At 56.9% G+C, this 57,671-nt stretch carries 47 protein-coding genes (1 of these 47 only partly in view); 24 read left to right on the forward strand and 23 right to left on the reverse strand.

What is annotated here, in order from left to right:
• The 5 genes from FHT28_RS17325 to FHT28_RS17345 all read right to left on the reverse strand — a co-directional run.
• Positions 1 to 1,162, reverse strand: the 5' portion of a protein-coding gene (locus FHT28_RS17325; protein WP_168596856.1) for a hypothetical protein. The gene continues 581 nt to the left of window position 1, outside the view; 1,162 of the gene's 1,743 nt are visible here — the first part of the coding sequence; its start codon is at positions 1,160 to 1,162; its stop codon lies off the left edge, out of view.
• A gap of 250 nt (positions 1,163 to 1,412) precedes the next feature.
• A complete protein-coding gene (locus FHT28_RS17330) occupies positions 1,413 to 2,678 on the reverse strand; it encodes a hypothetical protein (RefSeq protein WP_168596857.1) in 1,266 nt (421 codons plus the stop codon).
• A gap of 586 nt (positions 2,679 to 3,264) precedes the next feature.
• Positions 3,265 to 4,221: an ATP-binding protein gene (locus tag FHT28_RS17335; RefSeq protein ID WP_168596858.1), complete on the reverse strand. Its 957-nt coding sequence runs from the start codon at positions 4,219 to 4,221 to the stop codon at positions 3,265 to 3,267.
• 25 nt (positions 4,222 to 4,246) lie between these two features.
• Positions 4,247 to 6,526: a DDE-type integrase/transposase/recombinase gene (locus FHT28_RS17340; RefSeq protein WP_168596859.1), complete on the reverse strand. Its 2,280-nt coding sequence runs from the start codon at positions 6,524 to 6,526 to the stop codon at positions 4,247 to 4,249.
• 22 nt (positions 6,527 to 6,548) lie between these two features.
• Positions 6,549 to 7,361, reverse strand: a complete 813-nt coding sequence (locus FHT28_RS17345) for a hypothetical protein (protein WP_168596860.1) — start codon at positions 7,359 to 7,361, stop codon at positions 6,549 to 6,551.
• A 157-nt stretch (positions 7,362 to 7,518) separates the two neighbouring features.
• Here FHT28_RS17345 and FHT28_RS17350 point away from each other — a divergent pair, with 157 nt between their 5' ends.
• Positions 7,519 to 8,097, forward strand: a complete 579-nt coding sequence (locus FHT28_RS17350; protein ID WP_168596861.1) for a hypothetical protein — start codon at positions 7,519 to 7,521, stop codon at positions 8,095 to 8,097.
• Between the two features lie 479 nt (positions 8,098 to 8,576).
• Here the strand turns inward: FHT28_RS17350 and FHT28_RS17355 are convergent, their stop codons facing one another.
• The 3 genes from FHT28_RS17355 to FHT28_RS17365 form a co-directional block, all read right to left on the reverse strand.
• A complete protein-coding gene (locus tag FHT28_RS17355) occupies positions 8,577 to 8,732 on the reverse strand; it encodes a hypothetical protein (protein ID WP_168596862.1) in 156 nt (51 codons plus the stop codon).
• Positions 8,733 to 10,169: 1,437 nt separating this feature from the next.
• Complete coding sequence (locus tag FHT28_RS17360) at positions 10,170 to 10,379, reverse strand: transposase (protein WP_168596863.1); 210 nt, start codon at positions 10,377 to 10,379, stop codon at positions 10,170 to 10,172.
• A gap of 40 nt (positions 10,380 to 10,419) precedes the next feature.
• Positions 10,420 to 11,178 carry a site-specific DNA-methyltransferase gene (locus FHT28_RS17365; protein WP_168596864.1) on the reverse strand — a complete coding sequence of 253 codons (759 nt, stop codon included), beginning with the start codon at positions 11,176 to 11,178 and terminating at the stop codon, positions 10,420 to 10,422.
• A 275-nt stretch (positions 11,179 to 11,453) separates the two neighbouring features.
• Between FHT28_RS17365 and FHT28_RS17370 the strand changes: the two genes are divergently transcribed.
• The 5 genes from FHT28_RS17370 (at position 11,454) to FHT28_RS17390 (ending at position 15,428) form a co-directional block, all read left to right on the forward strand.
• The gene (locus FHT28_RS17370) at positions 11,454 to 12,437 is read left to right on the forward strand and encodes a hypothetical protein (RefSeq protein ID WP_168596865.1); all 984 of its coding nucleotides are present in this window, start codon (positions 11,454 to 11,456) and stop codon (positions 12,435 to 12,437) included.
• Positions 12,438 to 12,630: 193 nt separating this feature from the next.
• Positions 12,631 to 13,002, forward strand: a complete 372-nt coding sequence (locus FHT28_RS17375) for a hypothetical protein (RefSeq protein WP_168596866.1) — start codon at positions 12,631 to 12,633, stop codon at positions 13,000 to 13,002.
• 152 nt (positions 13,003 to 13,154) lie between these two features.
• Positions 13,155 to 14,180: a PfkB family carbohydrate kinase gene (locus tag FHT28_RS17380; RefSeq protein WP_168596867.1), complete on the forward strand. Its 1,026-nt coding sequence runs from the start codon at positions 13,155 to 13,157 to the stop codon at positions 14,178 to 14,180.
• Positions 14,177 to 14,773 (forward strand): 7-cyano-7-deazaguanine synthase, encoded by a 597-nt coding sequence (locus FHT28_RS17385; protein WP_168596868.1) that lies wholly within the window; start codon positions 14,177 to 14,179, stop codon positions 14,771 to 14,773. Before FHT28_RS17380 ends, FHT28_RS17385 begins: the two co-directional genes overlap by 4 nt.
• A 61-nt stretch (positions 14,774 to 14,834) precedes the next feature.
• Positions 14,835 to 15,428 carry a nitroreductase family protein gene (locus tag FHT28_RS17390; protein WP_281408449.1) on the forward strand — a complete coding sequence of 198 codons (594 nt, stop codon included), beginning with the start codon at positions 14,835 to 14,837 and terminating at the stop codon, positions 15,426 to 15,428.
• 6 nt (positions 15,429 to 15,434) lie between these two features.
• Here FHT28_RS17390 and FHT28_RS17395 read toward each other — a convergent pair whose 3' ends face one another.
• Complete coding sequence (locus FHT28_RS17395) at positions 15,435 to 16,208, reverse strand: hypothetical protein (RefSeq protein WP_168596870.1); 774 nt, start codon at positions 16,206 to 16,208, stop codon at positions 15,435 to 15,437.
• A 238-nt stretch (positions 16,209 to 16,446) separates the two neighbouring features.
• Complete coding sequence (locus FHT28_RS17400; protein WP_348644993.1) at positions 16,447 to 18,045, reverse strand: reverse transcriptase domain-containing protein; 1,599 nt, start codon at positions 18,043 to 18,045, stop codon at positions 16,447 to 16,449.
• A 267-nt stretch (positions 18,046 to 18,312) separates the two neighbouring features.
• Here FHT28_RS17400 and FHT28_RS17405 point away from each other — a divergent pair, with 267 nt between their 5' ends.
• Entirely contained in the window at positions 18,313 to 21,201 is a 2,889-nt protein-coding gene (locus tag FHT28_RS17405) for a winged helix-turn-helix domain-containing protein (protein WP_168596871.1), read from the forward strand.
• Positions 21,202 to 21,225: 24 nt separating this feature from the next.
• Here the strand turns inward: FHT28_RS17405 and FHT28_RS17410 are convergent, their stop codons facing one another.
• Positions 21,226 to 22,146, reverse strand: a complete 921-nt coding sequence (locus FHT28_RS17410) for an MBL fold metallo-hydrolase (RefSeq protein ID WP_168596872.1) — start codon at positions 22,144 to 22,146, stop codon at positions 21,226 to 21,228.
• Positions 22,147 to 22,485: 339 nt separating this feature from the next.
• Here FHT28_RS17410 and FHT28_RS17415 point away from each other — a divergent pair, with 339 nt between their 5' ends.
• Positions 22,486 to 23,073, forward strand: a complete 588-nt coding sequence (locus FHT28_RS17415; RefSeq protein WP_168596873.1) for a TetR/AcrR family transcriptional regulator — start codon at positions 22,486 to 22,488, stop codon at positions 23,071 to 23,073.
• A 159-nt stretch (positions 23,074 to 23,232) separates the two neighbouring features.
• Complete coding sequence (locus FHT28_RS17420; protein WP_168596990.1) at positions 23,233 to 24,222, forward strand: alpha/beta hydrolase; 990 nt, start codon at positions 23,233 to 23,235, stop codon at positions 24,220 to 24,222.
• 541 nt (positions 24,223 to 24,763) lie between these two features.
• Here FHT28_RS17420 and FHT28_RS17425 read toward each other — a convergent pair.
• The gene (locus FHT28_RS17425; RefSeq protein ID WP_168596874.1) at positions 24,764 to 25,669 is read right to left on the reverse strand and encodes a LysR family transcriptional regulator; all 906 of its coding nucleotides are present in this window, start codon (positions 25,667 to 25,669) and stop codon (positions 24,764 to 24,766) included.
• 118 nt (positions 25,670 to 25,787) lie between these two features.
• Here FHT28_RS17425 and FHT28_RS17430 point away from each other — a divergent pair, with 118 nt between their 5' ends.
• Both FHT28_RS17430 and FHT28_RS17435 read left to right on the forward strand, forming a co-directional pair.
• A complete protein-coding gene (locus FHT28_RS17430; RefSeq protein WP_168596875.1) occupies positions 25,788 to 26,210 on the forward strand; it encodes a DoxX family protein in 423 nt (140 codons plus the stop codon).
• 45 nt (positions 26,211 to 26,255) lie between these two features.
• The gene (locus tag FHT28_RS17435) at positions 26,256 to 27,128 is read left to right on the forward strand and encodes an NmrA family NAD(P)-binding protein (protein ID WP_168596876.1); all 873 of its coding nucleotides are present in this window, start codon (positions 26,256 to 26,258) and stop codon (positions 27,126 to 27,128) included.
• 268 nt (positions 27,129 to 27,396) lie between these two features.
• Here FHT28_RS17435 and FHT28_RS17440 read toward each other — a convergent pair whose 3' ends face one another.
• The 3 genes from FHT28_RS17440 to FHT28_RS17450 are packed head-to-tail and all read right to left on the reverse strand — an operon-like array spanning position 27,397 to position 31,204.
• A complete protein-coding gene (locus FHT28_RS17440; RefSeq protein WP_168596877.1) occupies positions 27,397 to 28,674 on the reverse strand; it encodes a cytochrome c in 1,278 nt (425 codons plus the stop codon).
• Positions 28,671 to 30,587: a cation:proton antiporter gene (locus FHT28_RS17445; RefSeq protein ID WP_168596878.1), complete on the reverse strand. Its 1,917-nt coding sequence runs from the start codon at positions 30,585 to 30,587 to the stop codon at positions 28,671 to 28,673. Before FHT28_RS17445 ends, FHT28_RS17440 begins: the two co-directional genes overlap by 4 nt.
• Entirely contained in the window at positions 30,587 to 31,204 is a 618-nt protein-coding gene (locus FHT28_RS17450; RefSeq protein WP_168596879.1) for an NAD(P)H-dependent oxidoreductase, read from the reverse strand. Before FHT28_RS17450 ends, FHT28_RS17445 begins: the two co-directional genes overlap by 1 nt.
• A gap of 331 nt (positions 31,205 to 31,535) precedes the next feature.
• On the opposite strand from FHT28_RS17450, the gene FHT28_RS17455 reads away from it, so the two are divergent.
• Entirely contained in the window at positions 31,536 to 34,259 is a 2,724-nt protein-coding gene (locus tag FHT28_RS17455) for a winged helix-turn-helix domain-containing protein (protein ID WP_168596880.1), read from the forward strand.
• 424 nt (positions 34,260 to 34,683) lie between these two features.
• On the opposite strand, the gene FHT28_RS17460 is transcribed toward FHT28_RS17455, so the two are convergent.
• Both FHT28_RS17460 and FHT28_RS17465 read right to left on the reverse strand, forming a co-directional pair.
• Positions 34,684 to 35,559: an alpha/beta hydrolase gene (locus FHT28_RS17460; protein ID WP_246704881.1), complete on the reverse strand. Its 876-nt coding sequence runs from the start codon at positions 35,557 to 35,559 to the stop codon at positions 34,684 to 34,686.
• An 18-nt stretch (positions 35,560 to 35,577) separates the two neighbouring features.
• Entirely contained in the window at positions 35,578 to 36,969 is a 1,392-nt protein-coding gene (locus tag FHT28_RS17465) for an FAD-dependent oxidoreductase (protein WP_168596881.1), read from the reverse strand.
• A 195-nt stretch (positions 36,970 to 37,164) separates the two neighbouring features.
• Here FHT28_RS17465 and FHT28_RS17470 point away from each other — a divergent pair, with 195 nt between their 5' ends.
• Positions 37,165 to 37,983: an alpha/beta hydrolase gene (locus FHT28_RS17470; protein WP_246703093.1), complete on the forward strand. Its 819-nt coding sequence runs from the start codon at positions 37,165 to 37,167 to the stop codon at positions 37,981 to 37,983.
• A 367-nt stretch (positions 37,984 to 38,350) separates the two neighbouring features.
• Here FHT28_RS17470 and FHT28_RS17475 read toward each other — a convergent pair whose 3' ends face one another.
• The 3 genes from FHT28_RS17475 to FHT28_RS17485 all read right to left on the reverse strand — a co-directional run bounded on the left by FHT28_RS17475 (position 38,351) and on the right by FHT28_RS17485 (position 39,928).
• Positions 38,351 to 38,800: a (2Fe-2S)-binding protein gene (locus FHT28_RS17475; protein WP_168596883.1), complete on the reverse strand. Its 450-nt coding sequence runs from the start codon at positions 38,798 to 38,800 to the stop codon at positions 38,351 to 38,353.
• A 23-nt stretch (positions 38,801 to 38,823) separates the two neighbouring features.
• A complete protein-coding gene (locus tag FHT28_RS17480; RefSeq protein ID WP_348644882.1) occupies positions 38,824 to 39,201 on the reverse strand; it encodes a cytochrome c family protein in 378 nt (125 codons plus the stop codon).
• A gap of 172 nt (positions 39,202 to 39,373) precedes the next feature.
• A complete protein-coding gene (locus FHT28_RS17485) occupies positions 39,374 to 39,928 on the reverse strand; it encodes an AraC family transcriptional regulator (RefSeq protein ID WP_168596884.1) in 555 nt (184 codons plus the stop codon).
• A gap of 210 nt (positions 39,929 to 40,138) precedes the next feature.
• Here FHT28_RS17485 and FHT28_RS17490 point away from each other — a divergent pair, with 210 nt between their 5' ends.
• From FHT28_RS17490 to FHT28_RS17515, 6 genes are all read left to right on the forward strand, one after another.
• Entirely contained in the window at positions 40,139 to 40,915 is a 777-nt protein-coding gene (locus tag FHT28_RS17490) for an SDR family oxidoreductase (RefSeq protein WP_210255520.1), read from the forward strand.
• Positions 40,916 to 41,151: 236 nt separating this feature from the next.
• Complete coding sequence (locus tag FHT28_RS17495) at positions 41,152 to 43,929, forward strand: winged helix-turn-helix domain-containing protein (protein WP_168596886.1); 2,778 nt, start codon at positions 41,152 to 41,154, stop codon at positions 43,927 to 43,929.
• A gap of 167 nt (positions 43,930 to 44,096) precedes the next feature.
• Positions 44,097 to 44,927 (forward strand): alpha/beta hydrolase, encoded by an 831-nt coding sequence (locus FHT28_RS17500; protein ID WP_168596887.1) that lies wholly within the window; start codon positions 44,097 to 44,099, stop codon positions 44,925 to 44,927.
• Positions 44,928 to 44,951: 24 nt separating this feature from the next.
• Positions 44,952 to 45,671: a hypothetical protein gene (locus tag FHT28_RS17505; protein ID WP_168596888.1), complete on the forward strand. Its 720-nt coding sequence runs from the start codon at positions 44,952 to 44,954 to the stop codon at positions 45,669 to 45,671.
• Between the two features lie 232 nt (positions 45,672 to 45,903).
• Positions 45,904 to 46,272, forward strand: coding sequence for a hypothetical protein (locus tag FHT28_RS17510; RefSeq protein ID WP_168596889.1), 369 nt, complete (start codon positions 45,904 to 45,906; stop codon positions 46,270 to 46,272).
• A 1-nt stretch (position 46,273) separates the two neighbouring features.
• Positions 46,274 to 46,621, forward strand: coding sequence for a hypothetical protein (locus FHT28_RS17515; protein ID WP_168596890.1), 348 nt, complete (start codon positions 46,274 to 46,276; stop codon positions 46,619 to 46,621).
• Positions 46,622 to 46,752: 131 nt separating this feature from the next.
• Here FHT28_RS17515 and FHT28_RS17520 read toward each other — a convergent pair whose 3' ends face one another.
• Together FHT28_RS17520 and FHT28_RS17525 are read right to left on the reverse strand one after the other, a co-directional pair.
• A complete protein-coding gene (locus FHT28_RS17520) occupies positions 46,753 to 48,438 on the reverse strand; it encodes an FAD-dependent oxidoreductase (protein ID WP_168596891.1) in 1,686 nt (561 codons plus the stop codon).
• 104 nt (positions 48,439 to 48,542) lie between these two features.
• Entirely contained in the window at positions 48,543 to 48,728 is a 186-nt protein-coding gene (locus tag FHT28_RS17525; RefSeq protein ID WP_168596892.1) for a hypothetical protein, read from the reverse strand.
• Between the two features lie 242 nt (positions 48,729 to 48,970).
• Here FHT28_RS17525 and FHT28_RS17530 point away from each other — a divergent pair, with 242 nt between their 5' ends.
• The 5 genes from FHT28_RS17530 (at position 48,971) to FHT28_RS17550 (ending at position 56,673) form a co-directional block, all read left to right on the forward strand.
• A complete protein-coding gene (locus tag FHT28_RS17530; RefSeq protein WP_168596993.1) occupies positions 48,971 to 50,107 on the forward strand; it encodes an efflux RND transporter periplasmic adaptor subunit in 1,137 nt (378 codons plus the stop codon).
• Positions 50,104 to 53,289, forward strand: a complete 3,186-nt coding sequence (locus FHT28_RS17535) for a multidrug efflux RND transporter permease subunit (protein ID WP_168596893.1) — start codon at positions 50,104 to 50,106, stop codon at positions 53,287 to 53,289. The genes FHT28_RS17530 and FHT28_RS17535 overlap by 4 nt, the downstream gene beginning before the upstream one ends.
• Before the next feature lie 157 nt (positions 53,290 to 53,446).
• Entirely contained in the window at positions 53,447 to 54,409 is a 963-nt protein-coding gene (locus FHT28_RS17540) for a GlxA family transcriptional regulator (RefSeq protein ID WP_168596894.1), read from the forward strand.
• A gap of 197 nt (positions 54,410 to 54,606) precedes the next feature.
• Complete coding sequence (locus tag FHT28_RS17545) at positions 54,607 to 55,365, forward strand: SDR family NAD(P)-dependent oxidoreductase (RefSeq protein WP_168596895.1); 759 nt, start codon at positions 54,607 to 54,609, stop codon at positions 55,363 to 55,365.
• Positions 55,366 to 55,431: 66 nt separating this feature from the next.
• Positions 55,432 to 56,673 carry an MFS transporter gene (locus FHT28_RS17550; protein WP_246703092.1) on the forward strand — a complete coding sequence of 414 codons (1,242 nt, stop codon included), beginning with the start codon at positions 55,432 to 55,434 and terminating at the stop codon, positions 56,671 to 56,673.
• Positions 56,674 to 56,742: 69 nt separating this feature from the next.
• Here the strand turns inward: FHT28_RS17550 and FHT28_RS17555 are convergent, their stop codons facing one another.
• Entirely contained in the window at positions 56,743 to 57,375 is a 633-nt protein-coding gene (locus FHT28_RS17555; protein ID WP_168596896.1) for a glutathione S-transferase N-terminal domain-containing protein, read from the reverse strand.
• Positions 57,376 to 57,671: the final 296 nt, after the last annotated feature.

A 57,671-nucleotide genomic window follows, 5' to 3' on the forward strand; every position in this document is an offset into this window, starting at 1 on the left:
CGTTCGCGGGTGCGCCCAACAGCAGCCCGAGCGACCGGTCGGGGCACTGGACGGACCCAATCTGGTATAGATTCAACACCTCGCATAATGGCAGCCCCAACTCTTTGCCCTGCAGTTTCACGGCTTTTGGATAGAAAATCGGCGGATGGTCACCTTGAGCAATGCTCGTGCCCGGATAATGAAATCGCACTCGCTTCCCTCTTCCAAATAGGATGTTTAGCTCCTTTCTCAGAAAGCGTCTGAGGTCTTTGAAATTTCGCGGGATGCTCGCCACCACCGGATGTGTTTTTGAGCGGCGACAATTCGTCACCCTGCTGTCTTCGATAGAGATCGCCATATCGAGGAACCCATTCGGCCAGTTGAGGACACTGTTGGCGGCCTCGAGAATGAAATCGTGCGGGATGATATAGTTTTCACCCAGTTTGGTGTCCTTGCGGCCTGTCGCCTGCAAGTTCAACAGTTTTGCAGAGTCCACAATGAGCGTGAACAATTCGCCCCGAGAGAACTGCCTCAAACCGTCGTCGATATTCCACTGCATCGAGCGATCTGCGCAAGGATCAATGAGAGAAAGGAAGAACTGGAGCGCCGCCTCATCGGCGATGTCTACGTTTGATGTCTCGAGCTCTCGCAGATCCGCGCCACAATAGTTGCAAGACGCTAGTACGGCGCTCCTCTCAAATGTGAGACGTGCTCCGCAGCTACATTGATCCACGAGCCTCTCGCGATTGTCCGGATCGAACGAAAAACAACGAAGACCCCAAATGGCTTTTTGATATCCTTTTTGCTTCAAGTAGGTCGGCGATACTTTCCTCGCACGACCGAAGCTGAAGGGCGATATTTTGGCACCGAAGAAATTGATCGGCCCGGGCTGTCGTCCGTACAGGAGCTCCTGAATTCTTTCTTCCCTCACGCCTAAAATTGTCGCGATAGCCACCGCGTCTATGGTCCGGGCCGTCATAGCGCTGTGCGACCACTGAGTATTTTCGGCATAGCCCAGCATTAGATTGATTGCTCGCATGCCGCTAAAGCCATTTTCAAATGTCGCCCTCATGAGCAAGTCTGGAACGCCTTCACCAGGTCTTGGCTCTACGGGAAATGCGAAGGAAGGAATGTCCATCGGAGTGGACACCAGTTTGTTTGCTTCCATGAGAAGTTTGCTCACAGCGTCTCCTTCAAGAAATCGTTCACGTCCGTTACTTTCCGATCGCGTAGTGACGCGAAACGACGATTTGCCGGGGATTGGGCAACAGCCCCCCCTGTCGGATTATGTTTCAGAAAGGATCGCTTAGCGGTAATACCTCGGACGCCAGCACCGCTCTGGCGTCGAATTCGGTCTGCAACTCGATACAGGCTAATCGATCAGACATCGAGAAACTAAACTTGGAACTCGGAACAAGCGGCAGATCGTCAAGCTAGGACAACTGCAGTCCAAGGCAAGAAAGCGCTTCATCGCGCTGCCAAAAAGTCACGTCTCCTGACCTCATGCATTTAACATCGAACGCTTTCAAGGTCCGAGAGAGATTTCTGGCCGGTCGGCGGCTCATCTCTGCAAGGGTATGCAACTCGAAGATGAATACCCACGATTGCCGCAATTGCGCAAACCTTCCGAGTGTGGACACGCCTTGCATCAGCCCGGAGTTCACAATGTTGGCGGCGACAGATTGTGATCGATCTATAGCCATCGAGATCTCTCTATGACTTATGGGAGCGTTCCGGTTTTCATCATTCGTTCGCTGCTTCTCAACAAGTGAGCGAAGCAGTGAAATGTCAGTCACGACAAGTTCCGACATGAGGCCGCGCGTTGGCCGCCTACCGCGCCACACCTCAAGCCGGCCCTCAAGCACCGCCCGCAAAATCGACGACCAGCTGAATGTCAGCGATGGGTCCAATGCAAAGCAACAGGATACGAGCCCTAGCGCGCCGGCTATCGTGCCGGGGCGGATTACCTTGGATACGCCGGCGATCAAACTGCCCTCGATAGTCGGGAGAGGAACCGGGCCAAGGTGGGCGACATCCGTTGCCAACTCAGGTGCCAAACCGCGATTCAGTAGCTCGCATACTACTGGAATCGACACGCCTAAGTCCTCCGAAAAACGGTGAACAGTCCGGATATCTCGCAACGCGGTCATGTAACGGTTGAAGTGCCCTTTTCCTGCGAGACAATCGTCCGCTTGAGCGCCTCGGCTCCGGATCAGACTCAGCACAGCCTCTCTTGGGCGCTTCAATCGGCTTGCCTCTGCAAAGTTAGTTGGATACGCGAAGCTCGACGACGTAGGTCCTCGCGAATTCAACGCCTCAATGCGCCGCACTGCATCAAGCAGGTCTTTGACTCTTGCCCTGATCGTCGCGGGCACTGTTGGATCAAACTGTAGTCTTCGGAGCGGCTTCCTATCGAACCAACCAAGCTCTCTGTTTTCCGGTGTCGGGGCAGTAACAGTTTCCACAAGCTCTATGAAGCCATTGGGCCAATCGAGAACGGCCCTACCCGCTCTTTCGAGATTATGGGGTTGGATCGCTTTTCGGTGATCAGCGGACTCAACACGCTCGCAAGTTTGGGCGATGCGCACGACCAGTTGAAATAGGTCACCAACGCGCTCGTCTTCGAGCTGCGATCCGGCCGGAAGCGAAAAGCGCCCATCCGGAGCTTCGGGATCGATGATGCGAGCAGCGAAATCCAAGGCCCGCTCGTCGCGGGGCTCGTAAATCCTAAGCGGACCATCTCGAAGGTCGGCCCCACATCGGTCGCAAGTCCAAGCGTCAACGGCCAATTCCCACCCGAGCAGCGCATCGCAGGGGCAGCGATCGCAAAGATACTCTCGGCTCACCGGATCCAAGGCTAGAGGTTTCAGCGACCAGATTGCTTTCATACTCCCGCCTTGGGCCAGCGTCTGTGGAGCGATACGGCGGGCACTAGAGATGTGAGCACGTCGCACGGCGTGACCGAAGAACATGACAAAATCTCGGCTGGCGTGGACAGGGAGTTTTTCTTGGATGAACCTGTCCTGGACGGTTGGGTCAATGCTGAGAACTCGAGCTAATTCCGCGATGTCGCCTCGGTTATCGCAAACTCCAAGCGCTGAGACCTTTCGAACAGACGTACAACCCGCAAGCTCAATGATGACTGAAGGACGAGGAAATCCATTCCATAACGAGGCGCGATGGAGAGCCTCCCTCATACCTTCCCCACTCCCGAGTTCGATACCCAATGCCAAAGTCGCAGTCTGGCACTGGGTATCGTGCGCCGCCCCATCTGTCCGGTAATGCTCAGGCACTTTGTCGCGCCGTCTTGGCCTTTGCTCTCTCTCTTGCCTCCCGTTCTCTAGTGAATGGGTTCAATGTTACGAAGCCGTGGGGAATGGCATAGAGGTCGGTGGCAGCCTCCAGATGTCTTACGTCGACACAATTAGCTCCTTCGTCGCGCGCTAGATATGCCGCGCGTTCCACCACGCGCGAAATTCGTCCAGGAAGGCCACCGGCAGCCTCCACTAAGCATGCGAGAGTATTCTCCACCACAAAATTGCTTCGGCACTCAAACAGGCCGTGCTCCTTCAATTTAATCCCAAGGGCTGAGCAGTATCGGACAAGCACGGCCGCATCTTTTGGCTTGGTGAGACTTAATGGCTCGAGAAGGACCGGGAAATCTATACTGCAAATCTGCCCGTCACTACCAATCCTCGCCTTGGCCTCATCGGTGCCGACGACCACAATTGGGCAACCGGCGAATTTTGCGAGACCGCGCAGAGTATTGTGTGTTCTCGTTGCGTCTTTATCGTTTGCGTTTCGCATTCTCAGGTTGTTCGACTCGTCAAACACTATCAAGTGCATGGGATGTTTCGCTATTAAACCGTGGAGTCGATCCAACATTTCAGCGGGCTTGCCCAGAAAGGGCAAGGGATCGCCCAGTCCTTTGAGAACTTGAGGCATGAACGCGCTTTGAGACGACTCGCCGTTTAGAGTTATGATGGCAACTTTCGTTTCTTTGACATTGTAATTGCCGCCCAGAAACTTTTCCACGTACCAGCTTATGATGGTGGTTTTCCCAGCGTGTGACGGAGCGAAAATCGTAACGCACCCCGCCTCTGCGCGTGTCGGGCGATTGTCGTTTAGAGCTGCCAAGCGACTGTTTTTGAGGCGATTGATCGCTTGATGCGCTTCGTCAACTTTGGGAAGAGGTATACGCATTTGACGGAACTCATTTGAGATATCTGGCAGTGGTTTCATCTTGCGTGGGCTCCACTTTTCAATTTCAGTGACGTGTCGCAGCCATTTCAGCTTCCAGCTGGTCGAGGAAAGCCTCGCTCTCCGCTGCCGACGAAAACACGTAAGACGGCTGCGAGGGCGGAGGCTGCCATTGCGGATCTGGCGACTTTGGTTCTGGGGGCTTGGATTTCGCTTTTGGGGCACTTCTCTTGGGCGTAGTGGGTGGTTCACGGCCCTCGTCGGCCGCATAAGCGAACGGGATGTCAACGTTCGAGACACCCAGGTTGGTGACGGGAATAGTGATATCAAATCGGCGCACGTCCGGCGGGATGACGATCGGCCGGCCGCCTTCCAGCAGCCTAGCTGTCGTTTTCCCAGCCTTATGGGTCTGTTTGGGCAACAACTGCTCAAGCCGCTCAAAGTATTCCCTCAGATATTTTGCTCGTTTCTCGGGCGGGTACTTCAGCTCGAATATTTTCGCGTTGGCCTTCTTCGCGGCGGCGGCGAAGTCGAACGAAACCGGGGTATTCGCAAAGAGTGGATCCACATTTCTCAATTCGACTGGCTCCTTTCCGCCAGGACCAATCACGCCGATCGAACTGCAGTCGCGGAGCTTCCATAAAATTGTGATCTCCACGCTGACGGGATGGCCAAGCTTGCCTTTCGTCTTGGCCGAGAATTCCTCAAGGAGGCGACTTACGAGACCTTCGTCATGGTAGCGATGCCCTTTAAACTCGACCCCATTCCTTGTCAGCGTTGCCCCCGGTTTTCGACGACGGAGCATAAGGTCCAATTGGCGCAGATCGTTGAGCACACCTCTTCCGTGTCTTTCCAAGCCGGACACAAACCGGGAACCAGGCGGTTCGTTCGTACCGGCATGGGGTCTCGTATGATGTTCGGTGACAAGCCTGTGCGTTACGAGTTCATCAATCTCATCCAGATCAAGCCGAGCGTATTTCCGGTAATCAGACGAGTTGATGTCCTTCTGGTTAATTGGGAACCCTCCTGGCAAAACCGCCATAACTCCTTTCACGGTTCCAATGGCACGCTCAACTATCGCCTTCCACTCGGGCGACGCCAGCGCGGCGTATTCGATGGCAATGTTCATCGCCAGCAAACCGAGCTGGACGCTGTCGGTGACGTGAACTCTCAGGTTGTCAAGTACAACTGTTTCTGGAGAACCATGCCCTGCTGTCGCGTCTGGTAGATCCGGATAGCGCCTCATCCAATCGATCTTAGGCGTCATCACCATTCTCAGGCACGCCATAAATGTGGCAATGGATGGCGGCTCGAAAGTAAGAATGAAGGCAAGGGTCTTTCTGCTAAAGACATCCACCGCGTAAACGATCTCCGGTCGTTTCGTCGTAAGAAGCTTTGGCTCTTCCTCACGCGAACTGGCATTCTGATCGACTGGATTACGCGGCAGCGCCCTGTTGACCAAGCTTTCGGAGCGGCTTTTAACAGCAGACCAAATGTTGCCGAGCGTCTGGTCAATAATCACGATTTGCAAAGGACGCACGGCGTCCTGCGGTTTGATCACACCCTTCAGGCTCTTGTTGACCTTACGAGCTCCGTGAAGTCGTACGAGGTTAGCTTTCTTGGACGCCTCGCTGAACCAATTGCGGAAAACGCGTTCCGTGGGCGGATCGGGACGCTTTCCCTCGATGCCGACGCCATCGTCCCTCTCCAAGTAGAATTGTCCAAAAAACCACTTGTATGCCTCCGCGCAGCTTGGAAGTTCGCGGCGGAAGACTCTGTCGATCGCCTCGTGCGCCAAGGTATAAGTCCACTGCGGCCAGATACCCCGTGCCCTTATAGCGGGATCCTTTCTCATGCAGTCGACCAAGCTCACATGCCTCGTCCGATTGCGGACAAGCACCCGAATGACTGTCGCTGAAGGTGTCCATTTGCCGAGGCCTAGCTTTCCGGCTTCTTCGTGATTATCCCTCATGAATTCCGCGAGATCGTCCTCGGTTTTTGTGTAGTCGAGATTGAAGCTACGCTGATCGATGTACTTGTTTCCATAGAACTGTTTGGTCCGTGCGTGGATTACCTCTTCCCATTGCTTCTCCCAGTCCTCCATCTCGCCAACGGTCACCATCCGTCCCTCCGGCTTGACCAAAGCCAGAAGGTGCCGAGCCGTCGATGCCCTCAGCTCTTGTCCCGCCTGGGCAGTTTGCCAGATGTCGCCGTTCGCGTACTCCAACGCGAACTCGGTCGCGTCTTTGACGAGAACTTCACCGTTGGGATACCGTTGCAGCGTTACGGCCTGGGTGTCCAAGCTGACGACCGAGAAGTCGCCGGGCTCGGGGATGGAAAGCAGCATGAACCTGTCGCTAAGGCAGATACTAAACATCTCGGGCGATTTCCGTCTGCTGTCTCAACCAAACCAGGGCGTCCGGCACCAGACCGTTTCGAAGATCGATCGACACGAATTGCTTGAAATGCAGCGCCTTCACGAGCCGTTCACCTTTAGGCTGCCCTCCCAATTCGTGACTGAGAGTGCCGTAGGTCAGGCACCGCTCTCGTCCGAATGCGAACAAACAACGGGACCGTTCGAGGTCGCCGACGGCATCTCTGGCTCCGGCTTCCAGGTGAGTGATGATGTGCATCTGCTCGAGATTGATATGTGGCCGCTCGGAGAGGATGAAGAAAGGTTGGCCAACGTGAGCATAGATCGCCTTCACCAAATTCATCTTCGTTTTGTTCGACGGTTCTTGAAGGCTTTTGTCGTTCGTCGACTTCATCTCAAGGACGATTGGCACGGCGTCGTTGGGCGCGATCGGGCCGTGGAACGGATCGGCCACCGCCTCGAACAACGGCCTGCCTATGGTAAGGTCATCAAGGAAGCTGCGCTCAACATGGGCTTCGATGTCCGGCGTATAACGAAATTGCCATCGGATCCCGCGCACCTTAAAAAACAGACTATGGGGCTGCGAGTTGATCCTCACCACCCGCGAACACGCGGAGAGCATCCTCAGCGCGTTCCGCTCGACGTTGCGACTTTCCCACGGCACGCCGAAGTGTTTACTTTTATTCAACGGCACCAGACCAACTGGATGTGTTCGACGTCCGCTTGCCACCCATCTAACTGGTGTGTCGTCCTTGGCTCGGGCGAAGGCGAAATAATCGAGTACGTATGGATCGTCATCGTTAGGCATCAAGACTCCTTGTCGGCTGTGACCGTTCGAAGTCCGGAATGAAAAAAGACAGATTCCGGCCTGCATGACAAAAAGGTCACGAAAAGATAGACTTAACTTCCGAGACTAAAACGCTTACTTAGAAAAGATGCGCAAGTTGCGACATTTGAAACAAGACATGATTCCAGACAAAGCAGAAGAAGGGAATCCTTTCTATCAACAGAAAGATTCCAAATCAGAAGAGTCGCAGCTCGACCTTGCGGGCTGGGCCGGCGAACTGAGACGCAAGATCGCCACGTCCGAAGAGCAGACTGCCGTCCTTCGCAGTCGGGCGGCTTCGTTGCGAACGCGGGCGGACGTAATGCTGGAAATGGCGCAGCAGGCTGACGCCGAAACCAAGGCACTTCGGGGCCTGCTTCAACAGGTCGAAACGACCGAGGTGTCGATCAAATCGCGCTCGCGCGCCTTGCCAAGGGAACTCGCTCGCGCGGAAAACTTGGCCTCCCGCATCCGGGCGCACACTAAAATCATCCTCAAGGCTGCCGGAAAGCCACTTGGAAGAACCGAAATACTCGCACAGCTCATTGAGGATGGCATAAGCGTGCCCGGGCGGAGTCCGGCGCAACGCGTTGGGAAGATATTGTGGGCTGCCGAGGAGTTCGAGTATCTGGGAAAAGGCTACTGGATCACGGGTGAACCAATTGCCGACCACCTCATTCCTTCGAAGCGGTATCGAGCGCCAAACCGCAGGAAGTAACTCAGATCGACGTATGCCCAGCAAGCGAAGCGGAGCGGCTTCTTTGAATATGGTAAGATGCCCGCGCCGCGCAAAAGTTTCGCGACGCTTTCCGTTATCTTGGATCATTTCTTCCTCCTAAAATAATTCCTTTTTGCGCTTACTAGGCGGCATTGGCATCTTTGATTTCATTCGCAAAACTCCTTACGTGGCCCACAGATGGGTCCAGGAATACCCGCGCCGAAGTCAGGACACTGAAGGAAAAGCCAGGAACTTGGGCAGCCGCGGCCAAATCTCCCCGGCGCGGTCATCACGCCGGGGAAAGTGTACTTTCATCGCCAGAAGACGGGCCTTGGCTCTCGCTCTGCGACGTAGACCTCCGACACGTCCGAACCCCGGTTATCCACGGCCTATCGCTGACCCAAAGACACGGGCGACCGCGATGGAATGCGGGTTCCGTACTTAATCGCAAGGGATCAAGCTGGGGAAAACGACGTGGACTAGTCGCTATCCTGACCGATGCGATCCATCCTTCGGAGAAATACTGAGCGGAGCGTGTCGACCAATTCCTCATACGAGTCGTTGAACGGTTGCAGGTCGAACTCGCGCACGAGCACTGGAATGTCTTTGGCAGGCGGGTTGTTGAACGGCTTCATTCGAATATCTCCATTGACCGCTCCCTTCCGGGTACGGCGTGCTTAACCGAGGTCACGGCGAATACGTCGCGGACCATGCGTTGTTGCATAGAGGTTCATTGAAAAGGCCGAGCTACGCGCAGTAGCTGCAGCTGCGCCAGCGATCAAGCCGAACGAGCATAATTCAGCTCGCTTGAGAGCCTGGTTCCGCTGCCGAAGTGTGGCAGTTTGGCCAATCCACCGACTTTTTCGCGTTGAAGCCGGATAGCCAATGCTCCCCGGTTGTTTCGGAGGGATGTTCGGTATAGAAAGATGTCAATGGTCTACTCCTATTCTGGGCCATTTGCGGCAAAACTGCGTGAACAGATTTTGCCGACCGATCGAGACGCACCGCACGCCAATGCGGTGCGTTCTCATTTGAGCCGATCGCGCCGTGAGCGGGGTGCTCATCGACGTTCGGCACGTGGAAATAAACTCCATCCGCGGTCAATTTCAAGCTCCTCTTTCCGAGGTAAATGTCGATTGCGTTTTGCGTGAATGGCGGTCCAAAAGTCCTCTTTACAAATGGCTGAAAGGAGTTCGCATACTAACCTCCGAGTCGGCGCTGCAACACGACATCGAACTTTCGATCGTTATCGAAACTCGCTGGAAGTGACCGCAAAAAATTGAACGCGGCGGCACCGAACTTTACTGAAGCCACCTTTTCCAGACCTCCCGGTGGCGTGCACAATTCCCAACCGCTCAGGCCAAATTGCAGACGCCGATTTTCAATCCACCCGCAGAAAACGATGAACACTCCCCGCTCACGGGAGACGTCTGACTCGGCCTCGCTTCGCCCGCCAAGAAGACTTCGGCATTGATCGAAGTCTTTCACCAAGCCAAAACGAAGTGAATTCAAGACGTGGGTTCGACAGCACGGAGCCGAACGACGAGCTATCTCTGCTCGCGATCGGTGGATTTGGCAGAGGCGAAATCGGAACCTTGAAATATTCCCGGACGGAATGGAAAAAGGTGCGCGTCAGAGATGTTTCTCCCGACGCGAGGAAGTAATGGTTCGTGTTGGATAGCTCGGTGTTTACGTCTGGGTCTTGCCGCTCGACAGCGGTGCGCCGATGCGCGTAGCAGCGCGCCCATTCATCCAAACGCTACTGGATCGCCGTCATAAAATTACGGCTTGATTTTTTCCTAGCCCACCTTCAGCCCGAGTCGAATGTTGCTTTTGGGACACTATAGTAAGAGGAATTTCGCAGCTCGTTTTAAGTTGCTCCGATCCGTAGACCCTCAGGAGGTCATGTTCGGGACTATGATCTCAATGCCCATAAGGTCCCACGCGTCTCCAATTTAAAGGGAATCAGCATGTCCAAACGTCGATCGATATCCATTTCACGCTGCGCTACATCCCCGCCCGCGAGCACAGGAACCCGATCACCACGCTCCGACACACCGACCACCCCATCCTCAGGCGCGGCCAAGCTTGCCCTGCCGTGCCATTGTTCGCCAAGTCGACAGATGGTTCGGCTTCAAGCCATGCCGCCGTGCGACCCCATTCACCATCGCGCCGGGCCGACGGCTCTCCGAAACGATTTGCGCCTTGACCTCGTCCGGCCAATGCCGGTGAACCTCATGTCCAGACTTCCTGGTCGTGAGAACCTCCAATGTATTCTCCATGGAGAAACTCCCGCTGCTCGTCCCTAGAAACCCTCCCCATTCACGAACCTTGCGACCCCACTCGAAGGCGACGCGCTGCCATTCGCACATAGTACTCCTCGCGCTCGACCAGGATTGCTGAACGCCCGAGGCGATTGCAGACTGCCCCGACGGTTCCCGATCCTGCGAACGGGTCGAGTACCCGGTCACCTGGCTTCGTCAACGAAAGAACAAGGCGGTCGATCAACGCCTCTGGAAACTGGCAGGGGTGATCCAACTCCTCGGGGTGATTGTATTTGACGTTCGAAATATCACTCCATACGTCACCAGGGTTATTGCCTTTGGGATTGCCGCTCAACTCGCCCTTCTTGGGTCCCTTGTAGTGGCGTTTTTGAGGATATTTTTGCGGCACCCGAATAGGGTCGAGATCGAACGTGTAGTTGTCCGATTTGGTCGCCCAGACGATGGTCTCGTGGCGTCCGGACAACCTGTTCCGGCAGTGCAGCCCATGGCCGGATGTCCAGACGATCCGGTTTCTGATCTTCATCCCCAGGTCGCGGAAAATGGGTATGATGATGGAGTCGATCGGGACAACCTCCCCGGCATGAACGTAGTTGCCCACCTGCCATGCCATCGCGCCATTGGGACGCAGTGCGCGGTGTGAGAGCCGATTGACGAATTTGCGATATCGACATTCAGGTAGGATCGCTATGAAATACAAAGTTGGGTAAAATCTCGACAACAAATGAACAGCAGTGAGCCTTATGCGGACCATCGAGAAGGCTGAACACATTCTCGTGGACGGCCGGGCCGATTTCATCGCGATCGGCCGTCCGATCCTTGAGCGCCCCCCCCCGCCGACTGGCGGAAATCCCGCGAACGCGCGGTGTAGCAGCGGCTTTCAACCGAACACCCCTGTGGATAACTGTCCCTTCGCCCCGGGAAGGAGCGCTCTTAGATCGCAACCCGTGTACTTTGCCTTGGACTGACGCGGGTTGGATCATGAAGCCGGATCGACTTGGGAACATTCTGGAAGAAATGGAGACGCGGATAACGCGGACCCAAAAAGCATCCTCGAACGCCGGCGCTCCGGAATTGGATGCGCTCAAGGCGGCTGTCAGAAGATGCCGCGCGAAGCTTGATAAGGTGAACATTGCCGACATTAGCGGGCTCGAGAAGCTCGTCGCGAACCTCCCTTATGAGGGCGACCGGTTACGATTCATCAACCTTATTGCAGGCCTGAAAATCGGCCTCAATCAGATAGGCCCTGACGATATCCTGGACGCCACGCCCGGACAAAAACTGGCAGCCTTCCAATTCGGGTACGAAGGCGAAGTGCTAAAAGTCGTCGATCAGCCGATCAAACCCTATGAGCGTGAGAAAGATATAGCAATGGCCGCGCTGGAAGCGGCCATTCAGAACGGCATCTATGTCAATGAAGACCTGCAGGCGACGAACGTTTCCCCGCGGGTCAGAGACGCCTTCGCAAGACTTCAAACGACGATGTCGTCATACACGAACATCGTGCAGATCGGAGCTGGCGCTCAAATCTGCAGTCGCTACGTGCAAATGGAAGCCGAAGAGCTTTCATCGTCGATAGCAGGAATGCTGATCGGTCATCTGGAAAGCGTTTTCGCTGCTCTCTCCCAATTCCAGAATTGGAGAGAGTATTGTGAGAACGCCTATGGTTTGCATCTGGAGCCGGGATCGATAAAGCAGCTGACGGAGAGCGCCGCTCGTCTCGTGAAGCATCTTAGGGACATTCCGACGGTCGACCCGGCTGTGTCGGACGCTTTGGAAACCGTGGTCAGTTGGGTAGAGGACGAGGAACAACCGGATAAGCGTGACGTGCTGTCGCTGGGTCGAACGCTGGAGAACATATGGTCCGCGGTGGTCAAGCAGACGCTTTCCTTCGCCAAAGACACTCTTGCCGCCACTCGAAAGCTTGTGATTAGCGCCATAGCCGGCGGGCTGCTCGTCTATGCCGCGACTATGGTTCCGATCATCGCGAAAATACCCGGTGCGCAATGGATCGAGATCGCCTACACGTACATCAAATCCGTTCGCGAAAAGCCGTAAGGCTTCCGGCCCACGAGAATTGGTTGCCTTCGAGCCCATTTCTGACCTGAAAACTCGATGCGTACGCCCGACTTCGTCTGATTCAGAAAGCAGGATCAACACCACAACTTTGGTTGTTGAAGTGCAACTTCTGACAATTGACTATCGTTTAAGTAATAATACTCTGCTTTACACGTAGTGGGGGAGCTATGACATGTCCGGGCCAGGTGACGATCGAAAATCCAACAACAACGAAAGCAGATGGACGCCGAGATCGACGACCGGAACACCCGTACAAGGCGGCGGTGGCGGCGATCCCGGACCAAACCCTTGCATGTTCACTGAGGTGACGATTCTTGCTTCTCCTAACATGACGGTGGTCAACACCCTATCGGTCAACACCTTGATGACCGTGGTGCAATCCGGCCCCCGTGTAGTTGCCCAAGCCGCCACCGGCATCGCCGGAGCGATCACCTCCGCACGCTTGCCCGAAATCATCCAGTGCATGAATGCTGGCCAGCAATACACAGCTCGGGTGACGCAGATCAGCGGCGGCGCGGTCACGGTCGAAATCTATCCCATATGAGCCAGATCGATATTGTCGGCGGCATCTACCGCGAGAAATGCGCCTTCCCGTATTGGGACCAATTATACGGGTCAGCAGGCCGTGCAGCAGCTGCTTTAGCCGGCCATGTCGGAACCATCCGCCTCCACAGCGCGCTCGCGGATGAGGAGCTCGTGAGCGCGAACGCTATCTTTGCGGACGAAGCGATCGACCTCAAGATCACATCTCGTCGACACCCAATCGCCTTCGAGTACCTCCACAGTCTTTCCGTTCCCAAGATCGAGCCACGCCACATTCAGCCGGTCAGTATGCCAGCGGTCGAAGGCGATGTTGTCGTCAAATTCGGCATGCTGGAATGCGACCCCAAGGTATCGGCCGACCATGTCGTCTACGATCCTCAATCGTCCTCCAATCCACGCGGGTTTTCCGCTTCAGGCTCAGAGGCCAAGCACCTGGCCATCATCGCCAATCGCGGCGAGATTCTCGGCATGGCCCGCACTTCCTCGGTCGATGAGGCGATCAGAACGCTCTTCGCGACCGAGAATGCGGAAGTGATCGTGGTCAAAGACGGCATCAATGGCGCAACGGTCTATGAGCCCGGAAACGCCCAGCATGTATCCGCATACGAGACACAGAACGTCTTCAGCATCGGTTCCGGCGATGTCTTCGTGGCGGCTTTTGCCTTGGCCTGGGCAATTCAGAAGCACTTGCCCGCCAAGGCTGCCGAGTTCGCCAGCCTTTCGACAGCAGACTATGTCGAAACGCGCGCGCTGCCGATCAAATCAGTTTCGTCGGAAACGACGCGAAAACCGGCGGCAAAGTCTGGCGGCGACATCTATCTCGCAGGCCCATTCCGGGAGCTGGGCCAGCGAATGATGATCGATGACGCCCGCGACCAGCTTACCGGCTTGGGGATGAGGGTATTCAGCCCGATTCACGACATCGGCCCCGGATCGGCGGACATCGTCGTCAAGCAGGACCTTGCTGCAATTGACCAATGCGATGCGGTCTTTGCGATCTTGAACGGCAGCAGCCCGGGTACTGTGTTCGAAGTCGGATACGCGCGAGCGCTCGGCAAGCCTGTCTTCTGCGTCACACAGAACATGCGCGAAGTCGATCTCAAGCTTCCACGGGGATCGGGTGCCCATCTCCACGACGACTATGTCAGCGCCCTCTTTCAGATAGCGTGGCGATCATGAGGCGGGCACTTCTGCTTTCAGGCGGCATGGATTCCACGTGTCTTGCTTATTGGCGCAAGCCCGATCTTGCGATCACCATCGACTACGGACACAAGGCTGCCGCCGGAGAAATTCGTGCGGCCACGGCTGTTTGCCAGACACTTGGCATCGATCACAAAATCATCCATTGCGATCTATCTGCCTTGGGGAGTGGCGATCTCGCCGGAGCAGAAGCCAACCCGCATGCTCCGGCAAGCGAGTGGTGGCCCTATCGAAATCAGATGCTGGTCACGATCGCGGCGATGGAATGCATCAAGCACAAGATCGACGTTCTGGAGATCGGCGCACTGCGTACCGACGGCTTTCATGCTGATGGCCGCAAGGAGTTCGTGGAAGCGCTGAGCGCCCTGCTTTCCATGCAGGAAGGCGGACTGCGGCTGGAGGCTCCCGCCGCCGCCTACTCCGCCGAGGAACTCGTCGAGGTGTCAGAGATTACGATGGATGTCCTCGCGTGGTCCCACTCCTGCCACAAGAGCGATTACGCTTGTGGTTACTGCCGAGGATGCGAGAAGCACTATATCACGATGAAGGCGATCGGCGTTGAGCCATATTGATCCAAGCCCGACGGGAATCCCGCCGCCCTCGTCTGCGCCGGAATGGCTTGCCCCCCAGGCGTTGAACCTCCCGCGCCTGATCGCTCCAACACGAAACTTCTTAGACCTACTACGGTCGAGGCGCTCCACGCGTGCTCTGGAATTGGCTCCGCTTCCCGAGGCGGCGGCCGTTGTGCGTGAGGCGCTCGAGGCCGATTTTCTCGGGAGCGGGTCGCATCTCGGTCGAAAGCGGAAGCGCGTAATATCGGCGGGAGCGCTGCACCCCGTGAAGTGCGTCGTCATCGATCCCGACGGCCTTGCGATCACTTACGATGACGACACCGACCAGTTCCTTGCCATCAAACCCAGAAACCCTGACCTGCTCGCCGCGGCCATGACGAAATGCGCGGCGGTTCTTCCGTCCGCGCATGGGCACGTCATCAGTCTGCTAGCGGATGTTCGAGCGCCGTCTACCGTCTACACCAATCCGGACTCACTGTTATGGCGCGATGCCGGCGCAGTCCTGCAAACGTTGGCGCTTGTTAGTGAGGCGTTCGACCTCGGCTTTTGTCCGCTTGGCATTCTCGGACAGGAATTCGCTGACGCCCTACTTCCCGTAGACCATCAATTCTTAGGGGTCGGCGTGGCGGTAATCGGCCGGAGCGCTTCCGAGTAAGCGACGTCAGAAGGCCAACTGAAGCTGCGCGGGAGCTGCGACCTTCATCGGCTTCGAAGTCGGACCGATGCGTCTCATGAAGTCCCACATGACCGCATCGAGAATGCTGGCGCGGACCTTGATCGCATTGGCGAATTTCAGGAAGAGGTCCTCCAATCCAAAGTAGTCTTTGGCGGGATGGGAATCCGCCTCGAAGACATTCATCATCACGCAGGCCCGGTGGAGGTGAACGTCGATGATTGCGACTTCATCGGAATCGAGATGGTTTCGAACGACCCATGACGCCGTCTTTGGGCCGATGCCCGGCAATACCAATAGCTGCTCACGAAGCTGACGCTCCGGTACATCGACGGAGAAATCTCGCGCTCTCTCTAGCGAGCGAGCGAGATATGAAGCCTTCTGGCGAGCAAAGCGGTAGCGCCGCTGCTTCCCGCCGACCGCGAAGGGTTCGATGAGCCTGTCGTGCAAGGCCTGCTCGTTGGCATGGCCGTCTAGCAGGCCTTCGTCACGAAGGCGCTGAAACGCGATCATTCCCATTTCCGCAGGAATTCCGTAGCCACCCAAGAGGCATACTGCGATTTCCTCAAGTAGTGTTTCACCCAATCGATGATCGCGGTATAGGTTGCGGCGCATCTGCGCCTCGGACTGATACTTCCAGAAGGCCGGTGTGAAAAGCTCTTCCGGGCCGCCCCAGCACACGCCGGGCACGACTTCATCAATGCTCTCAGGAACGGTGTGTTCCTCGATGTTGCCGTCAATGTTTACCCAGAACCGCTGCATGTTGCCCTCTCGCGGCCGCTCCCAAAGCACTGCGCCTTACTACTGTCCACGGGAATCTCGGATTCCCTTCTCACTGTCCACGATAACCACAGCAATCTTGCGCGAGCGTTCAGCCGTGTCGATGGTCAGCTATGACGATGCAATCGACAACCGCCTCAGGCGGTCTCGTCCGAGATCTACCGCCTATGGCAACGTTCGTTTCAAACGCACCCTGAATCTGACCAGCGTCGAAAGCAAGCTATTTCCCAGCAGCCAGGTCAGTAAGCGCTTTGATGCCCACGGCGAAGTCGCGCGCCTCGTGTGGTCCGCCCTTGTGGATGACGCCCGCGACCTTGTCCTCGTCGTCCAAAACGGGGCCGCCGGACATTCCCTGTGAGAGCTTTTGAGTCACCTCGACCAATTGCACTGCACTTTTGACTGGCAGTGCGCTCACTTGGCCCGATCGAACATTGATCCCATCTCCCGGGCCGTAGGACGGATAGCCGATCGCCGCGACGCTGTCGCCAATGCCGGCAACACGCGTAGAGGCCTGCAATTCGTAAAACTCATTGCCGGGAATGCTGTGTTCGAGGATAGCGAGATCGCGCACGGCACAATACGAGACGACCTTCACCTTGAAGACGTTCGAGCGCTTTGTGGGGTGGTACACATCAATTTCCCCTTTGTTCGCTGCCTCGGCCACGCAATGCCACGCCGTTACGAGACCAACGTCTTCGAGAAAAAAAGCGCTCCCTTGCGCGCCGTTCCCTTCCCAATGCTCGAGCACCCAGACTGCACGCTCGCGGATTTCGGCCTGAGTCGCCAGGAGTTTGATACGGTTGGACGAGAACAAGAGGTTGAACCTCGATGCGAGACCACGGAAAACAGGGTCGGACCTGCCCTTCACGCTTCCGATCCACGAAATCTTTCCTTTGAGGTAGAGGTCGATTGAACTCGTTCCTCCGTATTTCTCGGCGTATTTCTGCTGGGCTACTGCCAAGCCGTCCTTCTCGACCGAGAAAAGCGCGCTCCGTATGTCCCGGATAAACCTGCGATCAACATTGAGTCCTTCGTTGATTTTGAGGCCAGTAACGATCCGCCTCGAATTCCTGTCTGCATAGTGAACCTTAGAGGCGTTGACTTTGAAGCCGTTGTTAAGGAACGACTGCTTCAGATGAGGCACCAACATATCGAAATCGAAATTTCCCGCTGGAGGTACCGCTGCCTCGAATGGCGAAGACAAGGGTTGGTAGCTCGAGAAAGTGATGTCGTCCGCATATCTAGTATAGATGCAGTGCACCTTCTTCGCGATCTGTTGGAGGTCTTTATCTAGCCGGAAGCAGATCATATTCGAGAGCACGGGGCTGCTGGGGGCTCCCTGTGGCAGGTGTCCCTTATTACAGCAAATCCGAGCGACGATTTCCGCTGCCCCTTCGTCGACGCCGAGGGCCTTCAAAAGTCCGATAACGCGGTTCTCGGATATCGAACCGAAGAAGTTCTCGATATCCAGATTTATTACGAACTTGCTTCTGAGGTGCGACGAAGCGTTGGTTCGCACTGACCGGTCGAGGACAAAGCCGTGAACCGGATTGCGGGGCTTGTAAATCTGGTCAAGCAAGTTGGCGATGTACCGCTGGAGCATCTTGAGGCGATCATCCGGCGCGTTGATCACTCTACTCTTTCCAGACGGTTTCGCGATTTCGAAATCGCTGTACATCCGGTGACGGAACCACCAAATCTTCTTCAACTCGGCAACCGAAACACCAAGATGGTGAAGAAGCGCGCCCTCGCTGGTCAACGCCGCAGGAATGGTCGCGCGAAATCTCACGCCGCCGAACACGGTCAATGGATGTGGCACGAGGTCTCCCTCCAATCACGCCAGGTGCACAGAGCATAGTGTGGCGCGCAACGATCTTGTTTAGGACTTGAGCTCTTACGCCGCAGTTACGACAGCGCGTATGCGAGGGGAGACCTCGTGCTCAAAGACGTAGCAATCAGCGGTCGCATCAGATAGCGGCAACTCGCAGTTATTCACAGACTTCGAGACACGTGAAACCCGACACGTCATTTGTCCTCGTGGCCGACCACAAAATTCGCGAAAGCCAGGCGCGATGAAATTGCAAAAATGGGTGAAATATTGGCACAAATGAACATTAAGGACACCTCCTTATTTTCGACTGCGGGTTCAGCTATTGCGATTCCAGCAGAATTTGCCCAAGTGTTTACTGGTAAATATCCCGAAAGAATTAATTCCTGCTCTGCGTGCCGTCCCGAGGTGAATGTGACTGTCTATCGTTTTGGCGAATTCGAACTGGATCCCGGTCAGCGCCGATTAAGCAGGGGCGAAGCAGCCGTACGTATCGGTGCGAGGGCTTTCGATGTGCTGACATGCCTGGTCGAGAAGGCGGGAACAGTCGTAACGAAAGAAGAAATCATCAAGACCGTCTGGCCGAGCACATATGTCGACGAAGCTTCCCTGCGCGTCCACATGGTGGCCCTTCGCAAGGCGATCTACGACGGTGAGCCAACTCTCTGTATCGAAAGCGTACCGGGGCTTGGCTACAAATTTGCAAAGCCGGTGTCTACGATCATCGATGATTCCTCCGCCAGTCCAGCGCCTACGACTCGCTACGGCCTGCCGACAACGATCGTGCGTTTGATCGGGCGAGATGAGTTCATCGCCCAGAGTGTAGAATTGATGCGCTCGATGCGGTTGATGACGATTACGGGACCAGGAGGCATCGGAAAAACCTCGACAGCAATCGAAATCGCCCGCTGCCTGGCCACAGAGAACACCAGTGTCGTCTTTCTTGACCTCGCAGCCCTGTCCAATGGAGAATTAATAGTCTCGCACCTGGCGTCGTCGCTTGGTCTAAGTGTCTTTTCGTCGGACCCCATGCCTGGCATCGTTCAGGCGCTGGGAAATTCGCGCACCATTCTGGTGTTTGATAATTGCGAACACCTGATCGATAACTGTGCCGGCGTCGTCGACAGGCTTTTGCAACTTACACCCGCCACCTCTGTAATCGCGACAAGCCGCGAACCTTTGAGGATAGCTTCGGAAAAGGTCCGGCTCCTGCCTAGCCTGGACGTTCCGAAAAAAGACGATCTGCCGTCCGCCTGTAATGACTTTTCCGCACTGGAACTTTTCAATGAGCGTTTGATTTTCGCCACGGGCCAGAACGGGCTTACCGAAACAAAAGACATTTCGGTTGCCGCCGATATTGTACGCAGACTGGACGGAATCCCCCTCGCGATCGAACTGGCGGCATCACGCGTTGCAGGGCTCGGCCTTCAAAACACGGCTTCTTCCCTCAGCGATCCGATCAACACCCTCTGGCGCGGTCGCAGGACTGCCCCTCCCCGACAGCAGACCCTGAGAGCGACAATAGAATGGAGCTACAATCTGCTCACGATTGAGGAGCAGCTTCTACTCAACTGCCTTTCGGTTTTCGCAGGATCGTTCATAAGCGACGCGGCTTGGTCGATAGCCGAGGATTTTCTCGATAGGGAAACGTTCTCGGACGCGCTCTCCGCCCTACGGTCGAAGTCGCTAGTCTCGACGTCCGGTGGCGACGGACGCCTTCGTCTACTGGAAATGACCCGCGCCTTCGCTCGCAGGCAGCTTAGCGCAAGCGAGTTCGCTGAATCCTGCAGCCTGTCACATGCTCGTTGGGTCTGCGCGGAACTCGAACAGGCGAAAGCCGAGTGGCGAAATGTCGATAAGTTCGAGTGGCTTCAAGCGCACGGGAACCTCATAAACGATGTCCGCGCAGCGCTCGACTGGTGTTTCGACACGGGTCAAGGGAAGTTGTGTTTCGAAATTACGGCTGCGTCCCATATCCTCTGGACACAGCTCGGCTTGATGAACGAGCAACTGAAGATCGTCGAGCGGGCTATGGCGCTAATGGAGGGAACGGCCGACGTCGACCCTCTGATCGAGGCCCAGCTTCGCTCTACCCTCGGCCTCGTGCTCTTCCATGTGCGAGGGTTGCGTGCTGACCAACAAGCCATCCGGGAATTCGAAAAGGCGGCCGAGATCGCAGAGACGACCGGTGACCACGTAGAGATCGTCAGGGCTCACAGTGGACGCTGCGCAATCATAACAACGCAGGGAAGATACGCGGAGGCTGCTGATATTGCGCTTCAGCTGGAGTCCAAGTTTGGCAAGCTCGCTCATGGTGCAAGCAGCAGAATCCTTGCCATGAACACCCACTTCCTTGGGCAGCATGAAAAGACGAACCATCTTTGCACTGTTGCTGTCGAAGCCACCCGGGTGCCGATCGGCCGCACACTGACGAGTGGTGCGGGATATGATCAAAAAACGGTCGCATTGATGTTGATGGCCAAAACCGCCTGGATCCAGGGCTTCTCGCAACGCGCGATTTCTCTCGCGGACGAAGCTATCGCCGAAGCCCTAAACTTGGACGATGCGATATCAATATGCCTTGCGATATATGTTTCCGCATTTCCGGTGTATTTCGGTCTGGGCGAATTTCAAGTTGCACGACATCACCTCACGCTTCTTCGAGAACTATCGACGAAACACTCGATGCAAAGGTCGCAGCTTTGGGCCGATGCCTTCGAGCTGTTGTTCCCGGAATCAAACGCCACGACCAGGCAGTTCGAAACCGCATTCGTTGGAGACACCAACGGGGCACGGCTTGAGACGGTGATAGCGCTCGCAGGAGAGCGTTGCGGAGCGCATCTCGTGGATTGGGCGCTCGCCGGAGATGCCGGCTGGTGCCGTCCAGAACTCCTCAGGATAAAAGGCGACATCGTTCGTCACAGCGATCCCGCAATGGCCCGCGACCTATATTCCCAAGCAATCGCTGGCGCGATCGCCCAGAATTCGCCGTTGTGGCAGCTGAGAGCCGCCAACAGTAATGCTGAATGGTTGCAGGATGATGGACCGTCGACCTCCAAGCGGATGATAGAGGCAGCGTTGAAGGCGTTCCCGGAGACACCGCCGAGAATAGAGCTTCAAACCGCAGAGCGCCTGCTCGCCTTATAACAGCTGGCATCTCCGAGTGAGGATCTAAGCCAGCTGGTTATGTATAGCTTCGGAAATCGTTGACGAGCTCTCGCCAAGACCAATGCATGCAAAACCCTTGGCGCTGTGGGAAACACAGCATGCACCACGTCCTGCGAAGTGCGCAGGCAATAAAACGCAGCCTCTATCGCATGCACGCTCAAGGACACCCTTACGTGTTTTCCTGGCTTGGTCGGCATCGAAGCAGAACGCGCTGCTCCATTCAGGATAATAGACCTGAATCGGATGATGAACGATGTCGCCAACAAAGAGCCCTTCCCGGCCGTCATCGCGTAATGCAAAAAGAAGATGGCCAGGGGAATGACCGGGAGAGTCTTCCGCAAAGAGGTTGTCTCCGATCTGAAAACCGCCGTCGACGAGCAGCTCCTGGCGATTTTCTATGACCGGAAGGATGCTATCTTCATAAAGCAGAGAACCCCAAGCCGCGTATGAACCGCCGCCGCCATCCGGCGAGAGCGCCTGATAATCGGTTTTCGAGATCACATATTTTGCGTTCGGGAACGTCGGAACCCAGCGCCCATTGGAAAGGAAAGTGTTCCATCCGACATGATCGGCGTGAAGATGAGTACAGAGGACGTAGTCGATTTCCTCCGGGCGGACTCCGGTAGACGCAAATCTATCCATGTACGGGGTGTTCAGCATGTCGAACAAGGGAGCTCCGCCCGGTCGCTGCTTATGGTTGCCCGTGCAGGTGTCGATGAGAATCTTGTGGTGTTCCGTCTCTACCAGCCAGCTGTGGCACGACATCACCAACCTTCCGGTTTCCCGGTCGAGATAACGCGGTTCGAGCCAATTGAGATGCGGCGCTACCGCGTCGGTAGACCAATCGGGGAGCAGGTCGTTAGGCATGAAAGCCGGACCGCGGTATTCCTCTATCCTTGTGATTTTGATCGATCCGATTTTCATTTTGCGCCTCATGGTGAACCGGACAACAAGCGAACAGCCTGCCTCGCACAAGTATTGTATAATCCGGCCCTTTAACTGATCCACTTGCGTTTTCTGCGTTTGCGCATCCAAGGAGGCCTGTGTAGCGTTCAGCCGTGGTGACGCGAGGGCTTCACCAAATCACCAAGCGTCCGCCAATTTACTTGTACCTGACTGCTCCCTCCGCTCGTTGGAAATGCGAGATTTAATGAGTTTTGAGAAGGCATCGGCTGCGTATCGAATACCAGAGCAAGCATTCCATACCCCGGCGTACTGCTATCTATAGCGATGATCCTTAATGCCCCCGGGAAGGAGACACATATGAAGCCAACGACGAAGGAGAGACTCTTCAACGCGGGGGCAGATCGTTTCCATGAACTGGGATACTCCGGTTGCAGCGTGCAGGACATTGTCGACCAAGCAGATGTCCCGAAAGCCACCTTCTACAATCACTTCAAAACCAAGGAAACCTTTGCGATCGAGGTCGTCACGAACTACATCGCATCGACAAGACGCGACATACTCAAAGACCGGAGCGTCACTCCACTCAACCGGATCGCCCAGCACTTCAGCCACTTGCTGGAGAGCCACGAAAGAAACCGGTACAACCGGGGCTGCCTAATCGTCAATCTGACTGCGGAAACGTCCGATAGTATCCCCTTGCTTCGCGATACCTTGAATGCATCGCTGACGGAGTGGATCGATTTGCTCGCGGATACCATCCGGGAAGGCCAGCGTAGCGGAGAAATCAACACCAAACATGAGCCAGATAAGCTCTCTCGCTTCCTGATAGATGGTTATGAGGGGGCGCTCTTGAGGATGAAGCTGACCGACACCAAGCATCCACTCGAAAACTTCTACTCCATCGCGATGTCGTTGTTGGCGGCGAGCCAATTGAATGCAAAGTAAGCCCGATTTTTCGGCAACCGCTTCCTCGCAGAAAAGTCCATTTTTTACCAGCAAGCCGCTGGGCCAAATAGCCGTTGCAATGAAAACGCAATACGGCCGGATATGACAATATCCGGCATAGCTGTTGCCATTACTTTCACTCCATCAACACTGACCGAGATGGAGTCTCCGGTGACAAACGATTTCAGCCTACCCCTTTCTCGTAGACAGACCTTGATAGCAGGCGCTGCCGCGTCGCTTGTGATGGCGGCACCCGGCCTTGCAGCCCAGAAACAATCTCAAATCCCCCACAATGGAGAAGTTCGGATGACCGACGGTTTCGTTAAAACAAAGGACGGCGTGAATATCTACTACAAGGACTGGGGTCCGAAGAATGCCCAGCCGATCGCATTCCACCATGGCTGGCCGCTCTCGTCCGACGATTGGGATACACAAATGCTCTTCTTCCTGGCGCACGGTTTTCGTGTGGTCGCTCACGATCGTCGCGGACATGGGCGCTCCAGCCAGGTCGCCGACGGTCACGATCTCGACCATTACGCCGCTGACGCTGACGCGGTGTACCAGCACCTCGATCTCAAGAACGCCGTCCATATCGGTCACTCGACCGGCGGTGGCGAGGTGGCGCGATATGTCGCGAAATACGGCGAGCCTCAGGGCCGTGTCGCCAAAGCCGTTCTGGTGAGCGCCATCCCCCCATTGATGCTCAAGACCGCATCCAACCCCGGTGGTCTGCCGATCGACGTCTTCGACGGTTTGCGGAACGCGTTGGCGGCAAACCGCGCCCAGTTCTTCTTAGACCTGCCGACCGGCCCGTTCTACGGCTTCAATCGCAATGGCGCGGCGATCTCGCAGGGCACTATTCAGAATTGGTGGCGTCAGGGGATGATGGGCGGAGCCAAGGCCCACTATGACGGCATCAAGGCCTTTTCCGAAACGGATCAGACCGAGGACCTGAAGAGGATCACCGTGCCCACGCTTGTCATGCATGGCGACGACGACCAGATCGTCCCGATCGACGACTCGGCCAAGCTCTCCGTCAAGCTCCTCAAGAACGGCACTCTCAAGGTTTATCCAGGATATCCGCATGGGATGCTGACAACGCATGCAGATGCCATCAACCCCGATCTCCTGGCCTTCATCAAGGGCTAACGTTTCAACCTGCAATCAATCAGCGGCGGACAGATTGTCCGCCGCCCCGACACCAAAACGAGCGCTGGGTAAGCCCGCCAACAGTCAGCTTCACATGAATGCTCCCGCGCCCGGTTGCCCGAAGGTGCTCAATGCGACTCCCAAAATCCCGAGAGAGCTTAGAGTTCTTTTTCGTCCTCGGCCTGTATGGCCTGAGTATCGTATCGGCTCTCGCATGCGCGACCGTAGATATCGGCAGCTACCACACCAACGCCGACGCATATTCAGCTCAAGTCGCAGCACTCAGACACGACATGATTGATTATCGGAAATAAAATGCCTTCTCGAGGATAGTCGAGGGAAGACCCCAATTGTTAGGGCACAATCTCGGACAGACACGTCGCTGCGGCAGATAGGATGGGACCGCCTCCGTGTGGCGAAATAGCCCCGTGCAAGTTGCACTATTCGGTAGCAAATGACACCAACGTCAAAGCTTGAGGGCCGCTTCTCGCCCTCATCCTCGCGGTTCCCGGACAAAGTAAGCCGTCGCGAAAGTGATCCTCTATTCCAGATACGGTGTCAGCACCTCTTCGATCCATTTCATGAATGTACGAACTCGGCGCGACAAGTTGCTCCGATGTGCTACGACGAGGGACACGGCGATCGCCCGGCGACGAAAATCGGGCATGATCTCCACAAGTGCTCCACTCTGAAAATATTGGCCAATCCCCAAGAGCGGTGCCTGAATCAGGCCAAGGCCAGCGAGGGCAGCGGCGTCGTAAGTCTGCGCGCTGTTGACGTGTAGCGAGCCGGGTAGCTGAAACGTCGTGTAGCCGTCACCGTCCGGATATTCCCATCCATGGGGTTTTACACCCAACGTCGTTGAAAAATGAATTGTCCGATGTTGTTGACGCTGGAGGTCTTCGAGTGATCGGGGGACGCCATAGCGCGCCAGGTAGGCGGGGCTGGCAGCATTGGCCATCCGCAACAGGCCCAGTGGGCGGGCAATCAGCGTCTCTTCTCGGATGGGTCCAAGCCGCAATACACAGTCAAACCCTTCTTGAGCCAGATCGACTTGGCGATCGGTACTCGACAGCTCCAGCTCCAACTCGGGGTGAACTGCCATGAAGTCTGGCAACGCCGGCATGATCGTTGTGCGCGCCACTTCGGTCGGAAGATCGACCCGTAAACGCCCGCGAAGTGCCACACGGTCGTCTGCGAACATCGTGTGCAGGTCATCGACTTCAGCAAGCAGATCGCGGGCGCGGGCTTGAAACGCGCGTCCGTCCTCCGTCAACTGCACACTGCGCGTCGTGCGGTGGAGGAGCCTGACACCCACATCTTCTTCCAGCTTCCGGACCGCCATTGAGGCCCGGCCCTTTTGGATACCGAGGCTGTCGGCTGCGCGGGTGAAGCTCCCCATGTCTGCGACTGTTACGAAGATGAGGATGGGTTCGAGATTCTGCATTTTGTGCCTCGATATTGTTCTCACTTGAGGGAACAGTGAGTTATTTTCCTCGATGTTTATCATATCTAACGGACACAGTAAGCTTCAGATACTGGGATCCACTGTTGGAGAATGACAAGTGTCCGAAACCATAAACCGGCACCAAGTGCCTAAAACCATGACCTTACATCGCACCCTGTGGATCGGCCGGATAATGGGTGCGTTTGTTGTTATCGCTCTAGTGGCAGATGGGACCATTCAGCTTTTCGCGCCGGGACAGATCGCGAGCATGTTGCAGGAAACCGGGTTCGCGATGGGCATGACCCGCGTCATGGGTCCGATAATGCTCGTCTGCGCCATCCTTTACGCCATCCCGACCACCGCCGTCTTCGGCGCGATCCTAGTGACGGGCTTTCTGGGAGGCGCGATCTGCGCCCATGTCCGCATCGGCGAGTTGGGGTCGCTGCCGGAACTGATTTCCCTGCTTTTGGGCGCGATGACATGGGGCGGCCTCTATCTGCGCGATCCCCGTATCCGAGCCATTCTGCCGTTCGTCCATTGAACCAATAGGGGCAGTGCTCAGTCCCTAAAAATCAGGAGAATACGCATGTTTTTGGTAATGGGAATCACAGGAAAAGTAGGCGGCGCAACGGCAAAACACCTGTTGGCGCACGGCAAGAAAGTACGTGCGCTCGTCCGCAATCGCGAGAAGGCGGCTCACTGGGCGAACCGGGGCGTTGAACTGGTTGACGGAGATTGGAATGACACAGCCGCTATCGAGCGCGCGCTCAAACGCGTCGATGGAGCGTTCGTCATGTTGCCGTCTGTCTGGGCCCCGTCGCCCGATTATAAAGAAGCTAGGGCTGTGATTGCGAACTATGTCGAGGCGCTCACCAAGGCAGCGCCGCCGCGGGTGGTGGCCCTTTCGTCGATGGGCGCGGACAAGACCAGCGGGCTCGGGATGATCACGGCCTTGTCGCTTCTGGAGCAAGGGTTTCGCGACCTGGTATCGCCAACCGCATTTGTGCGCGCAGGTGGATTCTTCGAAAACTTCCTCCACGGCTTGCAGGTCGCCCGGGGCGGAACGCTGCCGGTCTACTACAATCCGACAGACCGGCAATCGACCATGGTCGCGACGAACGACATCGGCGGGGAGGTCGCTACCCTTTTGACTGGGCCTGCATGGTCAGGGCGGCGCGTCATCGAGCTTGGTTCGATGGTCAGTGCGGATGAAGTCGCGAAACAATTGGCGGAAGTCCTGAAACTCGACGTGAAAGCCTTTGCAATCCCGCGTGCAGGTTGGGCGGAAGCGTTCGAGCAATTCGGCATCCCGAAGGGCCATACCGGAGCAGCCGAAGAAATGTATGAGGCCGTGAATGCAGGATGGATGGACCTCGGAGTTGAGGGTACAGGGCACATAGCGGGTACGACATCCGCACGCGACGTCTTCGAGACTGCACTGAACGCCGCCAAGGCGTAATTCCCAGACGGATCAGGCACGACGGAGACTACTCGCTTCTGCGTCGGATGCGTCTTGAGAAGCGCTCAACGGTTCAAGTCAAGACGAGGCGCGTCTACTCTCGCTCGATCTTCTGAATCTCCGAACAGCGGATTTTTGGGTTTAGGAAAAATCCGCTGTCCACGTCCCTTCATTTCACAGCGGCCCGACCGCTTAGGGCCGAGAGCCGTCTCGGTGGCATCTGCTACCGAATAGCGCAAATTTGGATGCACTGACCTGGCGACAGGTTTCACTCCCTCGCCTTTGCCACATCTTTCGCCGTTACTCTACCGCTCTTTCCGCTTAACAGCTCAGTAACGTAGTTGGCGAGCGCGGCAACTTCCTCGTCGGAGTAGATCGCATGGAACGCAGGCATCGTCTGGCCCGGTAGACGCGCCGAGTTCGACGAACCTTGAAGGATCACCCTCACAAGATTGCTACCTTGAGGATCGTTCACCGCGTGCGAGCTTTGAATTGATGCCCGGGCGTTCACAAGGCCGCTGCCGTCCTTTCCATGGCAGCTGGAGCAAGCACCTGCAAAGATACGTGCGCCGAGTTCTTCGGGGCGACGAGTAGATGCCTCTGGCACTGCGGGAACCACCTTCGATCCCGGATCGGTCTTAACAGCCGGAACTGTTCGCAGATAAGCCACGATTGCTTCGATGTCAGAAGGTGGGAGCCTGCTGAATGAGAGGTCGACCGCCTCCCGCATCGCGCCGCCCGCAGGGCCGTGGCCCTTAGCGTGACCGGTGGCGAGGAATCCTTTGAGGTCTTCATCGCTCCAGTTGCCAATGCCGGTCTCGGGGTCACTTGTAATATTCCATGCCTTCCAGCCGTCCACTTCGCCACCCGACAAGGCTTGCCCTTGCTTTCTCTGGAACATGAGACCCCGAGGAGTATGACACTCCCCGCAGTGTGCCAGGCCCTCGACAAGGTAAGCGCCACGATTCCACCGCTCATCCTTCGAAGGATCGTTTTCGAAGGGATGCGAGGGCAGGAACAGGAGGTTCCAACCGCGCATCAGCCAGCGTTGGTTGAACGGAAATTCGAGCGTGTTCTCGGGCGCAGCGTCCGAGACCGCCGTGACCGTATTAAGATAGGCACGAATGGCCAGGATATCGTCGGTCGAAAGCAGAGCGTAGGATGCATAGGGAAACGCGGGATAAAGGTTCTCGCCGTGCTTGCCGACACCCGATCTCACTGCGCGCACGAATTCCGCATCGCTCCAAGCGCCGATACCGTGTTCCTTGTCTGGAGTGATATTGGACGAATAGATAGTTCCGAATGGAAGCTTGAATGGCAGCCCTCCAGCGAACGGTTTGCCACCTTTCGCGCTGTGACAGGCAGCACAGTCGCCAGCGATCGTCAGATATTCGCCGCGTGCGATCAACTCCTGCCCAGATGGCTGTTTTGCGCTCGCAGTCACCTCCGGAAGCGAATGGGGGTAGAAGAAGAACAGTCCGGCTCCGGCAGCCCCCACCACGGCTAGGAAGCCCAGGCTCAACAGAATTTTCATGGAATACTTCATTGCCCGGCTCCTAAGGCTCGTTCGTCTATTTCAGGCTTTTGCGCCGTGAGGCTGCTTTCCGATTCCGGCGGGCTCCAACCACGCTGGACCAGCTCATCGTATTTTTCACGCCGTCCCAGCATGGCTTCCTGGATGACGCGCCCGATGTCGTTGAAACCCGCGACAAAGCGTTCGTTGTCGGACACGCGCGTCGTCTCGTCGAGCAGCGCCCCCATTCGTGCGAGGCCCGCGAGATCCTGTTGGACGAACACGCTCTTTCGCTTCTCAACCTCATAGGGATGCATGCCCATTGTCCTGAGAGCGAGGCCGCCTGCCTCCACGGAGCTTCCGAAAACCTCGCGGACAACATGATCCGCACCCGCGTCGACAAGCTGGTAATGATGCAACCGGTCATAAGCGCGAGCGATAATCGTGATCCCGGGATTCGCTCTGCGAGCCGCCTCGATGATCTGTATCGTGCGGTCGGGGTCGTCGATCGCGACCACAAGCAATACCGCCTTGGCTACGCCAGCCGAATGAAGCAGATCAGGACGCCCCGCATCGCCGAAATACGATTTCACCCCGAATTTGCGGAGGTCATCGACCACGTCCGCACGGTAGTCGAGGACAACGGGCACGAAGCCGTTGGCCAGCAACATGCGATTCACGATCTGACCAAAACGGCCAAGGCCCGCGACGATGACCTTGCCGCTGCCGGGCCTCTCTGGTTCTACCGCGGGACCTTTTCTTCTCTCAAGCCGCACGACCATATGGTCGAAGAGCATGAAAAGCCCCGGCGTGATTATCATTCCCAGGGCTATGACGAGCACGCCGATGGATGCAGCGGTTCCGGTTATCAGACCCATGCTCTGACCGAGCGAGAGGAGAACGAATCCGAATTCGCCCGCTTGTGCCAGCCCTAACGCGAAGAGCCATGTAGCTGCGTCCCTCAGTTTGAAAAAACGACCGAGCGGAAACAGGACCGTGAATTTGATGATCACGAGCACAGCCGTTGCTTCGAGCACCACATCCCAGTTACCCACCAAGACGGAAGGAGAGATTTTCGCGCCGATCGTCATAAAAAAGAGGCCGAGGAGCAGCCCTTTGAAAGGCTCGATATCGTTTTGAAGTTCGTGCTTGAACTCGCTGTTTGCGAGCACGAGCCCTCCAAGAAAAGCTCCGAGCGCCGGCGATAGTCCGACCAAAGACATCAGCAGAGCGATTGCTACCACTACCAGCAATGCGAACGCCGTGAAGATGTCGCGAAGTCGGTCTCGCGCGATCGCGCGCATGATCGGACGCGAAAGATAATGGCCGCCGACTACGACCGCCGCCACTGCGCCCAGCGTCAGGAGTGCGGCTGCCCAGCCGGGAACAGTGGAGAGCCAGGTTGCCCCATGGTCGGTTCCAGACGTCTGGCCGCCGGGTGCCATCAGTGGAAGGCACGCGAGCATTGGAATGACAGCTAGGTCCTGGAACAAGAGAACCGCAAAACTCGCCTGACCTCCGTCCGATTCCAGCACCCCCCTTTCCTCCAGGGTCTGCAAGACTATTGCCGTCGATGACAGGGCGGTGACGAATCCAAATAGAGCCGCCTGCTGCCAACGAATATGAAGTAACACACCGAGCGCGGTAACGGCCGCGACGGTCAAGACCACCTGCAAGCCACCCAATCCGACGAGCTTTGCACGTAAACGCCAGACCATCTTTGGATCGACTTCCAGTCCGATCAAAAACAGCATCATGACGATGCCCAATTCGGAGAGCTGTTCGAGATAGCTCGCATTGGCTTCCGAGAGCTGCAGAACCGGGCTCATCAAGGCACCTGCGACAATGTACCCGACGACAGAACCGAGACCGAGCCTGCGGGAGACAATGACAGCGAAAACCGAGGATGCCAGATAGGCGAATGCTGGCAGGAGAAAGCCCGACATCAATCTACTCCTTGCTGGTCTACGAGCGCGGCAAGGTCGGCTGCAGTAACTTGATCGCGTCGTCCGAGCTCGCGAACGTCCAATGTCGCATCACGCAAGGCCCCAAGGAGCAAAGGATAAGACTCGATGTGGGTTCTTGCGGAATGTGAGTCCGTGTGGTTGGCCGCGTGGAGCACAAACGGCGGCAAAAAGGTCATTCCGCAGAGTTCAACGGTCTGTCGTAGCGGTAGAATGAACACGGAAAACGGATGCTTGTTGCCACCGTCATATGAGTAATCATGAACGCTGCCAGCGGTGGTTATGCAAGCGATCGCCAGCTTGCCGGCTAACTTTTTCCCGTGAGGCCCGTGTGCAAAACCATACTCTAGGACCAGATCCTGCCATTGCTTCAGAAGAGCGGGCGTCGAGTACCAAAACAGCGGGAACTGAAACACGATCACGTCGTGATCGATCAACCGCTTCTGCTCACGTTCGACGTCGATGTCGAATCGAGGGTATTCGGCGTAGATATCGACAAACGTGACCCCAGCAACCTGCTCGGCGCGCCTCGCCATCGATAAATTGATGCTTGTCGGCCGTTGCGCAGGGTGCGCGAACAGGACGAGAACTCGCGCCAAAGCCTTATCCTTCTTCTTTTGATGCTGCTCCCGCGGTCCAGAATCCGGAGGACGCGAGTTATTCGGACACGAGGATAATGGCTCGCAATATCAAATCTTGGATGATCTGGTTTCGATGTGTGGGAAGGTGCGTTCCGAGAACGATATTGACAATCATCGTCGCCATCCGCGTGCTACGCAGGCCCATGCCTGAAAAGTCAGGAAGACTCTCGTGACCTCTTTCGGTCGTAAGCTTCAGTACCTCTTACGGACCGCACGAGATTAAATCAGATCGTCTTTGGGGGAAGACGTCGTCGGAATTTTTGGAGGAACACTAAGAGTTGGGGACCCCATGACCGTACTTCATTTCGAAGGCTTCGAGCTGGATGTTCAAAATCGGAAGCTAATGGAGGATGGTCAACAACTTAGACTTGGTGGCCGTGCGTTCGATATCCTCGCAATTCTTGCTCAACGTGCCGGCCAGGTGATCAGTAAGGACGAGCTCCTAGACGCGGTTTGGCCGACCGCCCAAGTCGAAGAAGGTACCCTGCGCGTATCGCTGGTTTCGCTCCGCAAGTCCTTGGGAGAGCGTGCCCGTGGCTTCATAGATAACGTGCCCGGCAAGGGGTACATTTTCGTACCGCCGGTTCGCATCGACCGCGCCGCGTCCGTCACGACGAAGCCCAGCATGTCCTCAGCGGACCTTCCACGCCTCCCGAACAAGGTCATCGGCCGCGATGAGTTCATCGAAACAACAACAGACCTTTTACAGCAGTCGCGCATCATTACCATCACGGGCACGGGAGGCATCGGAAAGACGTCTGCCGCAATCGCCATCGCAGAACGCTTCTTAGGCCGAAGGAGAGTGTTGTTCATCGATCTCGCCTCTCTGTCCGAAAACGCAAGCTTAATGCCGTCGCTCGCCAGTCAGCTCGGCCTAAGCGTCTATGGTTCGGAACTGCTCCAGGCTGTGGCGACAGAACTGCGAAAAACTCCGACGCTTCTTGTTTTCGATAACTGTGAGCACGTCATCGAAGCCGCAGCCGAAGCTGCAGAATCGATTCTTCTCGAAGTTCCAACGTCCTCGATTCTCGCGACCAGCAGAGAGCCACTTAGGATACAGCTCGAGCGCATCCGTCGCTTGCCACCCCTCGCCGTCCCGCCAGAGGGGATAATCGCGGAAGAAGCGCTAGACTATGCGGCTTTGGACTTGTTTTATAGAATGGCAGGTCTCTTCAAAGACGAGCGAGACCTGAGACAACCCGAGATAATCGAATTGTCTGCCGACATTGTGCGAAAATTGGAGGGTATTCCGCTCGCCATTGAACTTGCGGCGTCGAGAACCCTCGACTTGGACATCAGCGAGCTGCATCGCTCCGTGGCAAGACCACTTGCAGTTCTTCGTCGTGGAAGGCGAAATGCTCCCGCAAGGCAACAGACTTTGCAGTCGGCCCTCGACTGGAGCTTCCAAACATTGTCTCCGGTTGAAAAGGTGCTGCTGCTCCGTTTATCAACCTTTGCTGGACTTTTCAGCGCCGAGGATGCCCGCGCCATCGCGGGCGACCATCTTTCCGATAACGAATTCTACGAAGCGTTCGACGACCTCTTTCTCAAATCCCTCCTAAACGTCGCTTCCGAGGGCGGAAGCTACAGGCTTCTCGTAACAACACGCCATTACGCCTCAGCGAAACTCGCGTCGTCGCCCCTCAAACGGGAGGCCCAACACGCACATGCCCGCCATTGCTTCGAGAGGCTGAAAAAGGCCGAGATGGATTGGACTAAACTTGAAACAGATGAGTGGCTGAGACTGCATGGTGCCCTCATCCACGATCTGCGCATCGCCCTTGCCTGGGCATTTGCCGCCGATGGCGACGGTTCTCTCGGAATAGAGCTTACCGCCACTTCGAACATTATCTGGACCCAACTGGGATTAATGACCGAACAGCTTGCCGTGATCGAAATCGCGCTCGCGCGGGCGTTTACCTCCGAAGCACTTGATCCACGTCACGAAATGCACCTGCGGCTGTCGCATGCAGGCACCATCTATCACATAAAAAGCTCCGAGCGGGATCCGCAGGCCCTTGCCGAATACCACAGAGCAATCCAGATCGCTAAAGACCTCGACGATCATATGAGCATACTTCGGGCAAGCGGCGGCATAACTGCGATCCACACAATGAATGCGAACTATATTGATGCGATCAATGTTGCTCGTCAGTTCGATGACCTTTGCGGCGCAAAACTGCCGAACGCCGTGAGCCGCATGCTCGCCCACAACCTTCACTACATTGGCGATTTCGAAGGCGCTATGCGACATGCCAACATAGCCCTCGACATGGCAAAAGTGGGTGTTCGAGGAACACTGAATAACGGAGCAAGTTACGACCAGAGACTCAGTGCTCTTTCAACTGTCGTGAAGACCTTGTGGGTCCAGGGCGAACTACGAGCGGCGATGCAGCAGCTCGAAACCGTCTTGGCCGAAGCAATTAACCTGGACCATGCTATCTCAACCTGTCTCTATCTTGCGGTATCGGCCTGTCCCACCGCCTTTGGCATGCGAGAATTCGAACTCGGCCAGCGCCTGCTTCGCCTCCTCATCGAAAAGGCCGGCAACAACTCCCTGCTCCGTTGGCAGGAATGGGCTTTCACGTTCGAGCAGGTTTCCATGTCCTTGGCATCCAATGACAAGGAGCGCTTCAACAAGGCGCTAGCAAACGCCGGGGGTGCGCGGTTCGAGAACTGCCTGATTGTAGGCGGTCACCTTGCGGACCGGGTAACCATAGACCGCGCGCTATCAAAAAACGCCGGATGGTGCCGGCCGGAGCTCTACCGTCTTAAAGGTCTGCAGCTCCTTGACGAAGACGCCGAAGCCGCCCGGAAGCTTATCATGGAAGGATACTTGCTTTCGTCCCAACAAGGAGCGAAGTTCTGGGAACTCCGTTGCGCGACAAGTATGGTCAGGTTTGCGTCAGTGAAATCCCTCGGCGCTTCGAAGAGTCGCCTTGACCGAACGCTGTGCTCATTCGACGGAGAACTTGCGACTGCGGACCTCATGGAAGCGAGAGCGCTCCTTTAACGCTTGGCATTGAAGCGGAACCTGCATCGTTGTTTTAGCTGATGAACTCGGCTTCAGCCTCATTTGGACTGATATTGCACACGAGTGAAGCCGTGCTCTCAGTAACCGCCATTGCGGATATCAGCGCGCAATACTGCCGTCCATATGGAACATTCCGATGTTGCCAAAGCCAGCAAGAATGTTGCCATCTGGCCCCTCTAGGGCGGTAAACATGCCGGGCACGGCCTGAAGCGAAATGCGAGACGAGGCGGCGTCGACCCCGCGCGATTTCCTATAAGCCCCGCGGGTATCAGCATCGGAGCAGCCGCGGCCGCGAGAGGTTCCGCAGCCACGCAGCATCGGCAGAAACCGCGATGAATGAGGCGAGAGAGGCTCACCATGTCTTGGTTCCCGAAAGGTGGAATTCGAATGTATGAAAGGCCGTTTACGGCCGCTCACTGACCTGATGGTTGCGGACAAACGACGCGATCACGTCAGCACAATAGTGCGGTTCCTGATGGTGCGGTCCGTGGCCTGCTTGCGGCAGCGTGACCAAGTGAAGCGACTTCCAGTCGCGCACCAGCTCTAGCCAGTTCTCGACAGGGCATGCGATGTCATGATCGCCCGAAATCACCAATAGCGGCACATCGCCACCCGACAGCTTTTTCATATGAGCCATTTCGGGGTCCGAGTAGATGGTCGACCTGTCTTTCGCCTCGCTGAGGAGCTTCATGAATGTCGCTTCCGGGATAGCAGGAGATCTGCCGATCTGGCGTTCGGCGATCCGATCATGGGAGCGCTTCGCGGCCGCCTTACTACCCTCAGATGCGGGCTCGAAGAACAGGATAAATTCGTCATCAAGCGTATTCACCGGGTTCATAGCGGTTTTGATGAAAAGTGGCTCTGCGCTGACTTTCGGATGTCCCGGAGGGGCCGTTCCGATCAAGACTGCCTGCGAAACTTTGTCCGGATAGGTCACTGCGAAAACCTGCGCGACGACCCCACCCAAGGACCATCCACCCATGACAACTTTGTCAAAGCCAAGGAAATCGATCAAATCCCCCACATCCTTCGCCAGCGAGGCACGATCGTATGTAGGTGTCCCGGTCGATGCACCGAGCCCCGTGTAGTCGAAGATCACCACCGTAAAATTCTTGGCTAGCTCGTCAAGGAACAGCGGGTCCCAGGAGTCCATTGTTCCTCTGAACCGGACGGCCAGAACCAGCGGCGGCCCCTTTCCGAACTTGCGGTAGGCAAGCGTACGACCTTCAAGGTTTGCGTAGCTGGTTTCGATTGTCGAAGCATTCGCTATGGTCATCATCTAATCTCCGAACTCTAGTTAGTTGCCCTTGGTCGGAGCGCCGACATTTGCAAAGAGCATGTTGAGGCCTTCAGCGATCGTAGGATGGGCGAATATGCCGTCACGCAAAGCAGTGAAGGGCAATCCACCCTGCATGGCCACTTGGACGACGCTCATCACGTCGCCAGCGTTTACACCAAGCATGCTGAACCCAAGAACCGTGTCGCTGTCGCCGGCAATGATGGCCTTCATGAATCCTTTGCGCAGCGATAGAGTTCTCGCTCGTGGAACGACATCCATGGGAAGCTTGGCAACCCGGTATTCAATACCCTGTTTTGCCATGTCGGTTTCATTCTTGCCGATCCTTGCGAACTCGGGATCGATGAACACGCAGTACGGGATCGTCCGATCGTTGGTGGTGCGGTCCCCGCCGCTCGTGGCGCTTTTGACGATTCGGTAGTCATCGAGCGAGGCATGCGTAAACATCGGCGTTCCTGCAACTTCACCCATCGCCCAGACATCCGGAGCACTCGTGCGCAGTCGTTCGTCGACCCTGATGAATCCGCGTTCATCAACCTCGACCCCGGCAAGCTCCAACCCGATGTTGGCCGTCCTTGGCTTTCGACCCGATGCAACCAGGATATGCGAACCTTCGAACGATCGGCCATCGGCGCAACGAACCGTGACGCGATCGCCGGAGCGACCCGAGACAGCAAGGTCGTAAGCGCTGAGAGCTATTTCCACGCCTTCCGAATTGAGGATTTTGAGGATTGCTTCGCTGACGTCGACATCTTCGCGCGGAGCAAGCCGCGGCCCGCGTTCAACGATAGTGACCTCCGCGCCGAGACGTCGAAATGCCTGCCCCAACTCCATCCCGATGTACCCGCCGCCAATTATGATGAGACGAGTAGGCAACTCGCCCAGCTTCAAGGCGTCCACATGTGTAATCGGGTTCGCCTCGGCGAGCCCTGGTACATCCGGAATGTCTGCGATCGTCCCGAGATTGATGAACACTTTGTCGCCCGTGAGCGTCCGCACGCCGTTTTCGGTTTCAACCTGGATGGTCTTGGGCGCTACAAAGCGACCCCAGCCCAAAACGAGGTCGAGCCCGCTCGCGTTGAACCCCGCCTGGTTCGTCTCCACCATCTCGGCTACAACCCTTGCCGTACGATCTCTCACCAGATCGAAGCTATGACGAACGATATCGACGGAGATCCCGAACTCGGCGGTATTGTTGGTCGCGTGCGCAACCTCGGCGCTACGAATGAGGGTTTTGCTGGGAATGCAAGCGACGTTGATACAAGAACCGCCGATCATGCCGGCTTCTACAACCGCAACTTTTTTACCTGCCTTAGCCTGATCCATTGCCAGCGTCTTGCCGGCCTTCCCGCCACCGAAGATAAGGAAATCGAATTGTTCAATGCCGTTCATTGCTGCCTCGCAGTTTTGATTTGGCGGCATGGAACCACGCGACATCATCCCGATATTGTAAGATACGGCCGCCCGCAAAGTTGATAGGGAGCTGGATCGTCAAAGATCTGTGCGCGCTCCAAGCTTAATCTGACACCTAACCTCGCCGCAGCGGCGGGTGATCAGGAGGCTATTTCCATGACAAACGGTTTCAACATGCCTGAAGCGGCAGCGTTCACACTTGTCGACGACATCGCAGTGCGAACCGTCCGGACGAACGAAACTCAGGGCATTCCCGTCCTCCTCACAGCACCGTGGCCTGAAAGCATCTTTGCGTTCAATCTCGTATGGGGTGGTATCAGCAAACTGGGACCATTGATCGCCATTGACTTGCCGGGCTTTGGCATGTCCGAAAGCCGGGCGGATCTGATGTCGCCCCACGCAATGGGAGACTTCCTCATTCGCATCATGGACGCCCTCAAGATCGAGCGGGCGCATGTTGTCGCACCTGATGTCGGCACGCTTGCCGTACTTTTCGCTGCTAGCGGCCATCCGAATCGCTTCGAGAGCATCGTGGGGGGCAGCGGCGGCACAAGCGAAGAACTCTTCGGAGATTCGCTGCGCCAGATCGCGGCGTCGTCAAAAAGTGACTTCGTTAATTTCGACAGCGGCCAACGCGTTTACGAGCTGGTAAAAAGCGCAGTTCGTGTTTCGATTCCCGAGGCGATCCTGCAAGACTACAAAAGCTCCTCCAGCGATCAACGATGGAACGAAGCTGCCGAATTTGTTCGAGCCTATAAGCGAGATCTCCCGATTCTCGCCGGCCTTCTGCCGTCGATCCCTACACCAACGCTGGTCATCTCGGGCGAGAGCGACCCGATCGTCCCACCTGCGAATGGCCAGTTCCTTGCGGATAGGCTTCCGCATTGCCGCGCCGAGATCGTCAACGCCGGACACTTCGTCTGGGAGGATGCGGCAGACCACTACGCCGATCTGGTATCGGCTTGGATTTCCGGTGGTTATAAAAGGGTTTGATGCCCAGTACTTTGGTCACGGCGACTTCTCCCGACTTCCTCGTCCCGATATCGAGACTAATCGACCCGCGGCTTCGGTTTAGGGGCGACTGATCGAAAGCAGCCGCCCTCGGACATTGCATCCGTGGGAAATGGGTTCTCGAACTTTCAGGCACGACGATTTAGAGACTGTTGTTTCGCAGAGCGTTCTCGATGGGTCGTCGTTTTTCGGGCCATGGGTCAGAGCCACGATGGCGGTGTTCATGTCCATAACCTTACGGCCACTTGGCAGATGTGCAGCCATTGGATAGCCAACGGAGACCACCCGCACTGAGGATGGTCTCTTTCCGGATATCCATCTTGAGCGCAGGTTCTTGATCAGCGGGGTCTCAGGCCGATACTGAGTGGATCGCCTCGCGGATGCGGACATATGTGCCGCACCTGCAAATGTTGCCCGCCATCGCCTCATCTATCTCGGCGTCAGTCGGTGTTGGATTGGCAGCAAGCAGGGACGTCGCCGACATTATCTGTCCCGACTGACAATAGCCGCACTGCACGACTTCTTTCTCAAGCCAAGCGGCCTGTACTTTCGCACCGATCTCCGATTTTCCGATACCTTCGATTGTTGTGATTTTCTGACCATTGATCATGTCAATCGTCGTCTGACATGCACGGACGGCCATATCGTCGACATGGACCGTACAAGCACCGCACTGGGCAATGCCGCATCCGTATTTGGTACCGGTCATGCCGATGATGTCACGAAGCACCCAAAGGAGTGGCATGTCGTCCGGAGCATCGACCTGGTGGGTCTCGCCATTGATAATGAGAGTTTTCATGTTTTCGCTCCTCTAGTGCCGAATTAATGCGCGGTGAGTGTTTTCAGATAGGCGATGAGATCGCCGCGATCCTGGTCTTTCGGGACCAAGATCGCCATTCGCGTTCCCTTGACGACGCCCGAGGGCGACCTGAGGAATGCGTCGAGCGTTCCTTCGTCCCAGATAATGCCCGATGATTTCATCGCGGCCGAATAGCTGTAACCTTCCGCCGTTCCCGCGGCCCGTCCGACCACGCCAAGGAGCCCGGGGCCGACCTTGTTCTGTTCGGTTGCAGCATGGCAGGCGCTGCAGCGCGTGAAGAGCTTCTGTCCCCTATCCGGATCGCCATCGGCCCACGCGTTCGAAGCTGCGGGCGCGATCGCCATCCAGCCCAGCGCCAAAAGACAGAGATATTTCCGCACAGTACCCTCCGCTGAAAGTGCGACAACCCGGCGGAGCTGAATTGCTTCGCCGGGCGCTCGCAAACCGAGCCATGGGCTGCATGCTCGAACTTCGAAATCGGACAGCCGACGCCGTAGCGTAGCAAAACACTCCTCGCCTTGCGAAAGCGTAGCTTGAATGAGTACCATCCCCTTAGACCGCGATGGCACGTTCAGACGACTGCGCAAGCCTTGACCATGAGTGCGATGCGGTCGTGATAGTCGATCCGTTTGCGTGGCGTCGCCGCCAGTTCAACGGCGTAACCCCAACGAGTCGCTTGAACACCTTCGAAAGATGGGCCTGATCGCTAAGCCCGCATGCCTGCGCAATCTGACTCAATGGTTCGTCGGTAGAGGCGATGAGGAATTTGGCCGCCTCGATCCGTCGGGCGAGGACGTAATCATAGGGAGACTTGCCGAACGAGGCCTTGAATCCCTTCGAAAAACGGCTAACGCTGAGCCGCACCTGAGCCCCCAGCTCCTGCACCCTTATGCAGCTTTCGACATTATCGTCGATGTAGCGCGCGATCTTGTTTTTTTGCCATTCGGCGAGGCCAGCAACCGTCCTGCCGCGAGGAAACGTCGGTGTCTTCGTCGGAGCTGATACGGGTGTCGGAAAATGCGCCGTGAGGCCGTGAGTATTCAAACTCCATACCACCGCCTGATTATTTGCTAGACGTAGCTGAGCGGATGAAACTTGGTTTTGCATTGGCGTAACTCTTTGCTTCGGATGCCTTGGAACCTAGTCTCGGCATTCGGCGCTAAGCGAGTTAAGCGATGTTAAGTCTGGTTAGCAGTGTTACGGTTTGCGCTGCGGAGGTTTGCTACCCAATTTTACAATACGGGTATCGACCCTCCCCGTACGGTGGAGCGATGGGCGAAGCTGGGAGTAGGCTTCGTTGCCGTAGTTCTGAAGGAAATGCCTGTGCCAGAATCGCCCCACGACAACCTACGCCCGCTCGCAGGCCGAGTGGCGCTACTAACGAACGCCGACAAGGGCGTAGGGCGTGCCACTGCAAAACTGCTTGCCATTGCGGGAGCCGACCTGGCGCTAACGGTCGATGCCGGCGAACTTTCTCCCGATTTCATCGTCGAACTTCAGCAGTTTGGCAGTCGAGTTATGAGTTTTGACTGGCCAAACGACGGATCGGGAGTGGAATGCGCGCGACTGGCGCGGAAGGTCATCTCGGCACTGGGTCGAATGGACGTGCTCATTGCGAATGCACATCACCGCGCCCATTGGCAGATCGATGACGTGGACATGGATGAGGACGCGCTCGAGGCGCAGTATTCGGGTACCCTTATGGCGACCTCAGCGCTTATCCGCGCCTCCGTCCGGTTCATGGAAAACGGAGGACGGATAATCGCGCTCAGCGCAAGCCTCGCGGACCGGGTTGGAGCACCTGGTCTGGCGGACTATGCGGCCACCCGAGCGGCAATCACAGCTTTCTGTCGCGGCGCGGCCCACGACCTCGGGCCGCGGGGGATCAATGTCAACGTGGTCCAAATCGGGTCGATTCAGGCCGAGCTCTCCGAGGCCTCGAGCGAGATGCTTGAAGCCGAGAAGCAGTCAAACGTCCTCAAGCGACTGGGAACGCCTGAAGAAGTCGCCCACGCGATACTCTTCCTCGCCGGGCCGAATTCCTCGTTCATCACCGGAAGCGTTTTGAACGTCGACGGCGGATATAACGCATAAGGACAAGCTCAGATCTCGCTCGCTCAATGGTCCGTTGCATAAACTGACCGGTTGGTCTATCTCCCTAGCAAGACCAAAGGCGAGCCTGACGTGGGACAAGACCGCTTACGAATTTTTCCTGTCGGAGCTTTGCGCGCCGCGCCAACGTGGGCGACCGCGCCCCTATTCGGCTGTCCTGACAATCACCCCTCATCATTCGCGTGTTATCGCGGCTCTAACCCGGCCGGATGCTTCCAATGACCGTACTAAGGTTTGGACGATTTGAGTTGGATACCGCCCAACGCAAGCTGACCGAATCCGGCAACGTACTTCGGCTCGGCGGCAAAGCATTCGACATATTGGTCGTACTTGCAACTTCGGCTGGCGAAGTGATCAGCAAGGAAACCCTGCTTGCAGCGGTTTGGCCGGATACGACCGTAGAAGAGGGCGCGCTCCGCGTGCACCTGGTCACACTCCGAAAGCTTCTGGGTGACCGCACGAGCGGGAGATACATCGAGAACATACCGGGCAGAGGTTACGTTTTCGTCATGCCGGTAGAGGGCTCCGGAGTCGAGTCCCTCAATCAGGCAGAGGCCAAACCGCAGGTTCTACAGCAGCGTTTCCCACGGCTGACCGAACGCCTCATAGGTCGAGACGACTTCGTGGCCGAAACCGCAGGTTTGCTCTCGACGCATCGTCTGGTGACGATTTCGGGAGCAGGCGGCGTTGGCAAGACGTCCGTCGCGTTGGCGGCTGCCGAAATCATAAGCGCTGCTCGCGAGGTCTTGTTTGTCGATCTCGCCTCGTTAAGTGACGAAAAGCAGATCGCACCGACGCTGGCGAGCCTGCTCGGACTAAGTGTCGTCATCGACAACGCGGAACATGCAGTACTGGAAGCTCTGGCCGAACGTGACCTCCTCCTCTTACTCGACAACTGCGAGCACGTAATTTCGAAAGCGGCTGTTATCGTCGAGGACATTCTGGCGACCACGAGGCTGGTGACTGTGCTCGCCACAAGCCGCGAACCCCTGCGCATTGCGGGGGAAAGAATACGACAGTTACCTTCCCTTCCTGTGCCTCCGGAAGACAGCCCCCAATCATCGCTACTGAAATATCCTGCGGTCGAGCTTTTCGTTGACCGGGTTATGTTGTCATCAGAACTGGAGGACTTCAACAACCCGGACACGCTGACGGCGGCTGCGTCTATCGTTCGCCGTCTGGATGGTATCCCACTGGCCATCGAACTTGCCGCATCCGGCGTCGCCAACCTCGGACTTATCCACCTCGTCGGATCGCTAAGCGACCCGCTCGCCGTTCTACGTCGGGGACGGCGAACAGCGCCTCCGAGGCAGCAAACCCTGAGGGCAACACTCGATTGGAGCTTTGATGGGCTGACGGATAAGGAACGCCTTCTGTTCGAATATTGCGCGATGTTCGCCGGCGCTTTTTCAACCGAAGCCGCCCTAACGCTCAGTGCGGGCGTGATGGCGGAGGAGGATTTCTACGAGGCCTTCGATGGCCTGTTCCTGAAATCACTGTTCTCGGTGAGCGGCGACGGGAAATATCGACTTCTTCAGACGACAAGAAGCTACACTCTGGAGAAGGTTAGGAGAGGAGACCAGGCCCACCGGCTACACGCGTCTCATGCCGACTACTGCGAGAAGGCGCTTACCAGCGCCACGCGTGACTGGCCAACACTTCTGACTGCCGACTGGATGCGGCTCTATTCAGATTTGATCCACGATATCCGCAGCGCGATCCATTGGTCATTCGAGTCTGTCGAATCGGAAGAATTGGGAATGCGCCTCGCTGCCAATTCCAAAGTTCTTTGGGTTCAGCTCGGATTGATGAACGAGCAGATACAGGTCCTTGACGAAGCTTTGAAACGCATCCCTGGGTCGGCGCATGAGGGGACGGAAACCGAACTCGACCTCCGAATTTCCAAAGGAAGCGCGCTATACCACGTTCAGGGATACTCGAAAGACGGCGATGCACTCCACGAAATTGATCGGGGGATCGAAATAGCGAAAGCGATTGGCAATGTAAGCAAGCGTATCCACGCAAATGCGGCGAGAACAGCCATCCTCTGCTCGCATGGCAGGTACCAAGACGCGATTAATGCCACGCTCGCGCTCAGGGACGAGAATCCACAAGTGCCATCGCATGTGTTTAGTGCCATGCTCGAGCACAATTACTTCTTCAACGGCGATCTTGCGCACGCGAGAAAGGAACTTGAGGGTTCGCTGGACGACGGCAGCGGGTCGATCAGGAGGACCGCGAATCCCGGACTGGGTTTCGACCAACGGATCACGGGCCTGGCGGTCCTGGTGTTCGTAGAATTCCTCGAAGGCAACATAGCCACCGCCATGGATCGCCTCGAGAAGTCAGTACAGGAAGCGGAGGATTTGGGGTATTCGATCGCTTCATGCCTCCTTCTCATGCTGAGTGCGTTTCCGATGGCTTCGCTTGTGGGACGACACAGCCAGGCAAATGAATACCTCAACAAAGCGGAAGGCCTGGCGAAACAACAAAGATTGATCCGTTGGCAACAGTGGATTTCGTCGTACCGGAACGGGTTGTCCGAAGCAGACAACCACGATGCTTTGGAGAAGGCGCTTGCAGGGCTGGCTGCACTGAGGCTGGAATACTTCCTGATTATCTGCGGAGCGCGTACGCCAACAGCTCATGTCGAACGCGCACTTCAGGGCGAGGCCGGTTGGTGTCGTCCAGAATTGCTCCGCCTGCTGGCGGTCGCGAAGTTCCCGACAAATCCGGAGCTAGCGAAAAACATCGCCGCTGAAGCGGTTGCGCTCTCCCGTAAGATGAGGGCGGTGTTCTGGGAATTGCGTTGCCTGATGACCGCTTATGAACTCTCGCCGCGTTCTGACCAACCCACCATTGTCGATGACATCGAAGCGGCGATCGCCAAATTCGAACCGGAAAGCAAGACCGTGGATCTCAGCGCGGCAATAGAGCTGGTACGATCGGCTCCCTGCCGCAGCGACCTAGCGCCAGCGAACGTTTCCTCTTCCTAATCCGACGTAGGTAGAGATCAAGTCAGTTGCGGATGATCAAAGTCCGCGGGCGGGACTTCTGTTTCGAGCGATAAACCAACTTAACACCGATTAACTCGCATAACGGCACCTTAATCGGCACTTTCCTTCACACCAACATGGACGTGATGACAAGGAAAGGATGCCTGATGTCCGTCAAACTTGAGGAAGCCGAAACAAGATATGTCGAAGCCTACGGAATTCGCTATGCGTACCGTCGGCTAGGCCGTGAAACCGGGACCCCCCTGGTTTTTTTGCAGCATTTCACCGGAACGATGGATTCATGGGATCCGGCCGTAGTGAACGCTCTCGCGGTGAATCGGCCCGTAATTGTTTTCAATAACGCCGGCGTCGGAACATCGGGAGGCAAGACTCCCGACACGGTCGATCAGATGACCACGGATGCCGAGAGCTTCATCGCGGCGCTCGGTTACGAGGAGGTTGATCTTCTCGGCTTCTCCCTCGGCGGGTTCATCGCACAGCTTATGGCTGCTCGCCCGGCCGTCAAGGTCCGCAAGATCGTACTCGCAGGCACAGCGCCCAAGGGCGGCGAAGAGCACCTGATGCAGGTCGTCGAGGAAGCATTCGCGCGAAATGCCGAGGACGTCCGCCTTCCCCTCTTCTTCACTCCGTCGGAAGCAAGCCAGGCTGCTGGACAGGCATTCATCAATCGTGCCGTTGTTCGGACACATCAGCGCGATCCGGAAAGTTCGGATTCCGTCAGCAATCCGCAGGCAGCCTCCATCATCGGATGGTGCGCTGACAAAGACCCCGACCACAAATCGTTGAAGGCGATCAAGCAGCCAACGCTCATCGTACATGGCAGCAGCGATACGATGTTTCCTTCCATCAACGCGTACGAGATGTTCAAGAACATGCCGAACGCCACGCTCGTTCTATACCCTGATTCCGGTCACGGCGCACTTTTCCAGTATCCCCAAACGTTCGTCGCGCACGTCCAGCACTTTTTAAACAGCTAAACAAAACAACTACGGAGAAGATAAATGCACTCCCTCGTCGAGAAAATTATTGCCGCTCATGGTGGCCTGGAAACCTGGCAGAAGTACACACGTCTCACAGCCCACCTCAAGCAAGGTGGCGTCATGTGGCCGCTCAAGGGGCATTCCGGCCAGCTTGACGTAACCAACGTCTCGGTCGGCCTCGGCGAGGAGTGGGCTTCCCACGACCCCTTCAGCGCCGAAGGAAAAGTGACGCGGTTCGAGCCTGATCTGGTCCAGATCAAGGATGCACATGGGAAGGTCCTCGAAGAGCTCAAGCATCCCCGCACGTCGTTCACCGGCCACACGCTGGAAACTCCTTGGTCCGACCTACAACTTGCCTATTTCGCAGGCATCGCAATGTGGACTTACTTCAACATGCCGTTCCTGCTGGCAGCGCCCGGGGTCGAAAGTGAGGATGTCGGCGAGTGGACGGAAAGCGGAGAGACGTGGCAGCGTTTGAAGGTCACGTTCCCCGCCAATATCGCAACGCACAGCACCGTCCAGACGCTCTACGTGGACGACAGCGGTCTCCTCAAGCGGCACGACTACGACGTTGAGATTGCGGGAAACACTCCGGGTGCCCACTACATCGGCGGCTACAAGGAAGTTCAGGGACTGATGTTCCCGACCGAACGGCGCATTTTCCCCAGACAGCCTGACGGCAAGTCAATGCCGGAACCGCTCGTAGTATCGATCGATCTTTCGGACATACATCTTTCGTGAGGTAGCGGGCGCGCGGGCAACCACCCGCGCCCTATAACGCTAGCGGGGCTCGTTGCCCCGCTTCCAAGACCGGAATTGCTTGAAATCCCACCGAAATAGACCTGAAACATAGACTAGCCGCGTTCATGAAAGAGTTCACGAGAAACGTGTTGCCGCACGTCCAGCCTTTCGAAGGTTCGCAAGCGGGCATGCGGCGGACATTGGGTCGGCCGATGCACTGGTGATGATTGCATTGAAAAAGCTGAAAGCACGATGGATGTTCCTCGGCTTCGGCGACCTCAGGATCGAAGGCTACGGTCTGATCCATAGTCTTGCGGAAAGCGATGTCGCGATCATCGACGAAGTCGAGAGCCAACAGATGCCGGAGAATGATACCGGGATCGCGTGCACCCTGAGAAGATTGACCGCACTCGACCGAAGCATGATCCTGCTCACTTCAGTCGAACAGCTGACTTTCCAGGAAGTCGGGAGCGCCTTGGGCATACCCCACAGCTTCGTAATCAACGAACTCCCTCTCGCGAGAGAGCGACTGAGGGAGTTCGTCGAGATTCCGCTACGGGCGAGCGCACACAAGGGCACACATCTCAGGAGCATCAAATAATATGCCAACCATAACTGAAATCGAAATCCAGCTGTACATCGACCACTCCCTTCCCGAGGAGCGCAATCGCGCTGTGAAACAATACCTGTACGATGACCTGACGACTGCGCAACGGGTCGGGGCTTACGAGCGCCACGCCGACGCACTTAGGAGAGCGCTCTCTCCTGTCGCCGAAATGCCACTTCCTTCGATCTTCGAGCCGAGCGCGCTCGAGACGGAGTTGTCGCTGTCGCCTTTAAGGCGTCTCAACTCGATCGCCGGCGCAATCCTCACGGCCGTCATCGCCTACATTGGATGGGGATGGTGGCGAGTGCTCGAAGAGCAAATAGCCCATTTTCTAGTACGTTAGCATAGGGAGTGTACGACGTCCGTTTCGCCTGCTCCATCCGGGCCGGGTTTCGTCTCTCGCTATGAAATACATGATGTCGTGGATAAACGCGTTTCCTCCAATAGCCCTTACTGTGCCTGCGCCTGCTTCCGTCAACCCGTGACGTCGAGAAACTTCAGCGCCTGATGTATCTGGCTGACGACCGCGGCCCCCTCGCCCACGGCTGCGGCAACTCTTTTGGTCGAGCCGGCGCGCACATCTCCGATTGCGAAGATGTTGGGTATGCTCGTCTCCAGGGCGAACGATTGCCGCCCGAGGGAAGACGAGAGGTCTTCAGCAAACCCTCTGCCTGTAAGCACAAAGCCGTTGTTATCAGTGTCTATTTTTCCGCCAGTCCAACTCGTGTTGGGGTCGGCTCCGGCGAACAGGAAGAGGTGGTCGAAATCACAGGCTCTCGTCTGCATCGATTTCTTATGCTGCAAGACGCCTGAGACATTTGGCCCATCGTCCCTCCTGACCGAGACTAGTTCGTAGCCGAGATGTATTTCGACATTAGGCAACGCCGCAATCCGTTCGATGAGATATGACGACATCGTCTCGGAGAGATCGCGGCGAACGATCATGTGCAGTCGCTTGACGCGTGGCGCGAGGAACACGACCGCCTGGCCAGCTGAATTTCCACCTCCGATAAGGGCAACGTCCGAGTTCTCGCAAAGCTTGGCCTCTAGCGCGGAGGCCCAGTACGAAACAGTGGAATCCTGTATCTTCTGCAAGCCATCGATCTCTGGCGTGCGATACCGCGCACCGGAGGCAATCACGAGCGACTTTGCACGAATTGACTGCCCATCTTCGAGTTTCAGCGATATGGGTGCTGACCGTACACGAGATATTTCGGGGGCCGTCAGTTCCCTGACCTTCAGCGGCAACGCAACCTCTACTCCGAATTTGAGCGCTTGGCTGAAGGCCCGCCCCGCAAGTGCAGCTCCGGAAATTCCAGTCGGAAAGCCGAGGTAATTCTCGATACGGGATGAACTTCCCGCCTGTCCGCCGATCGCGCGTTGGTCGATAACAATCGACCGCAGGCCTTCGGAGGCCGCGTAGACCGAGGTTGCCAAACCTGCCGGCCCTGCTCCCACGATCGCAACGTCATACAATATCTCCGGATCGAGCTCAGGCGTGATGCCGAGGCATGCCGCCGCCTCCCCTTCCGTCGGGTTTCTGAGCACCGTGCCGCTTGGGCAAATCATTAGCGGCAGTTCGCTCTGCGATATGCCGAGTCGCTCGACGAGAACCAGCCCTTCCTCGTTCGACGCGGCATCGAGGACCGTGTGGGGGTATCCGTTGCTGGCGAGAAAGCCCTGAAGGCGCAGTAGGGACGGATCACTCGATGTCCCGACCAGGATGGAGCCGCCCAGACCAGTATCAAGGTAGGCGACGCGACGAAGTATGTAGGCGCGCATAACAGTCTCGCCGACTTCCGCGGACCCGATGATGAGTGCTCGCAAATGTGCCGCATCAAATGGAATGGCCACACAGCCATCTGGACCGGCCCTAAGGCCCGCCAATGAGGGACGGCCCGATAGCTGGTTGATTTCGCCCGAGAACTGACCGGCCTTATGAGTAGCGGCAGCCTGATCCCCGCGAAAGCCATCGTGCCGAAACGCATCGATCCGCCCTTCGAGAACCAGAAAGGCCGGCGCGTTCCCCTCGCCAACAGGAAATATCTCTTGGCCAGGATTGAATGAAAGCGGCCCCTCACTGGCGAATCTGCGGGCTGTCTCTACCTGCAAAGGAGTGAGCGTCGGAAATCTCTGATAGTCGCGGGAACCGCTATCCATGGTCCATTCCTTTTGTCCACCAGCAGTGAGGCCGCGGACGACGTGCCACGCCTTCGAAAACACTCGACCAATATTTGAAGCTCGGACGGCGGCCTAGCTCTCGGTCATTCCATCTTGCCTGACGCCGGAGGATCGCTCGCCGGGAAACTTTCCTCGAGTGCTTCGTCGAGAAGTGCGTCCGCGGGAGAAGCAGGTGCGTCTCCTACTTCGAGGGTGATGTCCGACAGCTCCGGCAGAGTTTCAATACCGTCCCGAAGAGGCTCTTTGCTGACCTCAAGCTTCTTGTTCATCGATCCCGAGCTCCTTTCGTATCAGAGGTTTCCTAGTGATCATACCGACGTCGATATTGGACGATCGGGTTCCCTCGGGGAGGACCGATCTTACAATCGTTTTTTGCTCGCCTCCGGCACTCTTTTCGGACGTGCAGCATCGGCGTTGGCCTGTGACGCGCTTTTCCGCAACACCACAGGGGGCTTTGATGAAGTACCGCTCTATTCCATTTTCACTTTGGCTCCTCGCTTGTAGCGTCGCTTTGACTTCGGTCGGAGTTGCTCAGGAAACAGGTACCGCGCCGACGGTCGTCGTGGCCAAGCCAGTGCTGCGCGATGTCGTAGACCGCGATGAATTCATCGGCCGTTTTCAGGCGGCCGAAGAAGTCCAAATCCGGGCGCGCGTAGGCGGATACTTGCAGGCGATCAACTTCAAGGACGGTCAACTCGTCAAGGAGGGAGATCAGCTCTTCGAGATAGACCAGCGTCCCTTCGTGACTGCGCTTAATCAAGCGCGCGCAAACCTCGCCGTCGCCAATGCAGGCCTTACCTATGCGCAAGCGGAATTCGATCGCGTCAATTCGCTGGTGAAGTCCGGAAGCCAGACGATATCCACTCTGGACGACCGCCGGCGTGCGCTGGACTCGGCGCTAGCGAGTGTGCAGGGTTCGCAGGCGGCATTCGACCGCGCGAACCTTGATCTGACATACAGCCGGATCACAGCACCCCTCGGTGGCAGGATCGATCGCCATCAGATCTCGGTGGGCAATCTCGTGCAAGCCGACCAGACGCTACTGACTTCCATCGTCATGCTGGATCCGATCGACTTCTATTTCGACATTGATGAGCGCAGGCTGCTGAACTACGCCGAAACGGCACGCAAAAACGGCGAAGTCCTGCAGAGCGGCGGCGGTGGCCTCAAGGTCTCCGTCACCCTCGGTGATCGCAACCGCACCAAATTCCAAGGAATCCTGGATTTCGCCGAAAACCGCGTCGATCCCCAGACAGGCACGCTTCGCGCTCGCGCCCGGTTCGCAAATCCGGATTTCGCGTTGCAGCCGGGGCTATTCGGCAGGGTCGAGCTCGAGGGATCGAATTCCTATCAGGCTATTCTCATCCCTGACGAGGCTATCAGCTCGGACCAGGATGAGCGGGTCGTTTTTGTTGTCGGGAAAGACAATACGGTCAGTACGAAGGCCATCCGGCCCGGCCCGCGAATATTCGGTTACCGTGTCATCCGCAGCGGCCTTGACGGAAGCGAGTCCATCGTTGTGAGAGGCGTGGTGCGTGTGCACCCCGGCATGAAGGTCGATCCCAAGGAAACAACGCTGCCCCCGGAAAACAAGGACCCAGTCGGCTCCGCACCGGAAGCCGCTCCGGCAACGGAGGTCGGCCAATGAGATTCGCTCACTTCTTTATTTCCCGTCCGATCTTCGCCTGCGTGATATCGCTTGTCCTGATGATCGTCGGAACGATCGCCTACTTCGAACTTCCCGTCTCCCAGTATCCAGAGATCGCACCTCCCACCATCGTCGTCAGGACCTCCTACCCCGGGGCCGACTCGCAGACGATCGCCGACACCGTTTCGTCGCCGATCGAGCAAGAAGTGAACGGCGTCGAGGACATGCTTTATATGTCGTCCTATTCGAGCGCGGACGGAGCAACGACGCTCACGATCACGTTCGCCCTGGGAACCGACCTCGACAAGGCGCAGGTCCTTGTGCAGAACCGCGTAGCCGTCGCCCTTCCTCGACTGCCGCAGGAAGTGCAGCGCCTCGGCGTCACCACCACGAAAAGCTCACCCGACCTCCTCATGGTCGTGCATCTGCTCTCGCCGAATGGTCGCTACGACCAGCTCTATACGTCCAATTACGCGCGAAACCGCGTCAGGGATGTGCTCGTCCGCCTGCAGGGCGTGGGCGATATCCAGATCTTCGGCGAACGGCAATATTCCATGCGGATCTGGCTCGACCCGGAGAAGCTGTCTTCATATGGAATGACAGCAACCGATGTCGTGAACGCTCTGCGCGATCAGAACGTCCAGGTTTCCGGCGGCTCCATCGGGGCTCCACCCACAGCAAGGGAGAACCCGTTCCAATATACCGTGCGCACGGACGGTCGATTCCAGGATGCCCGGCAGTTCCGCTACGTCATCGTGAAGTCAACGCCTGACGGCAGGCTCGTCAAACTCGAAGACGTTGCCAGGGTCGAGCTCGGCGCGCGGGACTACGTGACGAACTCCTACGTGAACAACCAGCCCGCGGTCGGCATGGGCATTTTCGCGCGGCCCGGTACGAACGCGCTGCAGACAGCTGCGCAGATCAAATCGATCATGAAAGACCTCTCCGGCCAGTTTCCGCCCGGTCTGGAGTATCGGATCATCTATGACACCACGGCTTTCGTGTCGGATTCGATCAACGAGGTCTACAGGACGATCGGCGAAGCGATCGTGCTCGTCGCCATCGTCGTTCTCATATTCCTGCAGTCGTGGAGGACCGCGATCGTGCCGATCGTCGCGATCCCGGTTTCGCTTGTCGGTACTTTCGCCTTCCTTGCGGCATTCGGCATGTCCCTGAACATGCTCACTCTCTTCGGTCTGGTGCTCGCAATCGGTATCGTGGTGGACGACGCGATCGTCGTGGTGGAGAACGTCGAGCGCAATCTTGCGAGCGGAATGTCGCCCCGCCGTGCGGCGCACGTTACGATGGATGAAGTGGGTACGGCGGTCATCGCCATATCGCTCGTTCTCATCGCCGTGTTCGTACCGACGGCCTTCATTCCGGGAATCGCGGGCCAGTTTTACAGGCAATTTGCTGTGACGATCTCGATCGCGACCGCAATTTCGGCACTCAACTCACTGACCCTGTCACCGGCCATTGCCGCGATCGTCCTGCGCGCTCACGGTCACTCGGAGACGAAGACGAACCTTCTGGCGAGACTGGGGAAATGGTGTGCCGAGATATTCAATCACTGCTTCGACAAACTCAGCTACGGCTACTCCGCAATCGTCCGAAGCATCGTCAGCTCGAAAACCGGTCTAAGCTGTGCCGTTGTCGTCTTCGTCGCCCTCCTCGGAGCAACCTGGTTCCTCAACACCAAGGTGCCGAGCGGCTTTATTCCGATTATGGACCAGGGTTATGCGATCGTGGTCGTCCAGCTTCCGGAAGGCGCATCCCTCGACCGCACCGATGCGGTGATCAAGAAGGCCGGAAATATCGCCAAGGACACGCCTGGTGTCGCCAATGCGGTGCAATTCGCAGGTTTCAACGGTGCAACCTTCACGAACGCTTCGAACGCTGGCGTGATTTTCACACCATTCAAGCCGTTCGAGGAGCGGCTGGCGACCGGGGACACGTCCGAAAAGATTATCCGGGCGCTCTATAAGAACCTGCAGAGCGTCGATGAGGCCTTCATCATTGCCATCCCCCCTCCACCTGTTCAGGGCATCGGCAATTCGGGCGGCTTCAAGATGCAAATTATGGATCAGGACAACTCGAACATGACGCGCGTCCTCGGCCTGGCTCAGCAGATGATGGTCGAAGCGAACCGGACGCCAGGTCTCACCGGGGTCTTCACCACCTTCTCGGAATCTAGCCCGGAGTATTTCCTGGATATCGACAGAGACAGGGCACAGTATCTGAACGTTCCGATCCCCAATATCTTCGACACTCTCTCCAGCAATCTGGGCGTCGCCTACGTCAACGACTTCAACGCGTTCGGAAGAGTCTATCAAGTCCGTGCCCAGGCGGACAAACAGTTCCGCCTCGAACGCGACGACATGCTCGATCTCAAGGTCAAATCCGCGACTGGAGCCCTTGTTCCGTTAGGAACGCTTGCGAATATCAGGGAGACAAGCGGCCCGACGCTCGTCCAGCGCTACAACATGTATGTCTCTGTCCCTCTCCAGGGCAACGCCGCTCCTGGCGTTTCCACGGGCGAGGCGATCGCAAAAATGCAGCAGCTTGCCGCAAAGACGCTACCACCAGGTACGACGTACGAGTGGACTGAACTGTCCTACCAGGAAACCCACGCTGGAGGCAGCGCTGTCTATATCTTCGCGCTGTCGGTAGTCTTCGTATTTCTCGCGCTGTCCGCACAATATGAGAGCTGGATCCTGCCGGCGGCAATCATCCTCATCGTTCCGCTGGCGGTGCTGGGTGCGCTTTTCGGGGTCTATTTGAGGGGAATGGACAACAACATTCTCACGCAGATCGGCTTCGTGGTTCTGATCGGCCTGGCGGCGAAGAACGCCATCCTGATCGTGGAATTCGCGCGCCAGGCACAAGACGCGGGAAAGACCGCAGTGGAAGCAGCGATCGAAGCCTGCCATCTGCGTCTGCGCCCGATCCTCATGACGGCACTCGCATTCATCTTCGGCGTCTTGCCACTCGCGATCGCCGAGGGCCCGGGAGCCGAGATGAGGCGCTCGCTCGGCACCGCCGTGTTCAGCGGCATGATCGGAGTCACGCTATTCGGCCTGTTCCTGACTCCGGTGTTTTACGTGCTGTTGCGGTCACGATATGTGCCGAGGAAGCACGTCGAGGACGAGTGGGTGCAGGAGACGAAACAGGCGGCTGAGTAACCTTCTCCGATCGAAGCCATCGCGAGCCGGAAGCCGCGGTGGCAATCGCAATATCGCCAATCCATATAGACAAGGTCTGCCGGCGTCTCCGATAGGAAGCAACGTCGGCAGTGCCGCATTCGGCATTGCACTGAAAACAGCAGGAGTAATCAGGACTATGCGCAGCGTGGGTTTCATTCTTGAGAATGGTTTCCAGGTCATGGGACTGGCGGCGCTGTCGGCGTTCGAATTCGCAAACCAGGAACTGGGCGAAGAGGCCTATAAGCTGACGGTGATGTCTGAAAAGGGCGGAACGGTCAGGTCGTCCTTGAGCATCGGCATCCAGACCAAGAAGCTGGAAGAGTATCCCGATACATTGATGGTCGTCGGCGAGCTGGTTCCGCGTGCGCCCTCACCGACACTTCGGCAATACATCGTCAATGCTGCCACGGAAAGCAGGCGTGTTGCGGGAGTCTGCACGGGAGCCTTCCTCCTGGCCGAAGCGGGCCTGCTCGATGGCCGGCTCGCCACGACCCATTGGGCACACGCACGCGATCTACAGCGGAAGTTCCCACAAGTTCATGTCGACGAAGACCGTATCTTCGTCCGCGACGAGAACATCTGGACATCAGCCGGAATGAGTGCCGCTATCGACCTGACTTTGGCGCTCATCGAGGACGACTATGGGGCCGCGCTTTCGAAGACGGTTGCTCGCAAACTTGTCGTCTATCACAGGAGGCCGGGCGGGCAGTCCCAGTTCTCGGCTCTACTCGAACTGGAACCGCGCTCCGACCGCATCCGAAAGGCGCTCATCTATGCCAAGGAGCATCTTCGAAATCCTTTGAGCGTCGAAGAGCTTGCGGATACCGCGAATCTGAGCCCCCGCCAGTTCAGTCGGCTGTTCCGTGACGAAACGGGGCATTCTCCGGCAAAAGCCGTCGAGCGACTCCGACTCGAGGCAGCAAAAGCAATGCTCGAAGACGGAACCCATCCCGTTGAAATCGTGGCACGCGACACAGGTTTCGCTGATCGGGACCGTATGCGCCGCGCGTTTCTTCGCTCATTCGGACAGCCGCCTCAAGCCGTTCGTCGCACGCTTAAAATGATCGGAGGTGCTAGACTGGAGAATGTGGAGAGCTGACGTCCTCGGACGTGCTGCGACCCTAAGAGCCTCTCAACGAATGGATGAAGCCATCGCCAAGCTGACGACCAAATAATGTCCTAAAATGCCGTTTCCTTGACATTTGAGACGATCGCATTTTGGGACATGATCCTCCAATCGAAGCCGAGCCGATACGCCTAGAAATACGCGCGTCTCTCAACGAACAGGAGCGATCCATGAAAACGACAGGTAACACGATCTTCATTACGGGCGGAACTTCCGGCATCGGCCGCGGGCTGGCGGAAGCCTTCCACAAGCTTGGAAACAAGGTCATCATCGCAGGCCGCCGCAAGGCCTTGCTCGACGAAGTCTCCGCGGCAAACCCAGGGATCGATGGCGTCGAGCTCGACATCAACGACATCAACGACATCCATCGCGTCGCCAGGAAGCTGATCGCCGAGTATCCCAAGCTGAACGTCTTGGTCAACAACGCGGGCATCATGCCGTTCGACGATGCTTCCGGCCTGGTTGACGACGAAGTATCACGTCGCATCATTGACACGAACCTGCTTGGCCCGATCCGTATGACCTCCGCGCTCGTCGAGCACCTGAAGGCGCAGCCCGAGGCGACGATCATCAATAACACATCGGTGCTCGCATTCGTGCCGCTCGCTTCGAATGCGGTCTATTCAGCGACAAAGGCAGCCCTTCATTCATACTCGCTTTCGCAGCGGTTCATGCTTCGCGACACCAATGTACGGGTCCAGGAAATCGCTCCGCCATGGGTCGATACGGACCTGGTCAAAAAGAGCGGCGATCCGCGCGCGATGCCGCTGGATGTTTTCATTGAAAAGACGATGAAGGGTCTCGAGACGGACGCCCCAGAAGTTTACGTCGAGGAAATTGCAGCCCTTCGTGACAACCCGGGGAACAACGAGCATGCCTTCGTCCATGGATTCAATGAATCCTTGGCGGCGAACCCGATCCCAGTCTAAGCCTCCAAAATCGCGGCATTGCCTTCCGGTCTACGGCCGGGAGGCAAATTGCGCAGGGAATCCGTCATGTCAAATCGACTGAAATCCAAAGACACCAGGTTGTCGAGTGACGACGTCGCGCAGAACGCGGAAACGTCGGCACCCTCCTTGGTCCCAGCTTATTTCCTCGCTCTCGGTACCTTTGCCATCGGCACCGAAGGCTTCATGATTGCGCCTCTTCTACCAACCATCGCCGACGATCTGGGGATGAGTATTTCGACGACCGCCATGCTGGTCGTCGTATTTACGCTCGTCCTGGCCATCAGCTCGCCGATCACGACCGTCGCCACCGGACGCATGAATCGCCGAGACACGCTGATCGTGGCGATGACGTTGTTCACTGCTGGTAATCTTGCCGCTGCGTTCTCTTCTACCTTTAGCACTCTACTCGTAGCGCGCGTCCTGATGGCGGTGGCATCGGGTCTTTACGTCCCAAGTGCCAATGCGCTCGCGGGTGCCATCGCTGGTCCGCATAGACGCGGCCGTGCCCTGGCGATTGTCAGCGGCGGAATGACCATCGCGATTGCACTTGGTCTGCCCCTCGGCGCGCTGGTTGGCCATGCGTTTGGTTGGCGTGCCACGTTCCTAGCTGTTGCGTTTATGGGCCTCATTGCGATCATCGGCATTCTGGCGGGCATACGCCGTCAGGTGGGAGACGGTATGACCGTTGCCAGCCTTTCCGAACGGGTCAGTGTTGTCCGCCAGACGGCGATACTTGAGCTACTCGCAGTCACCCTGTTCTGGTCTCTCGGGGCCTATACTGCGTACCCTTACATAGCGCCCTATTTGAAATCTGAGCTTGGCTTCGGAGTGACCGGCATCGCCGCAACCGTTTCAATGTGGGGAATCGCCGCTGCCGTTGGAGTAACCACAGGCGGAGCGCTAAACGACCGGTTCGGCTCGCGAAAGGTTGCTACAGCTTCACTGATCCTTCTGGCGCTCTCCTTCGTTGCACTTGCCGCAGTGACGGGCTTGACGCCAACAGCTGCATTAGTTCCAACTCTTGTTGCGATCGCCGCGTGGGGTTTCAGCGTCTGGTCCTTCTTCCCGGCGCAAATGGCGCGTCTCATCCAGGCCTCGTCACCGTCCCAGGCATCGGTATCTCTCTCGTTGAATACCTCGACGATGTATCTGGGTTTCTCTATCGGAAGCGCTATAGGAGCGGCCATCGTTGGTGCCGGCGACATCTGGCTCATCGGAGTGGCAGCAGGTGCAGCTGAAATAATCGCGCTGCTCCTTGACCGGCGCTTCAAGCGCCAAGGGGTTTGAGCACAAACAACCCTTGAATGCTCGGCGGCGATGTCGAACATCGCCGCCGAGCTTTTCGTCATTCGCGTATTACGGCATCGGATCGGGATCGTCGATAACTACGAGCCCGTGCCCCTCTGCGTTCAATGCATCTCGTACCGACTGCCTCTCAGATACAAGTTTGAGCAAATTCCTCACTCGTGGATACTCATCGGTCGCGATACCGAAGTGCCTCGTCCAGCTCCCAATCACAAAGAGATACGCATCGGCGGCCGTGAAGGTTTCCCCGGTCAGGAACGGGCCTTTGAGGCTCTCGTTAAGGAACCCGAGGCGGCTACGGATACGCTGCAAGACGAGCGTCCGCATTTCGTCTTCGATCGGCCAGAACATCGGGACGAAGCTCTTGTGCAGTTCCGCCGCCACGTAGCTCTGCCACTCCATGACACGGTAGCGCGGCATGGTGCCCGGTTCCGGCATAAGGTCACGACGCCCAGCGAGATCACAGAGGTACTGAGCGATCACGAGGTTCTCGGTCAGCATCTCGCCGTTTTCTAGTTCCAGAAGCGGTACCATTCCCCGCTGGGCGACCGTCCAGTAGTCGGAACCATCCGCGCGAACTTTGGCAGTGACATTGATCACCTCGAGGTCGAAAGGTAGACCCGTCTCGCGCAAAAGGATGTGGACGGAGAGCGAGCTTGCCCCGGGATGCGTGTAAAGTTTCATTGCATGATCTCGATTGAAGGTGAGAGGTTAGACAACGGTATCCGGTGTGAATTTTACGCCGGTTGATTTTTGCGACAGAACCATGGGGTTTCCCGACTTCCACGGCAGTCGTCGGCGATTTCCAGCCGAACTCCGGACCGGAAAGAGATTGCACTTACGAACTGCGAACGACGCTCTGTATCGACCAGGTGGTCCCCTGCCGGAGACGGCATGACCCACTTTTTGGTCAGCTGCCGATTCACATGACCGATAGCGGTCTGTTTTCGTTTGAGCCAAGAGACGTCGCGCGATCACAG

Source organism: Rhizobium sp. SG570 (assembly GCF_012275345.1).
GTDB classification, from domain to species: Bacteria; Pseudomonadota; Alphaproteobacteria; order Rhizobiales; family Rhizobiaceae; genus Rhizobium; species Rhizobium lusitanum.

What these genes read in the sequence shown, in the direction of transcription:
- FHT28_RS17490 (WP_210255520.1), top strand. Translation starts at nt 40,139, where the DNA reads ATGCCTGTGCCAGAATCGCCCCACGACAACCTACGCCCGCTCGCAGGC.
- FHT28_RS17335 (WP_168596858.1), bottom strand. Translation starts at nt 4,221, where the DNA reads ATGAAACCACTGCCAGATATCTCAAATGAGTTCCGTCAAATGCGTATA.
- FHT28_RS17420 (WP_168596990.1), top strand. Translation starts at nt 23,233, where the DNA reads ATGGAGTCTCCGGTGACAAACGATTTCAGCCTACCCCTTTCTCGTAGA.
- FHT28_RS17555 (WP_168596896.1), bottom strand. Translation starts at nt 57,375, where the DNA reads ATGAAACTTTACACGCATCCCGGGGCAAGCTCGCTCTCCGTCCACATC.
- FHT28_RS17435 (WP_168596876.1), top strand. Translation starts at nt 26,256, where the DNA reads ATGTTTTTGGTAATGGGAATCACAGGAAAAGTAGGCGGCGCAACGGCA.
- FHT28_RS17525 (WP_168596892.1), bottom strand. Translation starts at nt 48,728, where the DNA reads ATGAACAAGAAGCTTGAGGTCAGCAAAGAGCCTCTTCGGGACGGTATT.
- FHT28_RS17345 (WP_168596860.1), bottom strand. Translation starts at nt 7,361, where the DNA reads ATGCCTAACGATGACGATCCATACGTACTCGATTATTTCGCCTTCGCC.
- FHT28_RS17350 (WP_168596861.1), top strand. Translation starts at nt 7,519, where the DNA reads ATGATTCCAGACAAAGCAGAAGAAGGGAATCCTTTCTATCAACAGAAA.
- FHT28_RS17545 (WP_168596895.1), top strand. Translation starts at nt 54,607, where the DNA reads ATGAAAACGACAGGTAACACGATCTTCATTACGGGCGGAACTTCCGGC.
- FHT28_RS17540 (WP_168596894.1), top strand. Translation starts at nt 53,447, where the DNA reads ATGCGCAGCGTGGGTTTCATTCTTGAGAATGGTTTCCAGGTCATGGGA.
- FHT28_RS17355 (WP_168596862.1), bottom strand. Translation starts at nt 8,732, where the DNA reads ATGAAGCCGTTCAACAACCCGCCTGCCAAAGACATTCCAGTGCTCGTG.
- FHT28_RS17445 (WP_168596878.1), bottom strand. Translation starts at nt 30,587, where the DNA reads ATGTCGGGCTTTCTCCTGCCAGCATTCGCCTATCTGGCATCCTCGGTT.
- FHT28_RS17485 (WP_168596884.1), bottom strand. Translation starts at nt 39,928, where the DNA reads ATGCAAAACCAAGTTTCATCCGCTCAGCTACGTCTAGCAAATAATCAG.
- FHT28_RS17340 (WP_168596859.1), bottom strand. Translation starts at nt 6,526, where the DNA reads ATGCTGCTTTCCATCCCCGAGCCCGGCGACTTCTCGGTCGTCAGCTTG.
- FHT28_RS17475 (WP_168596883.1), bottom strand. Translation starts at nt 38,800, where the DNA reads ATGAAAACTCTCATTATCAATGGCGAGACCCACCAGGTCGATGCTCCG.
- FHT28_RS17520 (WP_168596891.1), bottom strand. Translation starts at nt 48,438, where the DNA reads ATGGATAGCGGTTCCCGCGACTATCAGAGATTTCCGACGCTCACTCCT.
- FHT28_RS17470 (WP_246703093.1), top strand. Translation starts at nt 37,165, where the DNA reads ATGCCTGAAGCGGCAGCGTTCACACTTGTCGACGACATCGCAGTGCGA.
- FHT28_RS17405 (WP_168596871.1), top strand. Translation starts at nt 18,313, where the DNA reads ATGGGTGAAATATTGGCACAAATGAACATTAAGGACACCTCCTTATTT.
- FHT28_RS17415 (WP_168596873.1), top strand. Translation starts at nt 22,486, where the DNA reads ATGAAGCCAACGACGAAGGAGAGACTCTTCAACGCGGGGGCAGATCGT.
- FHT28_RS17440 (WP_168596877.1), bottom strand. Translation starts at nt 28,674, where the DNA reads ATGAAGTATTCCATGAAAATTCTGTTGAGCCTGGGCTTCCTAGCCGTG.
- FHT28_RS17455 (WP_168596880.1), top strand. Translation starts at nt 31,536, where the DNA reads ATGACCGTACTTCATTTCGAAGGCTTCGAGCTGGATGTTCAAAATCGG.
- FHT28_RS17385 (WP_168596868.1), top strand. Translation starts at nt 14,177, where the DNA reads ATGAGGCGGGCACTTCTGCTTTCAGGCGGCATGGATTCCACGTGTCTT.
- FHT28_RS17365 (WP_168596864.1), bottom strand. Translation starts at nt 11,178, where the DNA reads ATGAAATCGGCCCGGCCGTCCACGAGAATGTGTTCAGCCTTCTCGATG.
- FHT28_RS17425 (WP_168596874.1), bottom strand. Translation starts at nt 25,669, where the DNA reads ATGCAGAATCTCGAACCCATCCTCATCTTCGTAACAGTCGCAGACATG.
- FHT28_RS17395 (WP_168596870.1), bottom strand. Translation starts at nt 16,208, where the DNA reads ATGCAGCGGTTCTGGGTAAACATTGACGGCAACATCGAGGAACACACC.
- FHT28_RS17410 (WP_168596872.1), bottom strand. Translation starts at nt 22,146, where the DNA reads ATGAAAATCGGATCGATCAAAATCACAAGGATAGAGGAATACCGCGGT.
- FHT28_RS17495 (WP_168596886.1), top strand. Translation starts at nt 41,152, where the DNA reads ATGACCGTACTAAGGTTTGGACGATTTGAGTTGGATACCGCCCAACGC.
- FHT28_RS17465 (WP_168596881.1), bottom strand. Translation starts at nt 36,969, where the DNA reads ATGAACGGCATTGAACAATTCGATTTCCTTATCTTCGGTGGCGGGAAG.
- FHT28_RS17515 (WP_168596890.1), top strand. Translation starts at nt 46,274, where the DNA reads ATGCCAACCATAACTGAAATCGAAATCCAGCTGTACATCGACCACTCC.
- FHT28_RS17505 (WP_168596888.1), top strand. Translation starts at nt 44,952, where the DNA reads ATGCACTCCCTCGTCGAGAAAATTATTGCCGCTCATGGTGGCCTGGAA.
- FHT28_RS17550 (WP_246703092.1), top strand. Translation starts at nt 55,432, where the DNA reads ATGTCAAATCGACTGAAATCCAAAGACACCAGGTTGTCGAGTGACGAC.
- FHT28_RS17500 (WP_168596887.1), top strand. Translation starts at nt 44,097, where the DNA reads ATGTCCGTCAAACTTGAGGAAGCCGAAACAAGATATGTCGAAGCCTAC.
- FHT28_RS17360 (WP_168596863.1), bottom strand. Translation starts at nt 10,379, where the DNA reads ATGGAGAATACATTGGAGGTTCTCACGACCAGGAAGTCTGGACATGAG.
- FHT28_RS17460 (WP_246704881.1), bottom strand. Translation starts at nt 35,559, where the DNA reads ATGATGACCATAGCGAATGCTTCGACAATCGAAACCAGCTACGCAAAC.
- FHT28_RS17535 (WP_168596893.1), top strand. Translation starts at nt 50,104, where the DNA reads ATGAGATTCGCTCACTTCTTTATTTCCCGTCCGATCTTCGCCTGCGTG.
- FHT28_RS17375 (WP_168596866.1), top strand. Translation starts at nt 12,631, where the DNA reads ATGTCCGGGCCAGGTGACGATCGAAAATCCAACAACAACGAAAGCAGA.